The sequence below is a fragment of the Lentibacter sp. XHP0401 genome (assembly GCF_025751535.1).
Classification (GTDB): domain Bacteria; phylum Pseudomonadota; class Alphaproteobacteria; order Rhodobacterales; family Rhodobacteraceae; genus Lentibacter.
Map to the genome: position 1 here is coordinate 167,701 of NZ_JAOWLC010000002.1, position 55,333 is coordinate 223,033.

A 55,333-nucleotide genomic window follows, 5' to 3' on the forward strand; every position below is an offset into this window, starting at 1 on the left:
GAGGTTGCTGAACGTGTTGAAGAGAACGGCGAGGGTAAGCCCAAGAAGCGCCGTCGCCGTCGTCCACGCCGCCGCGGTAAAGGCAATGGTGGGGAAAACGGTGCTGAAAACGATTCTGAAAACGGGGGCGACAGCCGTGGAACTGACGGCCATGACGCGCAAACGGATAAGCCTGTTGATGCCGACAAGCCTAATGAGACACCTCAAGATGCACCCGCGAAGGCTGTTTCTGTAGAGGTTTCGGAAACCGTTGAGGATGCGCCGAAGAAAAAGACGGTTAGCCGTTCGCGCAAGAAGAAAACCGATACGGATGAGCCGGTAAACTCACAAGAGGCTGCCTCGGCAGAGATCCCGGCCGCTGTGGATGATGGCGCACCGAAGAAAGCCACGCGCAAGCCCTCAACCCGTGCCAAGAAACCTAAGGCGGATGAGGTGGAAGCCTCTGACGGTGCTCAAGCACCAGCGGAAGAAAAGACGGCCAAGCCGAAGACAACGCGTTCGCGCGCAAAGAAGAAGGTTGACGAGCCAGAGGTGGAAGCACCGGCGACAGTGGAACCTGCGACCAAAGCAGAACCAGCTCCAAAGCCCGCGCCAAAGCCAAAAGCGGCACCTGAGCCAGCGCCCGAGGTGAAGGATGACGCACCACCCAAGCCAAAGAAAAAGGGCTGGTGGTCACTAGGTGGCTAATAAATTTAGACCGCGCCTTCGGGCGCGGTTTTCATTTGTGGGTTTGCTTGGTTGTTAAGACTAAGCCTTGCGCAACGTATAGTGCTGCGCGCCTTTTTCATCTTTGGTGCTGACAAGGCTGTGCCCGGCTTCTGCACAAAAGTGCGGCACATCGATCACTGCGGCGGGATCATCGGCGATCAGTGTGATCTCTGAACCTGAAGAGAGAGCTTGCATCCGCTTGCGCAAGCGCAACACAGGCAGGGGGCACAAAAGGCCACGGGCATCGACGATTTCACTCATAATGCCGATTTAGGGTTAATGTTACAGCCTGTCCACAACCTTGTGACAGAATGTGCCGATGACGGCCCGAGCAGGATGCGATAAGGCTACGATATGTTTGGAATCGAGATCATAGATGCAGGACTAATGCCTGCAATGTTTGTAGCGCTGGCGGCGGGTATCGTATCGTTTCTCAGCCCCTGTGTTCTGCCCATTGTGCCACCTTATCTGGCTTATATGTCGGGTGTTTCCGTGTCTGATTTGAACCGCGCCGAAGGGCCCCGCAGTGCTGTTGTGCCTGCGTTGTTTTTTGTGCTGGGTCTTTCTACTGTGTTTTTACTTTTGGGCTTTGCTGCCTCTGCTCTTGGCAAGGCTTTGCTCGGCTACAGTGACCTGTTTTCTACGGTTGCGGGTATAATCGTTATGATTTTCGGGGCGCATTTTGTCGGCGTCTACCGCATCGGTTTTCTGGATCGTGAAGCGCGGCTTGATGTCGGAGATCAAGGTGGAAGCTCAATGGGAGCCTATGTTCTTGGCCTTGCCTTTGCTTTCGGTTGGACGCCGTGTATCGGCCCTCAGCTTGGCGCGATTCTGTCGCTTGCGGCGGGGGAAGCGAGTATTTCAAAAGGGCTTGTTCTGCTCGGGACATACGCTATCGGGCTTGGTATTCCGTTTATTCTTGTGGCGCTGTTTTTGCCCAAGCTTGGCGGCGTTATGAGCTGGATGAAAACTCACATGGAGCAGATCGAACGTGTGATGGGGTTACTCCTTTGGACCATCGGACTCTTGATGCTGACGGGCGGCTTCTCTGATTTTTCTTATTGGTTGCTTGAAACTTTTCCGGCACTTGCAAAGCTTGGCTGACGGGCTTTACCCTTACTCTTGCCTGAAACCTGCGTTAGTGTTGCGCGCAAAGGGGTTAGCATGAGCAGTGAGCCTGGAAAAACGGAGCAAAACGTGCATCGCCGGAGAGTTTTTTACATCCCCGGCTATGATCCGATTCACCCAAGACGTTACCGTGAACTTTATCGTAAAGAGTCTGCGACGCAGGCCGAGATATCGGGCTATGAGATCAACCTTTCTCCCAAGACAACAAAAGGGCCTTATGGCTGGCATGTGAACGCGGTTATCAATGAGCAGGCGGTGCAAACCGATGTCGAAGCCTTGGTCTGGTCTGATATTGTTCGCGATTCCATGAGGCATACTATTTCCTCTACCTTTAGTGCGATGTTGCGCACCGCTTGGGTATATATCGGAACGGGTGCGCTGTGGCGGCTGATGCGGCTTCGCAAAGGGCCTGTCATTGCGGCACTTTACCCTGTGCTGATGCTGATAGTGCAGGCGCTTCTGGCTGTCTTAGTTGCTTGGGTTGTGATGCGTGGCGTTGTCGCTTTGGTAGCTTGGCTTGTGCCTAATCTGGCAAGTGTTGCACCGTATATAGGGCTGGCACTTGGACTTGGGGGAGGTTGGGCGCTGTTGATTTGGTTCAAAAAACAGGATGCGAAGTTTTTTGTTTACTATCTTATGCATGACTATTCCTATTCGGCGCTGCATAAAGGGGCTAATTCCCCTGAGCTTGAGGCACGGATGGCGGAGTTTTCTGATGCCATCGCCGAGGCACTGACGCAGGAATATGACGAGGTTTTGCTCGTTGGGCATTCCTCCGGCGCTCATTTGGGCGTTTCGATCCTGTCTGATCTTATACGCGCGGGGCGGGTTCCGGATAATGGGCCGAAACTCGGATTTCTTTCGTTGGGGCAGGTTGTGCCGATGGTGTCTTTTTTGCCTGATGCATGGCGTTTGCGCTCGGATCTGGCGTATCTGTGTGCGCGCGACGAGTTGTTCTGGCTTGATGTGACCGCTCCGGGAGATGGCTGTGCCTTTGCGCTTTGTGACCCTGTGGCGGTGTCCGGTGTTGCACCGGAGGGGCAGCGCTGGCCACTGGTGATTTCTGCAGCGTTTACCCAGACATTGAGTGCGGAGCGTTGGAAAGAATTGCGCTGGCGGTTTTTCAGACTTCATTTTCAGTATCTCTGTGCTTTTGACCGCCCGCGGGACTACGACTACTTTCAGATCACAGCTGGACCATTAACGCTTTCGGAGCGCTTTTCCAGGCGTGGTGCATCACGCAGCCGTATCGACAAAGCTGTGAATAAGTACACGAGTGTCCGGCCATGATATTGCCACCCAAACCACCCGCGCGGCCTGACAAGGTGAGCCTTTGGCGCTATGTCAAATTGTTCCGTCAGGATATTTTGTCGGCGCAGCCCGCAAAGTTGTATCGCGCGTGGATGGCTGAATTTCGAACCCCGTTTTTTCGCTCCTATATGGTGAATGATCCCCACATTTTGAACCTTGTGCTTAAGGAACGTCCTGATGATTTCCCTAAATCAGGGCGTGTGAGTGAAGGTTTGCGCCCCCTCCTTGGCGAGAGCGTATTTCTCACGAACGGAGACACTTGGAAGCGGCAGCGCCGCATTATTGATCCCGCGTTTGAAGGCGGGCGACTGCGCGATACATTCCCTGCAATGTGGAAAGCTTCCGAGGCCTGTGTGGAACGCCTTAAGGAAGGCGAGAGCGAGATTGAGGAAGTGACAAGCCATGCGGCAGCAGATGTGATATTTCGCACGCTTTTTTCGATCCCGATTGAGAACAAGATTGCTTCGGAAGTCTTCTCTGAGTTTCGAGATTATCAGCGCAGTCAGCCTATTTTGAATATTGCTGCGTTTTTGCCGATGCCGCGTTGGATGCCGCGCTTTTTCCGCCGCCGCACAAGGGAAACAGCAAAAAGCATTAGAGGGCTCATTGCGAGCCTTACAGATGAAAGGGCGGCCCAGATAGCGGCTGGCACGGCGCCTGATGATCTAGCGACCAAGATCATGACCACAGCAGATCCGGCAACAGGGGAACGCTTCACTGCCGAGGAGATGGTCGATCAGGTAGCGATCTTTTTCTTGGCAGGGCATGAAACGAGCGCTTCGGCGCTGGCATGGACGCTTTATCTTATGGCGTTATACCCCGAGTGGCAGGAGAAACTTGCCGAGGAGGCCAAGGTTCTGGAAGGCTGCGACTTCAAGGTGATGTCAAAGTTGAAGCTTTCCCGCGATGTATTTCGAGAGGCTTTACGGCTTTATCCGCCCGTGCCGATGATGGTTCGGGAAGCGTCTTGCCCCGAGCAGTTTCGCGAACGGGATGTGGCGAAAGGAAGCCAGATTGTATTGAGTCCTTGGCACCTCCATCGGCATGAGCGGATCTGGCCGCGTGCGGATGAATTTGAGCCCGAGCGATGGCAGACCGAGGAGGGGCGCACATGCGCGCGCGATGCTTACATGCCGTTTTCGGCGGGACCGCGTGTGTGCACTGGTGCGGGTTTTGCAATGGTTGAGGGGCCGCTGATTTTGTCGATGCTGCTCAAGGCGTTTCACTTTGAGCTTGTGGAAGGCCGCGTGCCGCAGCCTGTGGCGCATCTGACAGTGCGGGCGAAAGACGGGATATGGCTGAAGGTGAGCAAGCGCCAGACTGGCCCCGAAAACTCGAATTCTTGAGGCAAATTTCCTGAAGAAATTTGAACTTTGAGCGGTTCAATAGGGTCTTGATTGCAAAAGATGATGATGTCGCCTGCATTGGTAGGCGCGGTATACCCGCGCAGTGCGAATTCGTATTTGAAGCGGGTCATGCCGACGATCCTTCTCGACATCACATTATTTGCGGCGAACCACACCGCCTTTTGCGGCTGCGCGCGAGCTGAATATCTGTTCGATTCAGAGATCAGGGGTGAGATGGGCCGAGAGTGACATGCTTTGATCTAAGCAGAGTATGGTTAATGCTAGCTTAACGCTGAAGCTCTGCAAGCACATAGAGCCGAATGGCCGAGGCAAGGCCACTTTCGACTCCGCGGGCTTCATCAATTTCGGCAGCTAGCTCATTGATAGGTTTGTTTTTTTGTGCCGCAATGTGACGGAAGGCGCGCCAGAACTCATCCTCTAGCGAGACGCTGGTGCGGTGGCCGCGCAATGTGAGTGAGCGCTTGAGGGGGCGGCTCATGTCTTGCGCTCTTTGCCTGAATGATCACGCGCGGCCTTGGCCGCGCGGGCCTTTTCAAGCTCTTTCTGCGCTTTGGTACGGCCGTGTTTGACCACGTTTTCAGCGGCGCGAGCTTTGTCTTCGGCCCGCGCCGCTGCTTTTCGAAACCGGTTGAGATTAACCGGCTCGACCATCACTTGGGGCCGATCATGTCTTCGGGACGCACCACGCGATCAAACGTCTCTTCGTCTACAAAGCCGAGCGCTATGGCCTCTTCTTTAAGGGTCGTGCCATTTTTATGCGCGGTCTTGGCCACTTTGGTCGCGTTGTCATAGCCGATGGTTGGCGCGAGGGCTGTTACCAGCATGAGGCTCTCTTTCATCAGCTTTTCGATACGCGGTTCGTTGGCTTCGATGCCCATAAGCATGCGCTCGGTGAAGCTGTCTGCCGCATCGCCGAGCAATTGGATGGACTGCAAAAGGTTGTAGCTCATCATTGGATTGTAGACGTTGAGCTCGAAGTGCCCCTGAGAACCTGCAAATTTTATTGCAGCGTCGTTGCCCATAACGTGGGCCGCGACCTGAGTAAGCGCTTCGGCTTGTGTCGGGTTGACCTTGCCCGGCATGATGGAACTGCCTGGCTCGTTTTCGGGCAGGATCAGCTCGCCAAGGCCCGAGCGGGGGCCTGAGCCGAGGAAGCGGATATCGTTGGCGATCTTGTAGGCAGAGCCCGCGATTGTTGCGAGGGCGCCGGACATAAAGACCATTGCATCATGGGCTGCGAGCGCTTCAAACTTGTTGGGCGCGGTCACGAAGGGCAGGCCTGTGATATCGGCCATGTTGGAGGCGACAGTTTCGCCCCAGCCGTGCTTTGTGTTCAGGCCCGTACCGACCGCTGTGCCGCCTTGGGCGAGCTCATAGATCGCGGGCAGAGCGAGCTGAACCCGTGAAATGCCCATACGAATCTGGTGGGCGTAGCCTGAGAATTCTTGGCCAAGTGTGAGCGGTGTCGCGTCTTGGGTGTGGGTGCGGCCGATCTTGATAATGTCTTTGAAGGCTTCTGCCTTGGCCTCGAGGCCAGAGGCGAGCTTTTCAAGGCCAGGCAGGAGCACGTCATGCACGGACATGGCGGTTGCGATGTGCATGGCGGTCGGGAAGGTGTCGTTTGAGCTTTGGCCCATGTTGCAGTGATCGTTGGGGTGAACGGGGTCTTTGGAGCCGATGACGCCGCCGAGGATTTCGATCGCGCGGTTGGCGATCACCTCGTTCGAGTTCATGTTCGATTGTGTGCCTGACCCCGTTTGCCAAACAACAAGTGGGAAGTTGTCATCGAACTTGCCTTCGATCACTTCGCCAGCAGCCTGAATAATGGCTTCGGCGAGTTTGCTGTCGAGCTCGCCGCTGTCACGGTTGGCAATGGCGCAGGCTTTTTTGATGACGCCAAGAGCGCGTACAATGGCTACGGGCTGTTTTTCCCATCCGATCGGGAAGTTCATGATAGAGCGCTGTGTTTGTGCACCCCAATATTTGTTTGAAGGGACCTCAAGAGGGCCGAAGCTGTCGGTTTCTGTGCGGGTATCGGCCATGTTGGGCTCCTTAAGAAAACTGTCGCAAGTGGTCTAACGCCCAGCCCCGCGCGGGGCAATGGCTGATAGCCCTAACAGATTTTGCCAAGAGAGTTTACTTACGGAAATGATCAAGGCTGACAACGTCAGCTTCATGTTTTGCCGGCTCGGAATCCGTTTTGACAGCGTTCTTTGTTTTCGAACTTTCTGTCACAGGTATAAGGTCTTCTTCATCCAGTTCATCGTCATCCTCTTCGCTCGTTTCAAAGCGCAGACCAAATTCTACAGAGGGGTCAACAAAGGTTTTGATTGCATCATAAGGGATGCTCAGCGGTTCGGGAGCCTCGCCAAAATTGAGTGTTACGGAGAAGCCGTTTTTTGTGACCTCCAAGCCTTCAAACCAATGTTGGATAACAATCGTCATCTCGGATGGATAGCGCTCTCGAAGCCAGTCGGCGAGTTCTGCATCCGGGTGACGGGTATCAAATGTGATGAAGAAATGGTGTTCACCAGGGAGGCCATGTTGCGAAACATCTCCCAGAACGCGTCTGATAAGGCTGCGCATCGCGTTGTGCATCAATGTGCCATAGTCAATCGTGTCTGACATGGGCGGTCCCTTTTATTATATTTTTCAGAATAGGGATTTTCACGGAAAACAAAAGGCCGATTCCGCTCTAGAGGAAGCTGAAGGCCCCTAGGGCGCATCCAAGTGTAGCGTTGCCTGCCAAAAGTAAAAACAGGTTCCCTTTTAAAAGTGAAAACAAGCCCATGCCTGACAGGATAAGGCTCAACGCAGGTATGCTGATATTGGCGAAACCCTGCTCAAGGCCGTTAGGCCAAAGCACAGAGAGCGCGAACCAGAGTGACAGACTCGCTATTACGCCAGTGACGGCTGCGGTGATGCCGGTGAGAGCCGCGCGCAGACGGGGCATAGCAAGGAGACGCTCAAGATACGGGGCTCCAACGAAGATATAGACAAAGCACGGCGTGAAAACCATCCAAAGGGTTATGAACCCTGCCAGAGTTGCCATGCCGATACCGCCCTGGGCGTTGCCGGCTACGTGGCTGACAAACTGGGTCACAAGGATGAGTGGGCCTGGAGTGGTTTCGGCGAGCCCCAAAGCATCGATCATCTGTGGAGCGGTAATCCAGCCGTGATCTTGCACTATGGTTTGCGTCATCCAGCCGAGCAAGGCGTAGGCCCCACCAAAACTCAAAAGAGCCATTTGAGCAAAATAGGCCGCAAGTTCCGTGAGGAAGTTTTGGTCCGTGATATAAAGCACTGCGAGAGGTGTTACCCACAAGACAAGACCGATGAAGAGCGTGCGAATGGGATTTGAAGCAGGCTGTACTGGTGTAGGCTTGTCGGTGTTCTTGCATGAAAAGAACAACCCACCTGCAAATGCAGCGAGCAAGAGAATTAGCGGGTAGGGCGCGCCAAACGCAAAAATGCCGAGGAACGCCACAACTGCTATGGCAATACTGGCGAGATTATTAAGAGCTTTGCTGGCAAGAGCAAAGAGAGCATGAACAACAATGGTGATCACGGAGGCCTTGATGCCGAGAAAGGCAGCAACAGCCCAAGGCTGTGCTCCATAGCTAATATACGCCATGGCCAGCGCCCAGATAACGAGTGCCCCCGGAACAACGAAGAGCAAGCCAGCCGCCAAGCCGCCAGCAAGACCGCGCAGGCGCCAGCCCGCATATGTGGCGAGTTGCATCGCTTCCGGGCCAGGCAAAAGCATACAAAAGCTGAGCGCGCCTGCGAATTGGCTTTCATTGAGCCATGCGCGTTCATCAACCAGTACGCGATGCATGAGAGCGATTTGCGCGGCTGGACCACCAAAGGACAGAAGGCCGATTTTCGCAAATGTTTTGTAGAAGTCCCGCGAGGTATGATTGATCATCGGGCCGGCCCAAGTTGACGCGTGAAGCAACAGCATATCTTTTGCGCGCCCAACGGGAAAGCTTATCAATTACAAATTAGGCCGTTTTGTTGGAACTTTCCATATTATTTGGAGCAGGCATTTATGCGTGAAAGTTGACAGGCTGGAAGGCAAGCGCAAATTTGGCCAAGCGTTTTTTGAAAATGACTGAAAGTGCAGGCTTCTGTTGCCAGGTGCCTGCGAACCCCGCCTTAGGTCGCTAAACGTAAGGACTTAATTTTCAATAGTTCCGGTCGCTTACGCGGCCATCGCCATTGGAGCACGATTGTCATTTGCAATTGTACAAGTTTCGCCGATAACGGTGGCAGACAGCCGAAACAAAGCAAACCTCTTTAGACGTTCGTCGATCCTATTTCGTCCCCATGATCCCCAAATGAAGGATGTTTGGTGGAGACGCCGGGTACCGCCCCCGGGTCCGATCCGCTTATTACAAGCGCGTTTATGTTCATAGTCTCCGAGAAGACATCTCATATATAGAGGTGGTTGGTGTCGAATTAAAGGGGCAAAATATTTGCATCTATAGGAAAGTTGAAAGCTTTGCTGTCAAGGTTTCAAACTGGATGCTTTGACAAGCAGAAAAATCACTGCGGTTTTCGGCCGACTCGTTTGGCAAAAACATCGGCTGCAAGTTTTTGAGTATAGATTTCAAGCGCGGTTAGAGCCGCTTCAACACCGTCTGCGTCTTGAGCTTCAAGTGCGTCAGTAATTTTGCTGTGTAGGTCAATGATTGCCGCTCGCGAGCGGGTAGTGAAAGTGATCATATTCATCAAGGGCTGCATTGCTTCGACTGCGCCTGCGAGTTGATAGGAAAGCACCGGATTTCCTGCGCCATCAACGAGCGCACGGTGAAAGGCGACATCTGAGGCACAGAACGCTTCATCGGAAAGGTTGGGCTGAGATTGGCGAAAAATTTCCGTGCGCATGGTGGCGATCTGATCAGCCGTGCGCCGCTCGGCCGAAAGAGGAGCGCAGGCGCGCTCGAGTGTGTAGCGCGCTTCGCAGGCGGTTTCGAAGCTCACATCATTCATGCTGAGCAGCAAAGTCGAGGTGGTAATCTGTTGGGAGTAGGCGTCTTGAAAGCTGATGCGGTTTACAAAAGCACCGCCCGTTGCCCCACGCTGTGTGCGTATGAGAGACTGGGCCGCAAGACGTTTGAGTGCTTCACGCACTGTGGGGCGAGACACATTGAATTGCTCTGACAGATCAGCCTCGGAAGGAAGCCGTTCGTCCACAATGAGTGCGCCGGAGATGATCGCATCGCGGATGTTTTTGGCTATTTTGGCAGAAAGGTCGGCGGGTTTTTGAGCGGGTTTTTTCATATGTCTTACATTTGTGCTTTACGAAGAGCATAAATTGTCTGACATTTGACTGCAAGAGTTGAGTCGAACGGGGATCATATGATTCTAAGCCGCATCAAAACCATGACAGGCCTGCATTGGCTTGCACTTTTTGCGATGATTGCGCTTGCTTGGGCTGCTCTTTTTGCCATGGCTGTTCCGGCCGAAATGCGCGCATTTTCAAGCCTTTATGGTGCGGAATTTTGGCAGGCTCTCTGTACGGTTACGCCTGATACGGCAGGATTTGCACGGCTGTTTTTAATGTGGGCGCTGATGTCGGCGGCGATGATGGCGCCGACAGCCTTACCCGCTTTCGGGACATATGACGATTTGGTGCGCTCAACAGGGCGAGGACATTTCACGCTGCTTGTAACAGGCTATCTCTTGGTTTGGCTCGGTTTCGCGGTATTGGCAGCGGCTGTGCAGATGGCTCTGACGTTGGTGGGAGCTGTTGACTTGTTGGGGCAAAGCCAGTCACCCGTGTTGACTGCGGGTCTACTCATTGGCGCAGGGCTTTATCAGTTCTCGGCCCTCAAGGACGCTTGTTTGAGTAAATGTCGCCGCCCAATTAGTTTTTTTATGCAGCATTGGGAAGAGGGGCCTTGGCGCAACGGCGTGCGACTTGGGCTCGTTTGCCTTGGTTGCTGCTGGGCGCTTATGCTTTTGGGTTTTGTTGGAGGGGTCATGAACTTAGCGTTCATGGGACTTGCCACGCTTATGATGATTTTGGAGAAACTGCCAGAGATCGGGCAACGGCTTACATGGCCGTTGGGCTTTGGGCTTATCGCGTGGGGGCTTTTTGCACTGACCTACGTTTTTATTTAGGAGGAGGACGAATATGGCTTTAGATGGTGAAATTGGCACGATCCCTTGGGCGATCAAGGGCGAACTTATTCTCAACTGCAACTGCACTGTGTTTTGCCCTTGTGTGGTCAGCCTTGGGCAGCATCCGCCCACGGAAGGCCACTGTCAGGCTTGGTCCGGCGTGCGGATTGATGAGGGCGACTACGGTGGTGTCAGCCTTTCGGGGCTGAATGTTGGCCTTTTTCTTGAAATACCAGGTAACATGGGCCGGGGAAACTGGAAAGCGGCGGCATACATCGATGATCGGGCCACGGAGGAGCAATATGACGCGCTTGTGGCAATTTTTTCAGGGGCGGCAAGAGGCACAACGGGTTTGTTTGGTTTGCTGGTCAGTGAGTTTCTCGGGGCAGAGCGTGCGCCGATTACTTTTGAGACGGTGGGCAAGGAGCGCCGCCTCATGGTTGGCAAAAAGATCAAAGGCGCAGTTGTGCCTGTCGAGGGCAAGGATGGTAAAGACGTGGTTGTGACCAACACGGAATACTGGATGGGGCCTGACATTACAGTTGCCAAGGCGACACAAGGGCGCGTTCGGGCTTTTGGCCGTGTCTGGGATTTTGACGGCCGCAGTGCTGAAATTTGCCAGATCGATTGGCACGGCCCTCGCTGATGGTGCAGATAGCGTTGTCGCGCCGCTTGCGCCGCACTCCCTTTAGTGAAGGAGTGGAGGCCGCAGGCGTGAAGGGCTACACGGTCTATAACCGGATGCTCTTGCCGACTGTTTTTCGCACAGTTCAAGAAGATTACCGCCACCTTAAGGAGGCGGTTCAGCTTTGGGATGTCTCTTGCGAGCGGCAGGTTGAGTTGCGCGGCTCCGATGCCACACGTCTTATGCAAATGCTGACCCCGCGCGACTTGCGCCCGATGCAGGCAGGTCAGTGTTACTATGTGCCCATTGTGGACGAAACAGGTGGGATGCTGAATGATCCAGTAGCTGTAAAACTCGCAGATGATCGTTGGTGGGTGTCTATTGCCGACAGTGATTTGCTGTTGTGGATTAAGGGGATCGCTTACGGTTATCGGCTTGATGTACTGGTGGATGAACCTGACGTCAGTCCGCTGGGTGTTCAAGGTCCACACGCCGATGATGTGATGGCAGATGTCTTCGGAGATGCGGTGCGCGACATTCGCTTCTTCCGCTTCGCTATGCTCGAATTTCAGGGACGCAAACTGGCTGTAGCGCGCTCGGGATATTCCAAGCAAGGTGGTTTTGAAATATATGTTGAAGGCAGCGATATTGGAATGCCTCTCTGGAACGCGCTGATGGAAGCAGGCAAAAAATATGATATTCATGCAGGCTGCCCCAACCTAATCGAGCGCATCGAGGGTGGCTTACTGAGCTATGGTAACGACATGACGGACGATAACACACCTCATGAATGTGGGCTCGGCAAGTTCTGCAATACGCATTCGGCGATTGGCTGTGTCGGCCGCGATGCTTTGCTGCGGGTGGCTCAAGAGGGGCCTGTTCGGCAAATCCGTGCTGTAGAAATCCATGGTGATGCTGTGCCACCTTGCGATCGGCTTTGGCCTGTTGTGGTCGGCGAAACACAAGTCGGAAATATCAGCAGTGCGGCCTACTCGCCCGATTTTACGACAAATGTTGCGATTGGAATGATCCGTATGACACATTGGGATGAAGGCAGTGAAGTCGACATAATAACTCCTGCGGGGGTGCATGCTGCGACTGTGAAAGAAACATTCTGGATTTGAAAGAAAGAGGTGACGAGATGAGCGACTTCAACGCATTGGTTGTCGAGAAAGACGAAGAGACAGGCAAGACGAGTGCTATGGTCAAACAGCTTTCCGACGCGGATTTGCCTGATGGCGAAGTAACTGTAGCGGTGGAGTATTCCACGGTGAATTACAAAGACGGCCTGTGCATTGGCCCGGGCGGTGGGCTTGTGCGCAAGTATCCGCATGTGCCTGGTATCGACTTTGCGGGCAAAGTCGAAAGCTCGTCAGATCCACGCTATAAGGCGGGAGACAAAGTTGTTCTTACAGGATGGCGCGTGGGAGAAGCCCATTGGGGCGGGTATTCGCAAAAAGCTAGCGTAAAGGCTGACTGGCTCGTGCCGCTTCCCGAGGGACTTGATACGCGCCAAGCAATGGCCGTTGGCACGGCGGGGTTTACCGCAATGCTCGCCGTGATGGCGCTTGAAGACCATGGGATCAAATCGGGCCCGGTTCTGGTGACAGGTGCGGCGGGCGGTGTCGGATCAGTTGCCACGGCTATACTGGCGAACCTTGGCCATGAGGTTGCCGCTGTGACGGGGCGGCCCGAGACGGAGGACTATCTGAAAAGCCTTGGAGCAACCCAGATTGTAGCTCGTGAAGAGATTAACGAAACGGTCAAGCGCCCACTGGAAGGCGAAACATGGGGTGGATGTGTGGATGCTGTCGGCGGTGAAATGCTGGCGCGACTGCTGGGGCAAATGCAATATGGAGCCTCTGTTGCGGCAGTTGGCCTTGCAGGTGGAGCTGGCTTGCCCGCCACTGTCATTCCATTTCTTTTGCGCGGCGTGAACCTTTTGGGCATCGATAGCGTGATGCAGCCCTATGATAACCGTCTGCGGGCTTGGGAACGTATTGCCCGTGATCTGCCCATGACGAAACTGGAAGCGATGGTGCAGCCTGCAAGCCTGAGCGATTTGCCCGAGTTGGGAAGAGATATCCTCAAGGGACAGGTCAAGGGCCGTGTCGTAGTTGACGTGAACGCTTGAATGCGCCGATTGGCTGGAAACATAAAACCGCCCTTCCGGGCGGTTTTATATTGTGTGAAAGCGCGGCTTGGCGGGCCAGTGGATTTGTGAAAGAGATTGAACAAAGACAGTATGAGGAGCCAAACCATGAGTTATGATGCCGATAATATTTTTGCCAGGATCCTGCGCGGTGAAATCCCTTCGATCAAGGTTTATGAAGACGATGAGACCTATTGCTTTATGGATATCATGCCGCGAAGCCCGGGGCATTGCCTTGTCATTCCGAAAACATCCTGCCGCAATATTCTGGATGCGACCACTGAACAGCTGAGCGCTTGTATGGTGACGGTAAACAAGGTGGCCAATGCGGCAATGAAGGCCTTTGGCGCGGATGGAGCGACCTTGCAACAATTCTCCGAAGCGGCGGGCGGGCAAGAAGTCTTTCATTTACACTTTCATGTTTTGCCGCGCTATGAGGGCATGCGTATGGGGCCTGCGGGCACTATGGGCGATATGGATGAGATCAGAGAAAATGCTGCAAAGCTGATTTCGGCCATGGGGTAATGTTTTTCGTTTCTGCGAACGGCGCAAATGATCAAAGCAGTTGGTTCGCAAATTAACGGGCTATTTCAGATCGAAAATGGTGGGTTCGCCTGTGCTTGCGGTGGCGCCCGTCTTATAAGGCGCGAGCTTTCTTGAAGTGCTTATTAATTCACAGACCTGCGACTCAATGTGCCTCAAGAAGTATGTGGTGTTTGCGATAATTTTAACTTCATTGATTTGATCTTGGCCTTGTTGGAAAGGGAGTATGGTTCGTTTCCGACATATTATGTCGAGGATGTTTGACATTGAGAAAATCGTTGTTACCCTTGGAAAACTAGGTTTTTGCGAGTGAAACGCGCAATATAGCTGACATAAAGAGCGGTGGTTATGCGCAGTGCCTGCTAACTTCGGTTGCAAGGGCAGGGTGCGTGCGTCGCAACTGAGAGGGACAATGTTTAACAAGATTATGACGCCTGTTGATTTAGCACATCTTACAGAGCAAAGGGCAGCTTTGGAGCATGCTGCTGCGCTGGCAAAGCTTTACGGAGCGACGGTTGTATATGTCGGCGTGTCGACAAATATACCAAGCGCGATGGCACATACCCCGGCGGAATTTAAAGACAAATTGAACAGTTTTGCGACCGAGCAAGCGAAATTGCATGGGGTTACCACTGAGGCGGATGCCGAATTCAGTCATGATCCGCGCACAGATTTGGACGACTGTTTGGTTGAAGCGGCAGTTAAGACCAATGCCGATATGATTGTGATGCAAAGCCATATGCCAAAGGCGCTGGACTTTTTCTGGCCGTCAAACGGCAGCAAAGTTGCGGAGCATGCAAAATGCTCGGTGACGCTCGTGCGCTCTTGAACTGGAAGCAAACAAAAATAATAGAATATAGGAGGGTGCCATGAGTGAAGAAACACCAGACACAGGAATACCGCAGCCCGAGGGCAATGCGGACTTAATTGATACAGACTACGAGATTGGCCAGGATAATATCGAGACCCAGATCGGGCCTTTTGGCTTGGATATTCACAATCCGGTATTCCTGATTTCGGGAATGGCGATTGTGGCGTTTGTGTTTTACGCGTTGGCCCTGCCTGAACAATCGGGAGAGCTTTTCAGCTGGTTGTTTTCCAGTGTGACCAAGGGGTTTGACTGGTTCTTTATTGGCTCGGCTAACATTTTTGTTCTTTTCTGTCTGTTACTCATCGTTCTGCCCGTCGGCTCAGTGCGTCTTGGTGGTTCGGAGGCGACTCCAGATTATGGCTATATCGGCTGGTTTGCGATGCTGTTTGCGGCGGGTATGGGGATTGGCCTCATGTTTTATGGCGTATCAGAGCCGATGAGCCACTTTGCCTCCTCTTTGGGAGGGACAGCTTCAGAGGGAGGTGTGCGCACGGACTGGGCACCCCTTGGCGGTGCGGCAGGCGATAATGAAGCCGCGACAAGGCTCGCATTTGCCGCAACGATTTATCATTGGGGTCTGCACCCATGGGCAATCTACGCGGTTGTGGCGCTCGCACTGGCGCTCTTCAGTTACAACAAGGGTTTACCACTCACCATTCGCTCGGCTTTTTATCCGATCCTGGGCGAGCGCATTTGGGGGTGGCCGGGGCACATCATTGATATTCTTGCCGTATTCGCGACCCTCTTTGGCCTTGCTACCTCACTTGGCTTTGGCGCGACACAAGCCAACGCAGGGCTAAACGAACTTTTCGGCGTTCCCATCGGTGCAACAACAGAAGTCATTCTGATTACGTTGATCACGGCCGTGGCACTGATTTCTGTTATACGTGGCCTTGACGGTGGCGTTAAAGTATTGTCCGAAATCAACATGGGATTGGCTTTCTTGCTCTTGATTTTCGTGCTGATTGCGGGCCCTACAGCGGCAATTCTGACAGGTTTTGTTGACTATCTGGGCGCCTATTTGCAGTATCTGCCAGCGCTTTCAAACCCGGTCGGCCGTGAAGATGTCAATTTCAGTCAAGGTTGGACATCCTTCTATTGGGCGTGGTGGATCAGTTGGTCACCTTTTGTCGGCATGTTTATCGCACGTGTAAGCCGTGGGCGGACAGTACGTGAATTTATCATTTGCGTTCTGCTGATCCCAAGTCTTGTTTGTGTGCTCTGGATGAGCGTGTTTGGTGGCGTTGCTATTCAACAGGTTGTGCAAGACGGCTACACAGCGGCACAGAATGCTCCTTTGGAACTCAAGCTTTTCAAGATGCTGGATGCACTTCCGCTGACCCAAATCACGAGCTTGATCGGGATTGTGCTTGTGATTGTATTCTTTGTCACCTCATCTGATTCAGGCTCTTTGGTGATTGATACGATCACGGCGGGCGGCAAAGTTGATGCTCCGGTTCCGCAGCGTGTTTTCTGGTGTATCTTTGAGGGTGCGGTTGCGATCGTGCTTTTGCTATCGGTGGGTGGTTTGCAATCACTTCAGTCGATGGTGATCTCTACAGGTCTGCCCTTTACAGTAGTTTTGCTAATCATGTGCTGGGCTATCTTTAAGGGACTTCTGGCCGAAAAAAGCTAGACGGCATCCTACAAGTTGATAGAGCGGCCCCTGCTGAAAATGCACGGGGCCGTTTCTTTTGCCGCGCAGGCCTTGAAACCCTGCAAAATTGTGCGCTCAATGTCGGCAAACATGGAGAGACATATGACACTCGATATCGAATTTGTGCGCGCGCAGTTTCCGGCTTTTAATCAACCAGCTCTTCAAGAGCAGGCGTTTTTCGAAAACGCAGGGGGATCGTATACGTGCAAGCCGGTGATAGACAGGCTCACACGGTTTTACAACGAGCGCAAAGTACAGCCCTATGCACCTTATGAGGCCTCACGCCTTGGTGGTGAGGAGATGGATGAAGCGCGTTCAAGATTGGCAGCGATGATGGGCGTAGACACAGATGAGGTGAGCTTTGGTCCGTCAACCACGCAAAATACCTATGTTCTAGCGAATAGCTTTCGCCAATTTATGCAACCCGGTGATGCTGTGATCGTGACAAACCAAGACCACGAAGCCAATACGGGCCCATGGCGGCGGTTGGCGGATGAAGGGTTTGAAGTGCGAGAATGGCAGATTGATCCTGATACCGGGCATCTGGAACTAGACAAGCTCGAAGAGTTGCTCGACGAAAAGGTGCGTTTGGTATGTTTCCCACATTGCTCAAATGTCGTGGGCGAGATTAATCCTGTCGTTGAAATCACGGCGCTGGCGCATGCTGCCGGAGCGTTCGTCTGTGTTGATGGGGTGAGCTATGCTCCTCACGGAATTCCCAATGTGGGCCTTATGGGGCCAGATATCTATCTGTTTTCGGCTTATAAAACCTACGGGCCGCATCAGGGTATTATGGTGATGCGCCGTGCGTTGGGCGAAACACTGCCAAATCAGGGCCACTACTTTAACGCAGGCAGTCTTTACAAGCGTTTTACACCAGCAGGGCCGGATCATGCGCAGGTTGCTGCTTCGGCGGGTATGGCTGACTATGCCGATGCATTGGCGGAACATCATGGGATAACAGGCAAGTCTGCGGAGCGTGCAGCAGGCGTCCACGATTTGATGCGTAACCATGAGGTAGCACTTTTGCAACCCTTGCTGGATTACGCGAAAGCAAAAAACTCGGTTCGCCTGATCGGACCGACCGATGCTGCCCTTCGCGCGCCAACCGTTGCTTTGGAGTTGGCTCAAGCCGGCGAGGCCGTGGCGAGGGCATTATCTGAAGGTGGTATTATGGCAGGCGGTGGCGATTTCTACGCTGTCCGCGCACTTCAGGCGATGGGCGTTGATCCTGAGAAGGGTGTCTTGCGCTTGTCTTTCGTTCACTACACTTCAAAACAGGAAGTTGATAAGCTTATCAATGCACTGGACCGTGTTTTGTGATCTGACAGCTTTTGCCTTGCGTAGATATGTAAACACGTAAGAGAGGCAAGTAGTGACATGAGCAGACCAGTGATTTGGTGGGTCCGGCGCGATATGCGGCTGACAGATAATGAGGCGCTCTGCGCGGCGTTGGAGGCAGGCCCCGTTATCCCGCTGTTCATATATGAAACCCGCTCGGAGAGCTTGGGCGCTGCTCCCCGCTGGCGTCTTAAGCGTGCGCTTGAAGCTTTCTCAGAGGCATTGAGCGAAAAGGGCTCAAAGCTTGTTTTGCGGCGTGGAGCTGCGCTTGACGTGTTGCGTGATGTGATTGCCGAGAGCGGCGCAACACAGGTGCATTGGGGTAGATTATATGACCCCGCTTCAAGACGTATCGATTCGGATATCAAAAAAACCTTGCGGGCAGACGGGGTTCAAGCTCACAGCCACATAGGGCACATTTTGCACGAACCAATGTCTGTGAAGACACAAACGGGTGATTTTTATAAGGTCTTTACGCCGTTCTGGCGCAATATCCAGAGTGCCGATGTCGCCTTTCCTAAGAACAATCCCAAAAGCCTACCACAGCCCGAGGGCTGGCCCACGTCTGAATGCTTGAACGATTGGGCGATAGCATCCGACATGTATCGCGGCGCAGATGTGCTTGCGCGGTATTCCACCGCTGGTGAAGCTGCAGCTTGGCAAAAGTTATATGACTTTCTTGAAGAGCGTGCCGTGACATATAAGGCCGCGCGTGATCGTTTAGCGGAAAATGGAACATCTGATTTGTCTGACAATCTGGCGTACGGCGAGATTTCTCCGCGCACTATCTGGCATTTGGGTCAGAAGGCCATAGCCTCCGGCGCGCAGGGGCTTGAGCCTTTTTTACGCCAGATTGCATGGCGCGATTTTGCGCATCACTTGATGTATCACACACCCCATATGTTGCAAGAAAACTGGCGCGAAGGTTGGGACAATTTCCCATGGAACGAGGATACGGAATCTTCTGCAGTGATGGCTTGGAAAATGGGCACCACCGGCATTGATTTTGTCGACGCTGCGATGCGCGAGCTTTGGGTCACTGGGAAAATGCATAACCGGGCACGGATGGTTGTGGCAAGCTATCTCACCAAGCACATGATGGTGCATTGGCGTGTGGGGGAGCAATGGTTTGCAGACCAGCTAATTGATTATGATCCCGCAAATAATGCGATGGGCTGGCAGTGGGTTGCTGGGTCAGGGCCTGATGCAGCACCGTATTTCAGAGTGTTTAACCCGGACACACAACTTGAAAAATTTGATCCTAAGCGTGCCTATTTCTCACGCTGGGTGGCGGAGGGACAGGTTGAACCCCCACAAACTGCGCTTGATTTTTTTGACGCCATTCCAAAACAAGCGCAACTTTCTTCACAGGACACACGCCCGAAACCTATTGTAAGGCTTAAAGAAGGGCGGGAACGGGCTTTGGCAGCCTATAGCGCAAAGTAGTCAATAAGTATGAAAAACGAGAAGAGGCCTTTCGCTATTTGAGGATTTTTTACCTAAGCTCTTGCGCCACGTCCTTTCATGACGGTATCTGATATGGAGTAAAATAAATATAGCGAAGCTTGAACAGATGCCTACAGCCGCCCGAATGCTTTCTGCAATCTACCTTGCTGTATTGGCTTTCGTCGTCACCGATATGATTGTGGCAGCTATGCTGGTCGAGGAACCTGACCTCAATTTTGGCCGTTTTCGCGAAATCAACGTTTTTATTTCGGCATCTGTCGGCTGGATATTGCTTGGCTCGCGGGTTGGCAATCCTTACTCTGTTGCGACGGGGCTCGGGATTACCGCTGTTGCGGCTGCAATCTTCTGGTGCATATTTGCACACTCTATTCTGGAGATGCTCGAGCTTTCGCTAAACCGGAAGTTTGACGGACCAATGGAAGCGCTGGTCGGTGCCGTTGAACTGGGTGTCGGATATAGTGCCGAATTGTTGCGGGCAAATATTATAGTTACGCTGGTCTTAGGCGGCATTGTGGCGGGGTTGTTTGCAGAGTTTGTTAGCCGCCGCTGGAGCTAAGTCAATTACAGTTAGGAACTGAAGTGACACAGGTTTTCTTGTATGGAACACTGCGGCATATGGGCTTGTTGCAGATTGTTTTGGGGCATGTTCCCGAGGAAAGGCTAACGGCTGCCCGGTTGACTGGGCACTACGTCGCCAGAGCTGAAGGACGAGACTTTCCCTTGATTGTCGAGCGTGAAGGGAGCGAGGCCGAAGGCCTTTTATTGATAGATGTCACAGCGGAAGAAAAAACGCGGCTTGATTACTACGAGCTTGGTTTTGGCTATGAGCTGAGAACGGTAAATGTGTCCGGAAGCGAGGCGCTTGTCTATTTCCCGCATGACGGGCTTTGGCAGCCTGCCGAACCTTGGAGTCTGGAGTATTGGAGCGAACATCACTGGCCCATCACACAGCATTCAGCACATGAGCTTATGGGACTTCTGGGGGAGGTGCCTGCGCGGGACTTGCCGCTGTATTTTGATCGCATCACGGCCCGCGCCTATGCCCGCCATTTGGCGGAAATCGAGCCTAGCCCCTCGACGCTGCGCTCGGCGCAAGGGCGTTCGGAAATCAAGTTGCATGAACTTAAGCGCAGCCATTTAGGATACTTTAGAACAGATACTTTGACACTGGAACACCCGCGCTTTGACGGGGCTATGAGTGATTGTATTTCGCGTGAGGTTTTTTTGACGGGAGATGCCGCGATTGTTTTGCCCTATGATCCGCGCCGTGACCGCATTCTTTTGATTGAGCAGTTTCGCATGGGCCCATACGGACGTGGCGACCTACGGCCTTGGACGCTTGAACCTGTGGCCGGCCGCGTAGATGTTGGCGAAACGCCGTTGCAAGCTGCAAAACGTGAATGTGTCGAAGAGGCTGGGCTCAACTTGAGTAAGCTTCTGCCTGTGGCCAATTACTACCCGTCTCCAGGAGAGGTCAGCACTTTCTTCTATACGTTTGTCGGCCTGTGTGATTTGCCAGATAAAGCAGCAGGGTTCGGTGGACTGGACAGTGAAGCCGAAGACATCCGGAGCCATGTTATCAGTTTTGATCAGGCTGAGGCTCTTATGAAAAGTTCCGAGATCAACGTGGGGCCTCTTTTGCACTTACTCCTCTGGCTGAAAAGCGAGCGAAGTGGACTGAAACAAGAATAGTTTCCTGTCTGAGTGGTGTGGGTTGGAACAGGTTGCTTTCGTGGGCCAACCTGCTTGTGGTGAGTAGGGCAAGAGCCTAGGTTGGCAGCAATGTTGCAAGGAGCCTGAGATGAAAATTGCGAATGATCTTGCCGAAGCGGTGGGTAACACCCCGCTGATAAAGCTGAAACGCGTCAGCGTGGAAACAGGCTGTGATATTTACGGTAAGGCCGAGTTTTTGAATCCGGGCCAGTCGGTTAAGGATCGCGCAGCTCTTTACATCATCAAAGATGCGATTGCGCAGGGTAAGTTGAAACCTGGAGGCACAATTGTTGAGGGAACCGCAGGAAACACAGGGATCGGCCTTGCGCTAGTAGGGGCCTCGATGGGATTCAAAACAGTGATTGTTATCCCCGAGACCCAAAGCGAAGAGAAAAAAGACATGTTGCGGCTTGCAGGGGCGGAGCTTGTGCAAGTGCCCGCTGCGCCATATCGCAACCCTAACAATTTTGTGCGTTACTCCGAACGCTTGGCCGCAGTGCTTGCCCAGAGCGAGCCGAACGGGGCGATCTGGGCAAACCAGTTTGACAATGTAGCCAACAGGCAGGCTCACATTGAAACCACTGGTCCCGAGATTTGGGAGCAAACGGAAGGCAAGGTGGATGGGTTTATTTGTGCCGTCGGTTCTGGCGGAACGCTCGTTGGAACGGGGATGGTCTTGCAGCCAAAGGGTGTGAAGGTCGGCCTTGCCGATCCGATGGGCGCTGGCCTTTTCAGCTATTACACGACTGGCGAGATCAAGATGGAAGGCAGCTCGATTGCTGAAGGTATCGGACAGGTTCGCATAACAAAAAACCTCGAAGGGTTTACGCCGGATATGTCTTATCAGATACCCGATGAGGAAGCTTTGCCTTATGTTTTCGATCTGTTAGCGGAAGAGGGCCTTTGCCTTGGTGGCTCGTCAGGCATCAATATTGCAGGTGCCGTTCGCATGGCGCGTGAGATGGGGCCTGGGCACAAGATTGTGACCGTTCTTTGCGATTATGGTACACGCTATCAGTCCAAGCTTTTCAATCCTGAGTTTCTACGGGAAAAGAATCTTCCAATACCTACGTGGATGGAACGTGAACCACGCGAAATACCCAGTGTTTTTGAGGATGTAGAATGACCCCGATGAAGACTTTGGCCAAAACGCTGCTTACGTTTGCCCTTTGTATTTCATTGTTTGCGCACCCTATTTCGGCGCAATCAAACAATGCGTCTAAGATTGATTACAATGCATGGCAATCCTTTGCCACACGCATTGAAGAGGCTGTGGAAGCGGGGCGGGCTTCTGATACAATTCTGGAAAACGTGCGCACCGATCTATCTGACTGGCGGGCGAAATTTGTCAGCGCAAAAGACGCCAATGCGCGAACGATTACAGCAGTTCAGGCCCAGATATCTGCCCTTGGGCCTGCGCCGGAAAATGGACTGGAACCGCCCGAAATTGTTGAGCAGCGTGCTTCCCTGAACTCCCGGTTGGCCGAGCTTGTTGCACCGGGAAAACGCGCTGAAGTGGCTCAGAGCCGCGCAGATGCACTGATTGTTGAGATCGACCGCATTCTTGCGCAGCGTCAGGCTAATGCCTTTATGGAACGCACTTCTAGCCCGCTAAACCCAACAATCTGGTCCCGTAGCTGGAATGCTTTTAACAGCACTCTCACAAGTACGCGTAGCGAAGTCGTTAATGGCTGGAACAACCGAAATCAGCGTGAAGCATTCACCAGCAACTTGCCCGCTTTACTCGCGTCGACCTCGGTTTCGATTGTATTTCTGCTGCTTGGCTGGAGATGGGTTCGCGCGTTGAGCATGCGTTTTGTTCGGCATCGTAACACAGCAAAAGGCTGGCTTACGGCCTTTGTACTGTCACTTGTGCAGCTCGTTGTGGCAAGCGTTGGCCTTTTAGGTCTGGTCAATTCAATCTATCTGACAGAACTTGTTGGTCTTCGCTTGGATCCGCTTCTTGATGCGATCATTGAAGGTGGCTTTTTTATCATCATTTCAATCTGGCTCAGTGCATTTGTTTTTGCACGAGCAGATCGTAGTTTTCAGAGTTTTGCGCTATCCGAAAGCCAGAATGCATCAGGGCGGCACAGCGTGATCTCGCTTGGTCTTATTTTTGGAGCAAGCTTTATTCTCGATGAACTAGCGCGTTATGACAACTGGTCAGACGATGCAAAGGCTGTCCTTTACTTTCCATTGGTTTTGATGGGCGGACTTTTCCTTTGGCGTCTTGGGCGGCTTCTGCGCCAGCACTCAATGGCAGCCAGTGCAGAACTCGGTGAGGGGGAACAAGCTCGGTATATTGATCGGATGTATGGGCTGTTGGGGCGCGTGATTGTATTGATCGGAATGCTCGGTCCCTTGCTGATGGCCATCGGTTATTTCGAGGCTGGCACAACGATCGTTTTCCAAACCATCGAAACGCTTATCCTGATTGCGATGCTTATTCTTGCCCAAAGAGTACTCGCCGAGCTTTGGGTGGTACTGCGTCGCGGCATCGAAGAGGCGCGGGACGGGCTTGTGCCGACGCTTGCCGGCTTTGGGCTTATGTTGTTTGCCATTCCCGAGCTTTTGCGAATTTGGGGCATGAGTGATGCGCGTATAACTGAGTTCTGGACGCGAGCGCGCGAGGGTTTCACTGTCGGGGAAACCCGTATCACGGCGGGAGCATTTCTAACTTTCGCGATTGTATTTGCGATTGGTTACATCATCACGCGGCTTGTGCAGGGGGCCTTGAAAAATACAGTTCTTCCCAAAACCCGAATGGATCAAGGTGGGCAAACTGCGCTTGTTTCCGGGGTCGGCTACATAGGGATTTTTCTGGCGGCTCTTGGTGCAATCACAGGTGCGGGCATCGATCTTTCCAGCCTTGCAATCGTTGCCGGTGCACTGTCCGTCGGGATTGGTTTTGGTCTTCAAAATATTGTGTCGAATTTTGTGTCCGGGATTATCCTGCTGATTGAGCGACCGATTTCAGAGGGTGACTGGATTGAGGTTGGCGGAACGCACGGAACTGTACGCGACATCTCGGTGAGATCAACGCGGATAGAGACGTTTGATCGTTCGGATGTAATTTTGCCGAATGCTGATCTGATCAGCGGGAAAGTTACCAACTACACTCGCGGCAACACTGTTGGTCGTGTCATCGTGCCTGTGGGGGTGGCTTATGGCAACGACACACGTCGGATCGAGAAGATATTGTTGGAGGTCGCTGAAAACCATCCCATGGTTCTCGCCAATCCAAAGCCAAATGTCATTTTCCAAGGGTTTGGAGCTGACAGCCTCGATTTTGAAATCCGTGCGATCCTGCGGGATGTGAACTTTGTGCTTTCTGTCCGCTCGGATATGAACCACGAAATCGCCCGTCGGTTCACGGAGGAAAATATTGAAATACCGTTTGGCCAGCGCGACATATGGATCAGAAATCCGGAGGTTCTTGGGGCGGCCCTTGCTCCGGCGCCAAAACCAAAGCCAAAAGTAAAAGCCAAAACAAAAAACAAGACTCAAAAGATGGACACAACACTTTTGAGTGATAGCGATTTTGAGGGGCCTGAAAACGGCACTGAAGACGGAGGTGATCGATGACAGCAGTCGTGACAGAGGCATTGTTTAAAGAAGATGTCTACTTGCGGGAGGCTTCAGCCTGTGTGGTTGCGCATACAGCAGAAGGGGGTATTGTTCTAGATCAAACGATTTTTTATCCAACAGGTGGTGGTCAGCCTGGTGACAGCGGAAGCCTTGCCTGGGACGGACGAACGCTGGAGATTGCAACCTCCGTTAAGGGAGAGGGCGAGCAGATAGTGCTTGTTCCGGCTGCTCCCGTGGCTCTCCCCGAAGTGGGGGTAAAGCTGGTGCAATATCTCGATTGGGAGCGACGTCACAGGCACATGCGGGTGCATACAGCGTTGCATTTGCTCTCGGTCGTTTTGCCGTTGCCTGTAACGGGGGGGCAGATTGGAGCGGACAAAGGTCGCCTTGACTTTATGATGCCAGAACTTCCTGACGACCGTTACGCTGTGGAAGCTGCGCTTAACGAATTGGTTGATCTGGATTTGCCCGTCAGTGAAATGTGGATCACTGAAGACGAACTTGACACAAGACCCGAGCTTGTCAAAACAATGACTGTAAGGCCGCCGCGCGGGCGGGGGCCGATCCGTCTCGTTCAGATAGGTGAGGGGGCTGCGCGGGTTGATTTGCAGCCGTGTGGCGGCACCCATGTTGCGCGTACCAGCGAGATTGGTGCGCTCAAGCTTGGCAAGATAGAAAACAAAGGTAAACAGAACCGTCGTGTTAACATGCACTTGATCTGACATTCTTGACAGTTTGGGCTTGCAGGCCCACATGCTTTTTCGGTAGACGGACCTCGGACAGGTGGCCGAGTGGTCGAAGGCGCGCGCCTGGAAAGTGCGTAGGCGGGTGACCGTCTCGAGGGTTCGAATCCCTTCCTGTCCGCCACATTAAAAATCTAAGTATCTGATATTATATGGTTATTTGGCTTTGCTTTTTGCATCGCCCCACATGCAGACCCACATCGACTTGTCGTCGCATATGTTTCCCTCTGGGCACGTTGCCCGTTTTCGGAACTGTAAAAGGACAAGACATATGACCATCCAAAGAACCACAGAACTAACCAGCCGCTCGATCCTCGGGGCTATCCCGGCTGCACTGACTGCTACGACGACACAAGCAGAGAAGGGATCTGATGATCCAATTCCTACTTGGTTTGCGGCATGGGGGCGGGGAAGGGAAATGTGGCGTGAAGAAGCAAGCAAGACTGGCGGCGAAAACTTCGACACGCCTGAATGCTTAAATCTAGACAGCGCCAACGAGCAACTCTCCGAGCTAATCGCAAGAACGCTTGCCACGACTGTAGAGGGGGCGGCCTGTCAACTTGAGTGGGTTCGAGTAGATGGTGCTGGTGATTTGTGCTGCTCTATGCATCATCTAGCGATCGACAATGCTATACGAGCGCTACGAACCATGAGCTAATACTCTAAGCCACCATGGGTGCTGGGGGAGGGGCGGGAGGCGCTCTATGAACAGTTGGGGAATTCGTGCTCAATGCTGCGCGCGTTCTCTCTGCCTCTATCTTGGCCTTACTTCCAAAATACACGGCGAAACACATAGAATAATTCGTTTTAAACTTGGTACTGCATAGCAGCACATATGGAGGTGATAATGCGTCTGTTCACAGTTCTTTTGGCTCTAACCCTTTGCTCAACTGGGGCTTTGGCTGATGAAAGATACCTATGTGAGGCTCGATGGAGTCATGGTGTGTTTCATAAGGAGGGTCTTAGCGGTTGGCAGGATATGAGCATGGTCCCCGAAGATCAGTTTCTCATAGAGAACGAAAAGGAAGGCGCACGCGTCAAGATGATAGGGCGGCGCTCATCGCCAACAGATCGCTACAACTGCGAGCGGTTTTTAGGAGGGGCGTTAAGGTGTCTGAATGGGCAGTTTCAGTTTAACCTGAACACTTTGTTGTTTACCCATCAAAACGATTACGGAGACTGGTTTCTATTCTCAGCCGGTGACTGCAAAGCGCTTTAGCTGCATCAATTGGTAAGGTGCAGAATGAATGCATGTTAGAAGACCTCAAGTGTTCTGTGCGCCCGACCCCTACGCGTCGATCACAGCTGATAGGGGGTAGGGGGGTGAGAAAGAAGGGGGGGCGGGGGCGAAAAAACCGCGGGATTATCTGATAGTCCACCCCCTCGCTCGCTAGGGTCTCTATTTTTTCAAATATTTTTTCCAAATCAATCGCGGTGAGCTGGTGTATTTGTAATGCGCTTTCGATCTCGCATTGTTGGTTTATATTACATTGGAGATATGCATGGATCAGAACAGAAGCCCCCACAGTGCGCCCCCTCATTTCAGCTTCAAGAAATCGCCATCGGATGGTGACAGAGCTCTTGGGCGTCAGCAGGCTCTTATCATTCAAGGCACCGCTGAGATCAGGGCACATACCGCCGTTAATGGCCCAAGCGAAATGCCGCTCGCGCTCGATGATGGGCGCGTGTTGCGCACCGATAAAGAAATTCTCGACTATCTGGATGAAGGCGACAACGCTTCGGCCTTCTTTGATCTATGCGGAAAGGGACCAAGCCAATGAGTTTTTTCGATTGCGTGAAGGACGGGCTTGAAGACGGTATGGTGGACAAGGCGCGTGGAGAGCGCGCACAGGCCATGTGGCGGGACATATCGGACAGATACGAGCGGCAAGGCCATGAGCGCCATGTAGCGGAGGCTTTGGCGGGCGAGGACGTGAAAGAAGCGTTCCGAAAAGAGGCGGGCAAGGCCCGTCATGTCCTCCTGTCAAAGCTGGTCAACAACCGAAAGCAAGCGGTTGAAGTTGCGGGAACCACCAACCGGACAGATATACGCCAAGATCCCACGCGCGCGATGGAGCGAGTGGATTATAGGTCTCGGGCACTTAAACGGCGGTTTGATGGGAGTCTGCAAGACTATCTCGACCAGCATCATCAGGGCTTGTTTGGCAAAACCACCGCACGGATAAATCACGAGAAGGTGTTGCGCTCAATTCTTGATGGGGATGCGTCAGATGAAGTCGCCGCTGCTTATGCCAAGGCGGTTTCTAATGCGCTCGAAGATATGCGCCTGATGGCAAACGAAGCCGGTGCAACCATTGGTAAAATTGATAATTATTTCCCTCAGAACCACAACCGCACGGCACTCCTTGAGGCTGGGCTTGATACCTTCGCCAAGGAGCGCGGTGTTGGGCGGAGGCAAGCAAAATTCATGGCTATGGCAAAGGGCGAGTCCCGAGACGCGATGTTTTCCAGATCGTTCGACACATGGGCTGACGATATCCGGGACCGGATTGACTGGGCCAAGATCAAGGATCACCTAACTGGAAGGCCGTTTCAACAGGATGGCGGCCCTGCGCCGCTCTTGGAAACCCAGAACCGCTTTCTGCGCGATGTGTTCGACAGCGTTGTATATGGCGAGGGAGCCACCTCACCGACCTATGGGAAGCCGCAGGGTTCCTCTCTCACGACCAGAATGTCGATGGAGCGCGTTCTACACTTCAAGAGTGCTGACGATTGGATTATTTATAACAAGAAGTATGGCACAGGTGATCCGCACCAAGCCCTCATGTCTCACGTTCACAAGATGGCGCGCGATATCACGATGATGCGCGAGTTTGGCCCCAACCCCGGGCTTGGCTTAGAATTTCGGGGTGATCTTCTGATGAAACGAGCCAAGGAGCTGAGTATTGATCCCCGCGCGGCTCAGGGCGGGGTGGCGCAGGCCAAGCGTATGATGGCCGTCGAGAATGGGGCAGGTGTGCCCAACGGATACTTCCAATCTCTGACGGCAAATTTCTTGTCAGACGCGCGGCAAGTTATGAGCTCTGCCTTCCTTGACCGTGCGATGATCGCCAGCATTTCGGACGTGAACTTTTCCAAGATGGCGGCTCAAACTATTGGCTCAAATCGCGACGCCCCGTTCCAGGTCTATATCCAAAACATATCCGACATGGCGAAGAACAAGAGCCTCACCTCTACAGAAATGCGTCAATGGGGATGGGTTTCAGACACAATGGCTGACGCTGGAATGGCTGTGGCCCGTTTCAACGGGGAATCTCCCTCATCGCCTTGGGCTGCAAATCTGTCGTCCAGCATCATGAAGCTGCAAGGGCTTTCCTCACACACTGACGCGGGGCGCTTCGCCTTGCAGCACACCTTTGCAGGGCAGATGGCGAACCAGATTGGCAGGAAGTTTGACGACATTGAGCCGGGGCTTTTGGCAATCTTCAAGGAGCACCAGATCACTCCCGATGACTGGGGCCAGTTTGCTAACCCCGAATGGGCGATGAAGAAGCCTGACGGTGCGATGTTCCTAAACCCTCTCTGGTGGCGCGAGGCAACCAACCTTCCTGCCAACGTGGCTGACGATCTGTTCTTCAAGTTTCAGGGGGCGGCCGAGGACTTCATCGAAAGCGGTGTCCCAACGCAATCGCTATTCATGCGCGGCATCTTCGATCCTATTGGGCGAGGGCTTGAACCGGGCTCTGCAACTTATGAGCTGGCGAAGTCGGGACTGATGTTCAAATCGTTTGTCATGGCATTTAGCTACAACAGCTACCGAGTGATGCGCCGGATGCCTTCAGTAAACAACAGGTGGCTCTGGGCGGCTGAGAATATCGCAGGGGCAACAATCCTGGGCGCCACAGCCTTACAGATCACGGAGATCATCAAAGGAAACGATCCAAAGCCGATGGATAGGAGCGACTTCTGGTTTCAGGCGGCGCTGAAAGGCGGCGGCTTTGCCATCATCGGGGATATCATTGCAACGGGTGAGACAAAGTGGGGAGGCGGTGTCCCGTCCTATGCCGCGGGGCCGGTAGTGCAGGCCGCTGGCGACCTCTACAGTCTGACTATCGGCAACCTGACCGACATTGGCATATCCGTCTTAACGGGTGAGGAAATTGAGCTGGGTCTTCCCAAGCAACTCAAGCGCACCATTGACCGCTACATGCCGGGGGGCGACCTTCCTTTCCTTGGGCCGGCATTCCAGCGCTTGATCACGGATCAGCTATATATGGCACTTGATCCCGATGGCGCTGAGGCGCTCACAAAGAAGGCAACTGCGCGTGAAAACAGGGACGGAAACGGGTCATTCTGGATGCCTGGTTCGCCCATGCCGAGCCGAGTTCCTGACTTCTCAAACATACTTGGGCAGTGAGGGGCTTTCTGAAAGATAAGACAGGCCTTCGAGTGTAGGCTGAGGGCATGTCCTGTCACAAGGTGGTGGGCCATTCTGGCCGCTGGCTGTGGGCCGCCTGCCGAAAATAGCCCCACTCTTGCGTTACTCCAATTTTAACTGCAGATCGTCGTAGCCCCATAGGTGTTGCAGATTGTTGTAGAGCTCGGCTCAAATGCCCGCGCCTTTACCGCTTCCAAGCGTTGCCTCGCGCTATCAATCTCCCGTGCGATGCATTCGGCCATTTTATCGGTCTTTGGTTTGAAGCCATAACTTTCACAGACGCCTTGGTAGTATGCCACGCGCTCAGATTGAGAGGCACCGTTGAACCAAGCAGAGCTTCCAATCTGGGCGGGCCCACAGCCAAAAAGCAACAGGCTAGAAAAGATCACTGTGCGCATTTTTGTCCCCGCGATTAACAATCTTTTGCCAATATACATTTGGCGGGCAAAAATCATAACACGTTTTTGTCGAGGCATTTGATCCGCTTGCCTAAGGTGGCAGATTGGCTGCATGACAAAGCTCACCGCGATCACGCCCCGCCCCCTACGTATGCGCGCCGCGCTGCGCACCGCAATTGACCTGCGTGTCAAACAAGGAATGACAATCGCGGCCGCCTGCGAAGAGGCAGGAATGAGTCCTCAAGGCTTCCACAAAGCTATGAAGCGGCCGGCTGTGCGTGACTATCTCCAAGCGATTCAGCTGGAATTTGTCGCCGGCGTCGAGGGCAATAAAGCGGTTTACAAGGCACGAGCACTTGAGGTGGGCATGGATCTAATGCTCAATTCAAAGAGTGAGACGGTCAGGGCGCGAATGGTTGAGTTCTTCGCCAGTGACGGGAAGGTTTCGCCCGTATCTGTACATATTGATGCGCGGCAAACTGGTGGCTATGAGTATGCGCACCCAGATAGACAAGTGGTAGAAATTATTCCCAGTAAGGCTGAGGATTGACCCACCACTTATGCTCACTCCTGCTATTTTTCAGCCTGCCACATTCCCGAGATAGCATGCCTTAATGAGAATAGGATAAGCCCGCCAAGAAAAGCAGGCCAGAACGTATCAAAGGGAGTGGGTGAACGGATCTCAAGCCGGGCCCAATAGTCTTGCAGAGTGATTTGTAGATAGGCGGATCGAAGCGCCCCCACAGTCAGCGCTAGAAACAAAGGGTTGACCCGGCCCGAGAACATGAAGCCGACCACAAAAAGGATCAAGAAGCGCAGATCCAAAACAGCTGAGATGGTTGTGCCTGTGACAATCGCCAGCGTTCGTTGTTCTATGTTGAGAAAAACCACAAAGGTGATAGCAGCAATTCCCAACAGAGCTGCCGAGTACTTCCAAGAATACATCATTTGATTTCAGACCTTTCCGCTTCACGATAAAAGCTCACAGGCTACAAGTTATTCCATAACCAGCAATGCAAAAGATAAACAAAATTTGCAGTGGAGTTTCAAAAGGGGGCGGCCGTGAAGGCCGTCAGGGAGAGCACAGTCACTCGGGGGATGATGGGCGGCGAAGGTCGTAGGCGCCAAGCACGCGGCCCTCCTGCGCCCTGTGCGGCGATCTCTTGGACCCCTCGTCATGGCTCTTGCTGATATGCGCGAGAAAATGGTCACCGGCCTTCGCCGCTTCCGTGACGTCTTCCGCCGTAATGAACTGCAACCGGACATCGTAGAAGATGGCAAAGACTACCTGGACGGGATGGGACCATAGAGGCGCGCAGCGCCCCCCTCTGGGAGGCTTGGAGCCATGAAGGCAAACAGAAGCCGGATTTTACACGGTCAGATGCGACTGCCTGAAACCATCCAGCAAAAGGCCGAATTTTTACAGAACCCATAGAACAGGGGGTTTTGGTGAGGTCAGAAGCAAGAAAGCAGGCGGGGAAGTGGAGTTTCTCGAGGGAGGGCCAGCCGTTTAAACAACTTCCCCGTCTTCCCCCCAACCTCTCCTCCTACAAGAAACCTCTCCCATATGTGGGAACGTTTTGAAGTAAGCCTATGATAAATAACAATAACGCATGTGAAAATTGGGGTCTGGTTTAGTGGCGCGTTTTGGCCTTGATCTTGACGCCCATCAGGCCAGCATTTTCGGCGGCCTCATGCATGATTTCTTCCAGCTTATCTTTCATTGAGCGGCGAACCCGATAGCTATCGTGCAGAGCTAAAACAGGTTCGCCCAATCTGGTCATGACCTTCAAGACGTGCATGGCTATCTCGGAATCCAGCTTCATCAGCCACAGACCCGCGCCGGTGTGAAAGTCCTCGGCAATCAGATGGTGTCTATCTTTGACGTCTCTCACCAGCTTGTGCGCGAATGCCATCGCCTTGCTATAGTCGCTTCCCGCAATCTGCTTCATAAGCCGCCGGCTGGTCGTGACCTCAATCACGCCGCCCTCTTCATCGCGCACAATCTTTTCGCCATCCGAGTTTGCCAGCACGGTTACTACGTCGCCCAATGTATCGGCGTTGATAAGCACCAGCAGCGCCAGCTTGACCAGATCGCGCGGCCAGTTGCCCACGTCATAGCAATCGGCAGGCGCAGGGTGGCCGCGTCGGTTGTATAGGATGTGCGGATGGAATGCCGTGAAGTCCATCTCGATGGTCGGTTCACCGTTCATTGTTATATCGTGGCGCTCATCTCTCGGCATGTTTTGCCAGTTAGGTCCTCCCACTGCGTAAAGCCTCCCGCCGTAATCCGTGCTGATATTGAATACTCGCCGTATTGGACAACGTATGTCGATGCCCTTGCCGTTTCTAATGTCGGTGCCTGTCAGCATTTCGTTGACCGGGCCCAGTGCGCGCTCGATGCGCTCCAGATCATAACGGTTTGAAGGTGTAAACTCTTTTCCATTGGCATCTCGTATGATTGCCGTGCGGGCTGGTATTGCCAGAGGCACGGCGCCCATATCAGGGGTGATAGGTTGCAGCAGATCAGCTAGTGAGCCGGTGCCTATCGCCGCACTTTGCCAGCCGCGTCCGCCCGGGCTTTGCACCATGTTTTCCACTAGACCCATGCTTTCCATGCGATCGATGCAGCCGGTGATGTTTCGCCTTGTCAGCAGGCCGTTACAGTTGCCCCTACGCCTTTGATCATTTCGCCTGCTATAAGACGTAGCGTGCCCTGCTAAAGAGTTCTCATAGATAGCTACAGCGATGGGCGCGTGTTCTTTTCGCTCCAAGCCCAAAGAGGATTGGATCTCGCCCCAGAGTGGGCGCGTGTTCAGTCGAAGATATAGGGGGATTTGCTGTTCCCCCGTCTCGTAGAAAACTTTCAAGTCATCCTGCCCATCTAGGGGGCCGGGGCGAGTTTCATTGCGGTATTATGAGCTATGCTCTATGTTCATTTTGAAAACCCCGCAGATATGCCGCCACAGCATTATGCATTTTAAGCCCGCGCCTCTCCAAAGGTCGCGGGCTTTAACTTTTGTGGTTAAGCAGCGGCACTTTTGGAGTGGCTTTGTTGGTTTGAGCCGCGAAAAGTGGTGGTTTCGTCGCGGTTCGATAGCCAATTCTGAATGTCATTTTCGCGCCAAGCGACTGCTCGTTTGCTAAGCTTGATAGGCTTTGGGAACTCGCCATCTTTCATCATCGCGTAGATTGAAGAACGCGAAAGACCTACCAAAGCAATAACGCTTGGAAGGCGGAGAACGCGAGTGTGTGAAGTTGAGGCTGTCATTGCTCTGATCCTTTTAGGTTTCAATAACCCCAAGATCAGCCAGTAACGTTCAGTTCCAAATGCACGAAGGTAGTGGGCGGAAAGTTAATGACTATTTTCCTGACAAATATCCCATTTATCTGCCACTCGCCCCACATCAAACCAATCTGAGGCCGTTCACGTTGGGCACGTTCTTTGTTTCCTGAGTTACATACTCAGCCCAAGCATTCATCATCAATCTGCGGCGCTCAACAAGGGTTTCCCGATGGTAAGCCTGTTCCACACGGTTGCCTATTCGATGCCCAAGAGCGAGCTCCGCCATTTCTCTTGGGTACTCCTCTCGGCCTGCCCAGTTCCGCGCCGTTGCTCTCAGGCCGTGTGGAACGGCTGGACGATTTGACTGAGGATCTCGCCAACCGGCTTCCTCTTCTCGAATGCCGAGTGCTGGTAATGATAGATCATTGAGTACCTCAGATGCATGCATTCGACGCATGACGCCTGACAGGGCCATATCACTCAGTTCACCGCCCCTTGGTGCGGGAAACACAAATTCTTCCCCCACAGTCCTTGGAATGCCGCGCAAGAGGGCAAGGGCCGCATTTGAAAGGGGAACAGCGTGCTCTTCCTTTGTCTTGGTTCTATGTGCAGGAATATTCCAAATAGACGCCTCAAAATCAATCTCTGACCAAATTGCACCGCGTGCTTCGCCACTTCGAGCCCAGGTTAGGGTTAGAAACTCTAAACATCTCGCAGATATTCCCTGGCGTTTTCTCAGTTGTTCCATCCAATTTGGGATGTCTTCAACCGCGAGCGCAGGCTGGTGTCTCACCTGTTTGACCTTCGATGGCTTTGGCAGAAGCATGTCGAGGTTACCACCCCATGTTGCAGGGTTTGGTCCTTCTCTCCATCCGTGCGCGGTGGCAAACGCTAATACACTTTCAATTCGACCGCGTAGCCGGCTGGCAGTTTCACTCTTCGTGCTCCAGATTGGTTTTAAGACCTCTAAAGTATCAGCAACAGTGATTTCAGTAACAAGCTTGCCTCCCAATCTAGGCACAGCATAGGTGCGCAATGTGCTTCCCCACTGGGCAATATGCTTAGAGTTGGTTAATTCGCCAGCCTTCTTTTCGAGGAGCATTAACATTACCGCTTCGAAGGTTGGAGTGGTCCTGTCTTTTTCACGAAGTGCTAACGGGTCTCCTCCGTTTCGTGCAGTCTGCCGGTTCTGTGAAGCGGCTACGCGCGCCTGTGCTAAGGAAACGAGTGGATAGGAACCTAGGCCCAGGTCGCGCCTCTTTCCCCTTATCACAAGGCGCTGGCCCCACCTTTTGCTGCCAGTGTTGGTAACGATTAACATAAGGCCGTCGCCATCGCTGTATTTTCCTGCCACCTTCACGGTGCTGCAAAATGCTGCTGATAATCTTACTGCACGTTTTGGCATGCCGCCCCCCATCAAACCCCACATTAAGCGGGAAGAACCACAATCCGCCCCACATAAATATTAGGAACACTCTAGACGTGACTGGACATTTATGGAAGGTATATAGTTGAAATATATGTGATTAATGGAAGGTTGTGGACTGTTTTGGATTATAGATTGGCGGTCTTCCTGTCCGCCAGAAACCCACATGAAAATCATTTCAACTAGACTGATTGCATTCATTGAGTGCGCGAGAGTTTAGAGACATGGCTGCCGGATATGGATTGTTCATCTAAAATGGCAGCAAGATCAGACAGTTTGTCTCTGTATTCTCGACGGCCTGTTTGTGGTGGAGGGACGCGAAGAAATAAAGATTGGCGTAGCAATGTGGTCGGTCAGGCGAACTGACTTTGAAAAGTGTAAAATAATATTTACGCTTGAGTTGGCAGAACCCCTCCGTGATATTCCCTTTTTCACGTGCGCTATGGATGCTTGCGCTTTCGGCATCCGTTGCGGCAACTCTTTTGGGGCTCGGAATGCTAACGCGTATGGTAATCATTCCGCTCTAGGCATAGGGTGGGTAATTGCTAAAAGCTATTAACGCTAATTTAGTGTCACCATTTCTCACATTATCGGTCGGGGTGATGCTTCGAGTTCATCCATCAACGCGACATCGGCCAACGCGTTTAGATCAGGGACACGCAGCGTGCCGTCGGACCAATGGGCGAGCTGTTTGGATCTTAAGGCAGCAAGCGTCTTGTTTGTGTGAACGAGAGACAAGCCTAATGCGTCCGCCAAGTCTTGTTGCTTGAAGGGGAACTTCATTACATTTGAGTTTACAAGTCCAAGCGCGCTCCCTCTTATGAACACGCGCGCCAGGCCCCATGCGACAGCTTGAATGGCTGTACGTTGCCCGACAGTAGATAATGCCTCACCCATAAAGTGCTCTTCTACCGCTGCCAGCCACGTGAGTGAAAAGGCCCTTTCGGGGCGTTCTCTAAAAAAGGTCCACATTTCGGATCGATCAAACACACACAGGGTCATCTTTGTGGTTGCTTCGACAGAATGGCCCATTTCCCCCATAACACCCGCCTGCAGGCCTATGAAATCTCCAGGGAATATCATACTGACAACTTGTCGTTTACCGTTCCGGAGCAGTTTGTACCGTAAGCCCATCCCGTGAAGGGCAGTGTACAGTTGCGGGCTGTTTGATCCTTCCATCAGAATCGGCGTGCCTGCATCAACAATAAGTTCACCGACTTTAAATCGTTGCATGAAGCGAACTTCATCTGCTGACATGTCTTCAAATATGTCACGTTGCCTTAGCGGACAGTTTTCGCATTTAGTCGCCATAAAGAGCTCTCCGATATGTCATAGATTAATGCGCGCTGTGGCGATTAGCATTACGCGTAGATGATGCAGAAAAGTAGCGCACATCTTAACCGAGCCTTTGTTATTATAGAGTCGGATCCCATCATCAGCATGGATCTGCTTGGAACTGTCGCGGCCGCATTCCCACAAAGTTCCGTCTATATCAGCGAATTGGTGGCGGACGCTCTGTCACCTAGCAATTTATCGTTAGTACCCACATCGATTCTTATAAATTCAGTTCTGGTGACGGAAGAGTGTATAGATGTTTTGCGGGACTGTGTTGATAACGGTGCTAAGCTTGTGTTTATCGGTTCGGCTCCTGACACTGACCTGCCATCGGTCGTTATCGAGCTTCCTTTTACAACATCAATGATCTTGAACGCCTTATCCTAGGTCTTCCCGCGGTCGGCTTGGGCTCCGGCATGAAGGCCAAATAGGAAGGCCTGCATGATTGGTGGACCATCGGTTGATGGTGCCTTCTCTTCAGCAGGTGGCTTCAGATTATCCCTTCTCCTCGTCGATCCTATTGCGAGCATTATCAAGCCAAACCCGAGATAAACGCACGCCACAATCAAAGCGGTTGTCGCAGTGCCCACAAGCGGTAGCAATATCAGCCAGCCTGCAACGGTTAAAAAACCGGCTCCGACAGAACACAAAAGCAGGCCCCCCGTAAGAAGGCCTGCGCGTTTGACCGTATGGGCCACTTTTCTCTCAATACCAAACATCGGTTACTTCCGTGCACCTAGAAAGCCGATTAGAAAACCAAGTCCGGCAGCAATACCCAACGCAGTTGCAGGTTGCTTATGTACAAAATCGTTTGCCTGACCCTGCAGGGCAAGAGCTTGCTGGCGTGCAGCCTCAGCTTGGTCAGAAACTTTTTCGCGCGCATCGGTTGCCTTGGCTTTTGCAGCGGAAGCCGCTTCATACCCTTTTGATTTACCAAGGTCGGCAATCATTTGTGTAAGGTCAACAATATCATCTCGCAACGTTTCTACCTGCGCACTCAAATCATCCGCATCAGTGCCTTTATTGAGCTTTTTTATTGTGGTTGCCATGATCTATCTCCTTTTACTTAACTGACCAACCAACGTGTGATGGCAAGATTGGGTTCCCTGTAAAAAGTAAAAATAGCGTGGAACCGAAAGAGTAACATGCCTGTTGTTTGAGTAGACAGCGCCGCAAAGAGCGGCGCTACCTGAACAGAAGGGAACATCTTATGTTATACTATGCACTGGTATTTTTTGTCGTTGCGCTCATTGCGGCGTTTTTTGGATTTGGGGGCATTGCATCGGCCACAGCAGGCATCGCACAAGTTTTGTTTGTGGTTTTTCTGATATTGTTTGTGGGCACGCTGATAATGCGTGCAGTTCGCAAATAACAAAACTGCTGCGAACAGGAGATCATCAAAGCCATAAGACAACCGTTTCATGTTGCTGCATTGGCGGAAAGAAAGTTTCGCGAGGATAAACCTACGCAGTTGATGAGTTGGAGAGTGCGTACCGTGGCAAGGGCCAGGTGCGCCTCAGAAATTGGTAGGGATCATGGATGAATTTGTGGCCGCAGATGTAGAAATGCTAACCAATACGTACAAGAAAATTAATAAGCCCGCGAAAATGAATTTCGCAGGCTTATTTTTATGCCTTTAGTGTGTCGGTGGATGCAAAAAACATCGCCTGGCTAACTGCGGATCTCACTTGCTCTTCGTGAAATGGCTTTGAAATCAGGAATGCAGGCTCAGGCCGGTCACCTGTCAGTAGGCGTTCGGGAAATGCCGTTATAAAAATCACAGGAACGTCCATAAGCTCAAGCAAGTCGTTAACAGCATCAATTCCAGACGAATTGTCGGCCAGCTGGATGTCTGCCAGAATCAAATCGGCACTATGGTCTCGTCCCAATTTGATTGCTTCAGTGTGTGTCCGGGCAATACCTGTAACGTCATGGCCAAGACCGGTCACGATGGCCGAAAGGTCTGCGGCAATTATCGGCTCGTCTTCGATGATCATCACGCGCCCCTTGAAGCTATCGGCGAGTTCTTCATTTGCTTTGCTTATCAAGCTGCGAACTTCATCAATGTTGGTATCCATGATGGTTGCCACCTGTTCGAGGCTGAAGTCTTCAATCGTGCGCAATAAAAGCGCCTCGCGCGAGTTTGTTGTCAGATTGGCAAGCAAACCGTGTGCCCGGCTGCGCAAACTATCTTCAGGGTCGACAAACGTCTGGCCTGATGTACTCCAAATTGCATGAAAGCATTTGAAAAGGTTTACTTTAACTGGGTTATCATTCTCAAATGAGCTACGATCTTTTAGGATCACCTCAAGTGTCGCGACAGTATATTTGTCTCCTCGCGCCTGCGATCCCGTAAGCGAGCGGGTATACCTGCGCAAATAGGGAAGTTCGGAAGCGATCAAGTCTGAAAAATTGGCCGCGGCTTTGGTGCTGTTCATTTTTCTCACCTTATTTACAATAATTGTGGAACCAAACGCGCGCCTGAGCGTTTGGTTCCACGTTGAATGAAGGTTTTTGGCAGGATATGAGGCGATGAGACAAGATGACAAGTAGAAGCGATGCTAAAAAAGCCAAGATCGCGGAGTATATTGATGAGAACCTGAAAAAGGTTTTCTCCGAGCTCGAGAGTGACGAGATGCCCGATCAGATTGTCGACCTTCTGTCTGTGCTTCGGGCGCAAGATGAAGAGTTGAAGCAAAAAAAATGAATGATCTTGATCCAAAAGACGAGCTGGTAACACATCTGCCCGCTTTGAGAGCGTTTGCGCTCAGTCTTACTCGCAATGGCGCGACGGCTGACGATATGATGCAGGACACTGTCCTAAAGGCTTGGACAAACTTGGACAAGTTCCAAGCTGGAACGAATATGCGTGCATGGTTGTTTACGATCTTGCGTAACAACTTTTATTCAAGCCGCCGCAAGCTGAACCGTGAAGTGGCTGATGTCGACAGCGCATTTTCAGACAAACTATCGGTCAAGCCGGAACACGACGGACGTTTGCAAATGCGGGATTTCAAGCAAGCATTCGAGCAATTACCAGATGAGCAGCGCGAAGCGCTCATTCTTGTCGGGGCAAACGGGTTTTCCTATGAAGAGGCGGGTGAAACTTGCGGGGTTGCGACCGGAACAATGAAAAGTCGAGTCAATCGGGCGCGTACCAAATTAACCGAGTTATTGAAGCTTGATGAAGATGAAGCTCTAGAGATGACTGACACGGCGACGATGGCGGTCGTGGCAACTCCGGGGATGCCTTCATGATAGCAGGCAAGTGGTATAACAGTCTGCGTGTGCAGATTGTTGTGCTTTTATCTCTCGCACTTTTCCCGCTTGGTGCGATTGCAATTAATCAGACAAATCAGGTCGAGGCGGAGGTTGAGAGAAACAACGGTCTTACATTGTTGGCTCTAACCAAGCGCGCAGCTATGAATGAAGAGTTAATTATCGAACGGGCTATAGGCGCCGCGCATTTTTTTTCCGTCATCGCTGAGGAGTATATCGAGAATCCCGAGCGCTGCCAGCGAGACCTCAAGGCATTCTTGAACGAAAATGACGCCTATAGTTTTATTGGGATCCTGCCTCCAACGGGCGTTGTATCTTGTAGCTCGGCTGATGAAGTTTACGACTTATCTGACTCACCAAACATCCAACAACTACTACTTGAAAAACAACGTAAAATTTTAGTTAATAAACACGCTCCGTTGAGTGGTGTCTCCATCTTTAATGTTTCGGAGCCATTTGAAATTGACGGCGTTTTTGCCGGATTTGTATCCGTGTCGATCCCACACGATGTGCTACCTGATACAGACGATGACCTCACCAGTCTTGGCCTCTTGAACCTCATAACGATCAACGAAGACGGGGATATTTTAACCGCGCGAGGTGGGCTGGAGAGTGCGGAAGACGAGTTGCCAGAGGGGCTAACGCTTCAGTCTCTTGCACTTATTCAAAGGGCCACGTTCCAAAGTAAAAACCAGAATGGCTTCAGGCGCGCTTATACTTTTGCGCCTATAGTAGGCAGCCGTGTTAAGGTCATCGGAATATGGGACGTTGAAAATCGCAACGGGACTTCTTTTAGGGCCAGTATCGGACCGGCCGTCTTTCCGATACTCATGTGGATGGCCAGTATGGCCGTGGCAATACTCTCCGTTTACATGTTGGTTCTACGCCATCTTGCACGAATGCGCAGAGACATGGATAATTTTGCGGAGCACCGCATAATAGCAGAGACGACTAAAACTCCGATAATGCCGAACGAGCTTCAAGCGCTTGAGGATAATTTTGGCCAAATGACCGCCAGCATTCTGCGTGAGGAAGCCGAGATGGAGGACATCCTGAGAGAAAAGAATGTCCTCATCAAGGAAGTGCATCACCGTGTTAAAAATAATCTTCAACTGATTTCTTCAATTATGAACATGAAGATCAGAACGGCAAAGCATGAAGAGACGCGCTCGATGTTGTCACGATTGCAGGATCGCGTTCTCAGCCTTGCAACCATTCACAGGGATTTGTACCAATCGAAGAATGGTGGATTGGTTAACGCTGGAGCTTTGCTAAGCGAGATTGTTGAAAAGTCAGCCGAAGTTGCCGCTTACTCCAATGACGCACTAGACATTAATGCTGATTTTGATCCCGTTTGGCTCTATCCTGATCAGGTTGTTCCGCTTTCGCTGTTGGTCGCTGAAGGCATGACAAACGCGATGAAGTATATAGGCCAAACGCAAGAGGAGGGGGCTTGGGTTAAGGTTTCTCTTAAGCAAGAAGATACTGAGTGTGTGCTCACGCTTGCCAATTCGATCGGCGATAATGCCGATAGAGAAAGCACGGGGCTGGGAACTCAGTTGATTAATGCCTTTTCCATTCAGCTAGGGGGGCAGATCGAGCTGAAAGAAACCGCAAAAAGTTACGCTTTGACTTTGCGGTTTACGATTGCTGACTTCGTTCCAGAAAACCGTGACTTCTAATGCGTTCACATACTCCGCGGCTTTTTGAAGTATTGCTCACCGCATCGGAGGCTTATCCTGCTCTGGAGCGTGAATTCATGCTTGCTGAGCATGAGATTCTCGCCAGTTTCCGGGTATTTGACCCTTGGACAAAACTTCGGTCTCAAGCTGCAAAGCGCGTCGGTCAAATATGGTTTGACCTTCTGATAGACACTTTAGACCGTGGTGTCCAAATCACGCTTACTATCAGTGACTTCGATCCGGTTGCGCGCATGAATTTCCACATTCACAGTTGGAATTGTGTGCGCGCAATATATGCAGCTGCTGAGCTGTCAAAGAATCCTCATTTGCTGAAGGTAACGGCGGCAATGCATCCTGCGAGCGTCGGTATTCTTCCGCGACTGTTGCTTTGGCCGCGTATGATCAAAGAAATCAACACCAGCCTGGAAGACATAAACCAGAAACCTCCGGCAGCTCGAACAGATATACTTAATCGAGCACCCTATGTGCGGCCTTTGGTAAGATATCACGGTCAAAAACTGGCCGCTCGCCGCTTTCCACCACCACGGCTTTATCCTGTTACGCATCATCAGAAACTGGCTGTTTTTGATGACAGCCGGCTTTACATTGGTGGTCTTGATTTGGATGATCGCCGCTATGATACACCTAATCACGACCGCAAGGCTTCGGAGACGTGGCATGACACTCAAATCATCGTTGATGGTCCCGTCGCTCGAGAAGCCGCAGATCACCTTCGGGAATTTCAGCGTGTCGTTCGTGGTGCAAAACCCACCAAGACCGATTTTCTTCTGCGAACAATTTCTGCTAGGCGCGCTGTCGATTTACCATTCATGTCTCCCAAACCAGTCGTCTCCGAGATCGCAACGGCGCACCGTGAAATGATCGGGAGGTCATCATCGCTGATATACTTAGAGACGCAGTATTTAAGGGATCGTACACTTGCAAAACAACTTGCACGCCGTGCGAAAGAGGCTTCTGGCCTTACGTTGATCATTATCCTGCCAGCCGCTCCGGAAGAAGCTGCATTTGGCAATGAGAAGAGCAGTGATGTTGCTTATGGCGAGCACTTGCAGTGCCAATGTGTTGATATTATCCGCAGAGCATTCGGCGCACGCGTGTTTATTGGTTCACCAGTGCAGCAAGAAAGTGCGAAATCAAAAGGGCGTGCTAGCCTTTATGGTTCTCCAATCATCTATTTGCACGCAAAGGTTTCTATATTTGACGGCGTGGATGCTATCGTGTCTTCTGGGAACCTTAATGGTCGTAGCATGTGCTGGGATACTGAAGCAGGTGTGACAACGACAACCCCACAAGAGGCAAGGCATTTGCAAACCCGCAGCTTCAAGCATTGGTTGGGGGATACCGCTGATGAAGCCCTTTTCCAGCAAGAAACGGCTTGTTCTGCCTGGTCCAAACTTGCGAAGAGAAATGCAGGACTTCCTCCAGAAAAACGTCAGGGCTTTATCGTGCCTTACGCGGAAGACCCGGCTGAACTCGTGGGCCGCAATTTGCCCGGTGTCCCCGAGGAAATCGCGTGAGCCGTTAATCCATCATAAATGGCCACCCCCCAGACGAGCAGGGGTATTGCGATTATCCCACCAATAGGCCCCCACAGCCAAAGCCAGAACACCAGAGACAGAAAGACCAAGAGCGGATTTATCGACAAGCTTTTGCCAACCAAAGTTGGTGTTACAAACTGCCCCTCTGTGGCATTCATGGCAAGATAGGTTGCCGCAGGTAGATAGCTGTATGCACCATCAAACACAACGATCCCTGTTACAGTTAACAAGCCTGCTAAAGCGATTGGGCCAAGGTAAAGAACGAAGTTCAACCCAAACGCCAGCATCCCCCATAAAATAGGTGATGGCATTCCGTATAGGCGCATGACGATGGCCACCAGAACTGCAAAGCAAAAATTTATTGCGCTGATTGTCAGAACGTATTGAGATACCTTCTCACCGGCTTGACGAAGATCGTCTCCATTGATGTGAATTGACGCACCGCTTACCCAGTCATACAGGTCGTTTTTTACCATCAGGAAAAAATAGAGCGTGCCAGAGAAAATCATGAATTGAGCGCCAAATTGAGGCGCGTAAAACAAGGCGTCACTAATTGACGGAAGGTTAACCGCCTCTTCAGAATCTTCAGTATTTGCGACGGTGTCGCCTTCGGCAGGCTCTATTGCTTTGGCGAGATCTTCTGACATATCTTCCAAGCCGCGCAATAACCGTCTTAGTTCCTCGATGGTTTCTCGTAGTTCATTCCAAATCACAGGGGCACGTTCTATTGCCTTGGTGACGTAGGGCTCGATTAGAAGCAGCAACAGCAGTATGCTTGTTAAAGCAAGAAGCATCGACAGGAGAGCTGAAAGCGCCGCAGGTAGCTTCAGCCTTTCCCAGATATCTGACAATGGAGTGAGGATAAGGCCTAAAAGCAGTGCCGCGATAACAGGTGCAAACACGGTTTTTGCGTTTAAAAGAACCGTAAAGACGACAATTATGGTTAAAATAACGAAACAAGCATTGGCAAGTGTCATTGGGTGAATTGCCACTGCCGCTTTATTTGGTGCAGCCGATTTCTTTGCGTTACTCATTAACTATCCTTGCGCAAGATGCTAGCTCTGATGACAAGGCAAGGAAGTGCAGATTGCCCCGCACGACCGATGAACTTGCCGTTTTGCCTCAGGTCACGCGCTGGCCACCTTTTGGTCCGGCAATAAGCCAGATGATGAAGCCGATCACTGGAAGCACGAGGACAAGCAATGTCCAAAGCACTTTCGTTCCGGTCGATGCGGCTGATCCAAGAATTGAAATAATAGCCCAGATATTCAACGCTAGAACGATTAACCCGCCTAAACCTGCATATTCCATTATACTTCCTCCGATGTTGTGGCGTTTACAAAGAGCAAACACCTCGAACAGAAAAAAGTTCCAAAAGCAGTAACAATAAAAACCATCTCTTCGTGCAAAAATCACCCGATTGTATGGAACGATCTTATCAAAGACGCGTTGGATTTTGAGAGGGGCGTTTCAGACGCCTGTAATTCAATTTCTAAATGAAAGGATCACATCATGAACTGGGATCAAATTAACGGTAAATGGAAAGAAATGACAGGCAACGTAAAAGCCAAATGGGGCGAGTTGTCAGATGATGAAGTCGCTGAAATCAACGGTGACCGTGAGGCTTTGGAAGGTAAAATCCAGGCCAAATACGGCAAGACGAAAGAACAGGCGAAGAAAGAAGTCGACGATTTTATGGGTTCGATCTAATCAACGCCCGAATACGGTAAGCCAAGTCGCCGCCGCTGAAAGGCGGCGGTTTTTTTGAAAATCTGCGGCGCAAATTTACGCCGTCATATAAGACACAATTGGGAAGATTATGGAGCAAATTGAAGGTGAAGACACAACGCTTTGGGGAAAGCTCGTATCCTTCGTTCAAATGGATATATATAACGGGAAGTCGGTTGCGGACCTTCTGACATTGGAGGCTTTGCTCGGGATTGCAGGAAACGCTGTCGCGGCAGTGCTTATTATCATTCTAGGCTTTATGGTCTCAGGATTTCTGCGTCGTAAGATTAAAAAAGTAGCCCAAAATCACCGTAATTTGGATGAAACGTTATTCGACTTTTTTGGCAATATCGTTCGATATGCTGTTTTAACGTTTACAGGCCTCTTTGTTCTCAACACGTTTGGTGTTCAGACAACATCAATCATCGCAGTGATTGGTGCTGCGGGTCTAGCCATTGGTCTCGCTTTGCAGGGAACTCTTTCCAATGTTGCTGCTGGCGTAATGATTATTCTTTTTCGTCCGCTTAAGATCGGTGATTTTGTGGAGGTCAACAACGTTGTGGGAACCGTCAAAGAAATTACACTTAATTACACCGAGATCGCCGACACATCGAATGTGCGGGTCGTGGTGCCGAACTCGGAAGTTTGGGGCAATACCATCAAAAACTATTCTAGTTACACGACGCGCCGTGCGGAATGGACTTTCGGTGTAGGCTATGGGGTTAATCTTGCGAAAGCTGAAAAGGTTATTCGGGACACCGTCATGGCGGACGAACGATCTCACTCCGAGCCTGAACCTTTCTTGCAGGTAAACAGCTTGGGAGGCAGCAGCGTTGATTTTCTATTGCGTGTCTGGTGTGATTCTTCTGATTATTTTCAGTATCAAGCCGATATGAAGCGCAAGGTTAAAGAGGCGTTGGATGAAGCGGATATAAATATTCCGTTCCCCACTCAAACTCTTCTGGTCGAAACCGGTAGCAAGGCTGACTGAGGAAAGAGAAAACGTGCATCTGAGGAGGGCGACCATATCCGTTCTTTGTAACACGTGCGCACGGTGGGGTTAATATACAGGGGACCGCTTCAAAACAGGGGGGTGATATGCGTGCACCATGCGTGCACAACCCGTGCACCTCCGAAACGGGGCAAAGGTTAACCGTAATTAAGTTAATACGGCGTGCGCGGCTGCGGGCTTCACGACATGATTCCGCCGCGATCGGACTTAATCGGCAGCCGTTGGTTCCTTCGGGATAATAGGGGCATCTGCTGGACAGCCTATCCCTTGAGCAGGTGCTTAAAATTTACCATTTGATAAAAAATTACTTCGCGAGTAGCCTCTTTTGTAAGAAGTGAAAAATTGGAGACGCAAATGGCTAATTCTTTATCCACCTCGGGAATCGTGTCGGGCCGCAAAGAGAGGCAGGACTTGTCCGACAGTTTTAGCGACCTTCATGAGCCGCTGTCGGACCATGAAGCACTTGTCGCTGCGGACAGGTGTTACTTTTGCCATGATGCACCCTGTGTGACGGCGTGTCCGACGTCGATTGATATTCCGTTGTTTATTCGCCAGATCAGCACCGGCACTCCGGAGGCTTCGGCGAAGACGATTTTTTCACAGAATATTCTGGGCGGCATGTGCGCGCGGGTTTGTCCTACCGAAACTCTCTGCGAAGAGGTCTGTGTGCGTGAGGTTGCCGAGGGCAAGCCTGTTTTGATCGGGCAGTTGCAGCGTTATGCGACCGACACGCTTATGGCCGAGGGAACGCATCCGTTCGAGCGCGCGGCGGCGACGGGTAAGTCTGTCGGGATTGTCGGTGCGGGGCCGGCGGGGCTTGCCTGCGCGCACAAGCTCGCGACACTCGGGCATGATGTGACAATCTATGAGGCGCGCCAGAAGGGCGGGGGGCTGAATGAATTTGGCATCGCGGCTTATAAAGCTGTTAATGATTTTGCGCAAAAAGAGCTCGACTGGCTTTTGTCGATTGGCGGGATCACCATCAAATACGGGGTGGCTCTTGGTGAAGATATCACGCTGGCCGATGTGCAGACGGATCATGATGCTGTGTTTTTCGGCATGGGGCTGTCCGGCGTCAATGCTTTGGGCTGTGAGGGCGAAGACCTTGAACACGTCGTGGATGCCGTTTCGTTCATATCCGATCTGAGGCAAGCCAATGATCTGGCCAAGGTCGAGATCGGCCGCAACGTTGTGGTGATTGGCGGGGGAATGACGGCTGTTGATGCGGCTGTTCAGAGCAAGCTTCTGGGCGCGCAGGATGTGACGCTTGTCTATCGGCGTGGCAAGGAAAGCATGAGTGCGTCTGTGTATGAACAGGAGTTGGCGACATCCAATGGTGTGCGGATTATCTATAATGCGCAGCCGATGAAAGTTGCTAAAAACGGCAAGGCGATGAGCGTTGAATTTGCTTATACCAAGACAAAAAAGGGCAAACTCACGCGCACCGGCGAGAGCTTCAGCCTGCCTGCGGATCAGGTGTTTAAGGCGATTGGCCAGAACCTGACGGGCGCGCCGGAGGCATTGAAGCTGGAGAACGGCAAGATTGCAGTTGACGAAAACGGACGCACCAGCGCGCCCAAGGTCTGGGCGGGCGGTGACTGTGCATCGGGGGGCGATGACCTTACGGTGACAGCCGTTGCAGAAGGCCGCGATGCGGCGCTTGATATTCACGCCACACTTTTGGGCTAGAACAGAAAGAGGGTATTACAATGGCAGATCTGACAAGCAACTTCGTTGGGATTACGTCACCAAATCCGTTCTGGCTGGCTTCGGCGCCGCCGACGGACAAAGAGTATAACGTGCGTCGCGCTTTCGAGGCGGGTTGGGGCGGTGTCGTATGGAAGACACTTGGCTCGGAGGGGCCACCTGTGGTGAACGTGAACGGCCCGCGCTATGGCGTTGTACATGGTGCTGACCGCCGCGTTCTGGGCCTCAACAACATCGAGTTGATCACCGACCGCGACCTTTATCAGAACCTTGAAGAGATCAAGCGGGTGAAGGCGGATTACCCGGACCGTGCCATTGTTGTTTCGCTCATGGTGCCTTGTGAGGAAGAGGCCTGGAAGGCCATTCTGCCGCTTGTCGAAGAGACGGGTGCGGACGGGATCGAGCTTAATTTCGGCTGTCCGCATGGTATGGCCGAGCGCGGCATGGGCTCTGCTGTCGGGCAGGTGCCCGAGTATATCGAAATGGTTACGCGCTGGTGCAAGCAATATTACTCAAAGCCGGTGATTGTGAAGCTGACACCCAATATTACCGATATTCGCCAGCCTGCCGCTGCTGCCATGCGCGGAGGGGCCGATGCCGTTTCTCTGATCAACACGATCAACTCGATCATATCGGTTGATCTTGATGCGATGGCGCCGCAGCCGACGATTGATGGCAAGGGCACGCATGGTGGCTATTGTGGGCCTGCCGTGAAGCCGATTGCTATGAACATGGTTGCGGAGATTGCCCGCTCACCAGAGACGGCCGGTTTACCTATTTCGGGTATCGGCGGGATCACGACATGGCGCGATGCGGCCGAGTTTATGGCGCTTGGCTGTGGCAACGTGCAGGTCTGCACGGCTGCTATGACCTATGGCTTCAAGGTCGTTCAGGAGATGATCAGCGGCTTGTCGCAATGGATGGACGAGAAGGGCCATACTTCGATGGACGACTTTGTCGGCATGGCTGTGCCGAATGTGACCGACTGGCAGTATCTTAACCTCAATTATGTTGCCAAGGCTTCAATCAACCAAGACGATTGTATCAGCTGTGGGCGTTGCTTTGCGGCATGTGAAGACACCTCGCATCAGGCGATTTTGATGTCGGCTGATCGTGTGTTTACAGTGAATGACGCGGAGTGTGTTGCCTGTAACCTGTGTGTTGAGGTTTGCCCCGTTGAGGATTGCATCACCATGGTTGCGCAAGAACCTGGGACGGTTGACGAGCGAACCAAGAAACTTGTGGTAAAAGAGCATGGCGACTGGACGACACACCCGAACAACCCGGGCGCTGTTGCTGCCGAGTGAGCTTCAAGGCACGTTATGAGGGGTGACTTAGCCGGACACCTCGCGATGATGTGCTTTGCGGCGCTGGTGGCCGGCTCGTTTGCCCTTGGTGCGCTGATCGCGGATCAGGTTTCACCGTTGGTGGTGACGGCCATCAGGTTTGCGCTGACTGCGGTTCTTTTTGGTGTGATGGCGTGGCCTTCGCTGGCAGCGCACAGCCAAGAGTTTCGCGCGCCCTGGCGCTACGTTGTCTTGGGCGGATGCACGGCGCTATACTTCATCTTGATGTTTGAAGCGCTGAAAACGGCGCCTGCTGTTTCGCTGTCTGTCGAGTTCACTTTGACGCCTTTGATCTCTGGTGTTTTCGGGTATTTCCTGCTGGGCCAGCTGGCCTCAAAGCGCGTGTTGTTCGCGCTTCTGGTCGGGGCTGTTGGCGCGATCTGGGTGATCTTTCGGGGTGATATTGCGCAGCTTCTGGCGTTTCGCATGGGGCGGGGCGAGCTGATTTTCTTTATCGGCATGGCGTTTTACGCGCTTTATGCGCCCTTGGTGCGCAAGCTCAAGCGCGGTGAGCCGGCAAATGCATTTACCTTCGCGATTACCCTTGGTGCGCTGGTTGTGACTCTGCCTTTTGCCGCCAAAGGTCTCGTGCAGACCGACTACGCGGCGCTGAGCCTGCAGGTTTGGGGGGTGATCCTCTATCTGACGTTTTTCGCCAGCGCCGCGACCTTTTCCCTGATCCAGTTTGCAGCGCTGCGCCTGCCGTCTGTCAAGGTGATGGCGCATACCTATCTGATCCCCAGTTGGGTGATTGTCTGGCAGCTTGCAATGGGGAGGGGGGCGCCGACGGCGGTTGATCTGGTCGGGGTGGTGCTTACGGTGCTGGCGCTTGTTTTGCTGCTCAAGTCGCAGGGGTGAGGAGGGCGCGATACATGTTGTCGAGGAATGGACCTGCCGTCTCGAACGGGTCTTTGCCATCGCCCGATACGGCGCGCACCTGAATGTCGAAGTCAGCGTAGTGCTGGGTTGTCGCCCAGATCGAAAAAAACAGGTGCCGCGGATCGACTTGCGCGATTTTACCCGCTTTGATCCAGTTGGAAACGACGTCGGCCTTTTGTTGTGTAAGCTCTTTCAGCTCACCCTGAAGCTCGGGCAGAACATGCGGTGCACCTTGTAGAATTTCGTTGGCAAAGAGCTTGCTTTCACGGGGGAACTCCTGCGCCATCTTGAGCTTTTGGGCGACATATTCACAAATTTCCTCAATCGGGTCTCCGCTTTCATCCAGTGCGTAGAGCGGGGCGAGCCATGTTTTGAGCAGGGCGGCGAGGAGCGTTTTGTGAATGGCTTCCTTGTTGTCGAAATAGTACAGGATGTTGGGCTTGGAGACACCTGCGCGCTCTGCGATCATGTCGATTGTCGACCCGCGAAAGCCGTTGTCGGAAAAGACGTCCAGCGCGGCTTCAAGGATTTCGCGGGTCTTCTCGCGCTGAATGCGGGTTGGTTTTCTGGTTGTTTGTGATCTGGCCATCTCGAAGCAAAGCTACCTTTTCGTGCTAGTCAATTGATAGGCCGACGCCCTTTAGAATGATTGTTTTAACCGAGAGTTTTGCGGCTTTCCATTGTGCGTCACTAAATGGTTTACCGCCATTCAAAGTTTCAATCTGGTGGCCAAAGTCGGCGTAATGCTGGGTTGTGGACCAAATCATATAGAGCAGATGCGCAGGGTCGATCGGGTCCATTTCGCCATTGGCGATCCAGCGTTCGATATGCTTGCTGCGATCTTTTGTCCATTCCATCAGCCGGCCTTCGAGGTAATCCTGAATGATCGGCGCGCCATGGATGATTTCGGCGGCCCAAACCTTTGATCCGTAAGGATGGCTGCGGGCAAGATCCATTTTCATATCAATATAGCGGCTCAGCGCTTCTTTGGGGCCAAGCTCTGTCTCAAACGCCGAAGCGGCCTCCATCCAGATGTCAAAAATATTGTAGACAACGCGGCGGTAAATCTCTTCTTTGGTTTTGAAGTAGTAGTGGACATTGGCCTTAGGCAGGCCCGCAACATCGGCGATCAACTGAGTTGTGGCGCCAGCGTAGCCTGCCTCGGCAAAGACTTTTTCGGCTGCCTTCAAAATAGCCTTTTGGTTTTGGGAGCGCTTAGAAAATTTGCGAAAAGGAATTGGCTCTGAGGACACTTCACTTCTTCCAAATAAAACTTGACCGATTAGACAGGTCGCTACAATACTTGACCATATAGTCAAAAAATATTCCGTCAAGGAACGTCCATTGGGGGTGGAACATGCCGACACTTAACTCGAACCTGCGTATCAATGGCGAACGCCTTTGGGACAGTCTGATGGAGATGGCCAAGATCGGCCCCGGTGTTGCGGGTGGGAACAACCGCCAGACATTGACAGATGAAGACGCCGAGGGGCGCGCTTTGTTTCAGTCATGGTGCGAGGCTGCCGGTTGCTCCATGGGGCTTGACCAGATGGGCAATATGTTTGCCACGTGGGGCGGAACCGACCCTGACGCGTTGCCTGTTTATGTGGGCTCGCACCTTGATACGCAGCCGACGGGCGGTAAGTATGACGGCATTCTCGGAGTGTTGGGCGGACTTGAGATTTTGCGCACGCTCAATGACCTTGGCATCAAAACCAAGCATCCCATTGTTGTGACCAACTGGACCAACGAAGAGGGCACACGCTATGCGCCTGCCATGTTGGCATCGGGTGTTTTTGCGGGCATTCACACGCAAGACTGGGCTTATGAGCGCGAGGATGCCGAGGGCAAAAAGTTTGGTGACGAGCTTAAGCGCATTGGCTGGCAGGGCGAAGAAGAGGTTGGCGCGCGCAAGATGCACGCCATGTTCGAGTTGCACATCGAGCAGGGGCCAATTCTGGAAGCCGAGGGCAAGGACATCGGCATTGTTACCCATGGCCAGGGTCTGAGCTGGACGCAGATTACCCTGACAGGCAAAGACAGCCACACAGGCTCAACGCCGATGCCTATGCGCAAAAATGCCGGCCTCGGCATGGCGCGGATTTTGGAGAAGGTGGACGAGATCGCCTGGAGCCATGCGCCTCATGCTGTGGGTGCTGCGGGCCATATCGACGTTTACCCGAATTCGCGCAACGTGATCCCCGGCAAGGCCGTATTTACGGTTGATCTGCGCTCACCTGACCTTGCGGTGATCGAGGATATGGAAGCGCGGTTGCGTGTTGAAGCGCAGAAAATCGCTGACGACATGGGCCTTGGTATCGCATTTGAGAAGGTCGGCGGGTTTGACCCTGTGACCTTTGATGAAGGCTGTGTGACGGCTCTGCGCAATGCGGCCGAGCGGATGGGCTACAGCCATATGAATATCATTTCGGGTGCGGGCCACGATGCTTGCTGGATTAACCGTGTTGCGCCAACCGCTATGGTGATGTGCCCCTGTGTTGACGGGCTGAGCCACAACGAGGCGGAAGAGATATCCAAACAGTGGGCCACGGCGGGCGCGGATGTGCTGATGCAAGCGGTTTTGGAGACGGCGGAGATTGTTGAATAAATAGCTTTCAGAGCTGCAACGCATCTGGGCAAAAAGGGAGAAACACAATGACAACCAAAGTTATCAAAGGCGGCACGGTTTGCACGGCGGACAGAAGCTTTAAGGCGGATGTTCTGATTGAAGGCGAGATCATCAAACAGATAGGCCAAGACCTTGTTGGTGACGAGTATATCGACGCCGAGGGCGCTTATGTGATTCCCGGCGGTATTGACCCGCACACCCATCTTGAGATGCCCTTTATGGGCACAACAGCGGCTGAGACATTCGAGAGCGGCACATGGGCCGCGGCTGTCGGTGGCACGACGATGGTTGTTGATTTCTGTCTCCCCGGCGAGGACGGCAGCATCAAGAACGCGATCAACGAGTGGCACAGAAAGTCGGCGCCGCAGATTTGCAGCGATATCGGCTATCACATGGCGATCACGGGCTGGGACGAGAACGTCTTTAACGAGATGAAAGACGCGGTTGATATGGGGGTGAACAGCTTCAAGCATTTCATGGCCTACAAGGGCGCATTGATGATTGAGGATGACGAGATGTTTGCCTCGTTCAAGCGCTGTGGAGAGCTGGGTGCGTTGCCTATGGTACACGCCGAGAACGGTGATCTGGTGGCCGAGCTACAGCAGAAATACTTTGACCAAGGCATCACGGGGCCGGAAGGCCATGCCTTCTCACGGCCGCCCGAGCTTGAGGGCGAAGCGGCGAACCGCGCGATTACGATTGCCGATACGGCAGGTGTGCCGCTCTATATTGTGCATGTGTCCTGCGAGCAGACGCACGAGGCGATCCGTCGTGCGCGCCAGAAGGGGATGCGCGTTTATGGCGAACCGCTGATCCAGTTTCTCACGCTGGATGAGAGCGAGTATTTCAACAAAGACTGGGACCATGCCGCGCGCCGTGTGATGAGCCCGCCGTTCCGCTCCAAAGACCATCAGGACAGCCTCTGGGCCGGTTTGCAGTCGGGCTCCTTGCAGGTTGTTGCGACGGATCATGCCGCTTTCAGCACCGCTCAGAAGCGGGCCGGGCGTGACGACTTCCGCATCATTCCCAACGGTTCCAACGGGCTGGAAGAGCGGCTCGCTGTCTTGTGGACAGAGGGTGTTGAAACGGGCCGTTTGACCAAGGAAGAGTTTGTCGCGACGACCTCGACCAATATTGCGAAGATCCTCAACATCTACCCAAAGAAGGGCGCGATTGTGGAAGGGGCTGATGCGGATATTGTGGTTTGGGACCCGTCGATCAGCAAGACGATCAGCCCGAGCAACCACCATTCGGTGCTTGATTATAACGTCTTTGAAGGCTTTGAAGTAAAGGCGCAATCGCGGTTTACGCTGAGCCGCGGTGAGGTGATTTGGGCCTGGGGCCAGAACAGCCAGCCGCAGCCGGGCCGTGGCCGCTTTGTGCCGCGCCCTGCGTTTTCTTCGGCGCAGAAGGCCCTGAGCCAGTGGAAAATGCTGAACTCACCGCGAAAGATCGAGCGTGACCCACAGAACATTCCGGCAGGTATCTAAATGAACGAAACAGTGATTTCAGCGAAGAATCTGTCGCTGACCTTTCAGACCAACGACGGGCCCGTGCACGCGCTGAAAGACATCAACCTTGATATCAACAAGGGGGATTTTGTGAGCTTTATCGGCCCGTCAGGCTGCGGCAAAACGACGTTTTTGCGCTGTATGGCAGATCTGGAAGCACCGACTGGCGGCAGTATCACTGTCAACGGGATGAGCGCCGCCGAGGCGCGTATGAAGCGCGCCTACGGTTATGTGTTTCAGGCAGCGGGGCTTTATCCGTGGCGCACGATTGGCGGCAATATACGCCTGCCGCTCGAGATTATGGGGTATGACAAAGCCGAGCAAGCCAAGCGTGTGGCCAATGTGCTTGAGCTTGTCGAGCTTGCGGGATTTGAGAAAAAGTTCCCGTGGCAGCTTTCGGGCGGGATGCAACAACGCGCCAGTATTGCGCGGGCTTTGGCGTTTGACGCCGACATCCTGTTGATGGACGAACCGTTTGGCGCTTTGGACGAGATCGTGCGGGACCACCTCAACGAGCAGTTGCTCAAACTTTGGGCGCGGACAGAAAAGACTATCGGCTTTGTGACTCATTCCATTCCCGAGGCGGTGTTTTTGTCGACCAGAATTGTTGTCATGTCGCCGCGCCCAGGACGGATTGCGGATGTGATTGAAAGCACCTTGCCGCGCGACAGAACCCTCGACATCCGTGAGAGCCAGGAGTTTATCGATATCGCCCACCGTGTGCGCGAAGGCTTGAGGGCAGGGCACGCCTATGACTAAGCTGTGGCACACGGCCGGCCCTGTTTTGAGCATCCTGCTTGTGCTTGCCCTGCTTTGGTATGGTGCGGCCATTGCTCTCAACGCGGCATGGGCAAAAGACAAAGCGTCGCGCATCGACAAAACACTGTCATTTTCCGAGCTTGTCGCGGACACCATGAGCCAGGAAAAGCCGCTGCTGCCTGCGCCACATCAGGTGGTGAAAGAGATTTACGAAACCACCGTCTTGAAAAAAATCACGTCAAAGCGCTCGTTGGTCTGGCACAGCTGGATCACGCTTTCTGCCACGCTGCTTGGCTTTGCATTCGGAACTGTGCTTGGGGTCTTGCTGGCGGTTGGCATTGTCTACAGCCGTGCGATGGATATGTCGGTGATGCCTTGGGTGATTACCAGCCAGACCATCCCTATTCTGGCGGTTGCGCCGATGATCATCGTGGTGCTCAACGCGGTCGGCGTTTCGGGGCTTTTGCCGAAGGCGTTTATTTCCATGTATCTGTCTTTTTTTCCTGTCGTTGTCGGCATGGTTAAAGGGCTGCGTGCGCCGGACCAGATGCAACTTGACCAGATGCGCACGTGGAGTGCGCCTAAGGCGACTTCGTTCTGGAAGCTACGCTTGCCAAGCTCGATGCCATATTTGTTTGCGTCGCTCAAAATCGGCATTGCGGCCTCGCTTGTGGGGGCGATCGTGGGCGAGTTGCCGACAGGGGCCGTTGCAGGCCTTGGGGCGCGTCTTTTGGCGGGTAGCTATTACGGCCAGACCATTCAGATATGGAGCGCTCTGATTTGTGCGGCTGTTCTCGCGGCGAGCCTTGTTGCGCTTATCGGAATGATCGAGCGGATCACCCTGCGCAGAATGGGGATGGTGCAATGAGCTGGATTGTTACGGCTGTCGTGTTCTGGCTTGCGATGTGGACGCTTAACGTGCGCCTCGCCAAGGGGGAGCAAACGCGGTTTGTCAAAATTCTTGTGCCAACACTGTTTGGCGTGACTTTGCTGGTGCTTTGGGAAAGCTTCGTGCGCGGATTTAGCATCAGCCCGATTTTGTTGCCGCCGCC

The 55,333-nt window shown here is 52.7% G+C and carries 59 protein-coding genes, 1 tRNA gene, 1 other RNA gene and 1 pseudogene (2 of these 62 running past the window's edge); 41 read left to right on the forward strand and 21 right to left on the reverse strand.

The genetic code is table 11. From position 1 onward, the window contains the following. A protein-coding gene (locus OE750_RS03700; protein WP_263761517.1) for an Rne/Rng family ribonuclease crosses the window boundary here: on the forward strand, nt 1-687 show its 3' end. It extends 2,058 nt beyond the left edge of the window; 687 of the gene's 2,745 nt are visible here — the last part of the coding sequence; its start codon lies off the left edge, out of view; its stop codon occupies nt 685-687. 60 nt (nt 688-747) lie between these two features. On the opposite strand, the gene OE750_RS03705 is transcribed toward OE750_RS03700, so the two are convergent. Further along, nucleotides 748-969: a sulfurtransferase TusA family protein gene (locus OE750_RS03705; protein WP_263761519.1), complete on the reverse strand. Its 222-nt coding sequence runs from the start codon at nt 967-969 to the stop codon at nt 748-750. 93 nt (nt 970-1,062) lie between these two features. Here OE750_RS03705 and OE750_RS03710 point away from each other — a divergent pair, with 93 nt between their 5' ends. The 4 genes from OE750_RS03710 to OE750_RS03725 are packed head-to-tail and all read left to right on the forward strand — an operon-like array spanning nt 1,063 to nt 4,742. Continuing rightward, nucleotides 1,063-1,812, forward strand: coding sequence for a cytochrome c biogenesis CcdA family protein (locus OE750_RS03710; protein ID WP_263761521.1), 750 nt, complete (start codon nt 1,063-1,065; stop codon nt 1,810-1,812). A gap of 60 nt (nt 1,813-1,872) precedes the next feature. Further along, the gene (locus tag OE750_RS03715) at nt 1,873-3,126 is read left to right on the forward strand and encodes a hypothetical protein (RefSeq protein WP_263761524.1); all 1,254 of its coding nucleotides are present in this window, start codon (nt 1,873-1,875) and stop codon (nt 3,124-3,126) included. Next, nucleotides 3,123-4,493 carry a cytochrome P450 gene (locus tag OE750_RS03720; protein WP_263761526.1) on the forward strand — a complete coding sequence of 457 codons (1,371 nt, stop codon included), beginning with the start codon at nt 3,123-3,125 and terminating at the stop codon, nt 4,491-4,493. Before OE750_RS03715 ends, OE750_RS03720 begins: the two co-directional genes overlap by 4 nt. A gap of 60 nt (nt 4,494-4,553) precedes the next feature. Beyond that, on the forward strand, nt 4,554-4,742 hold the full coding sequence (locus tag OE750_RS03725) for a hypothetical protein (RefSeq protein ID WP_263761528.1): 189 nt from the start codon (nt 4,554-4,556) through the stop codon (nt 4,740-4,742). A 37-nt stretch (nt 4,743-4,779) separates the two neighbouring features. Here the strand turns inward: OE750_RS03725 and OE750_RS03730 are convergent, their stop codons facing one another. The 7 genes from OE750_RS03730 to OE750_RS03760 all read right to left on the reverse strand — a co-directional run bounded on the left by OE750_RS03730 (nt 4,780) and on the right by OE750_RS03760 (nt 9,800). Next, on the reverse strand, nt 4,780-4,992 hold the full coding sequence (locus OE750_RS03730; RefSeq protein WP_263761530.1) for a ribbon-helix-helix domain-containing protein: 213 nt from the start codon (nt 4,990-4,992) through the stop codon (nt 4,780-4,782). Next, complete coding sequence (locus OE750_RS03735; RefSeq protein WP_263761532.1) at nt 4,989-5,165, reverse strand: DUF4169 family protein; 177 nt, start codon at nt 5,163-5,165, stop codon at nt 4,989-4,991. The genes OE750_RS03730 and OE750_RS03735 overlap by 4 nt, the downstream gene beginning before the upstream one ends. After that, nucleotides 5,165-6,556 (reverse strand): class II fumarate hydratase, encoded by a 1,392-nt coding sequence (gene fumC, locus OE750_RS03740; protein ID WP_263761534.1) that lies wholly within the window; start codon nt 6,554-6,556, stop codon nt 5,165-5,167. Before fumC ends, OE750_RS03735 begins: the two co-directional genes overlap by 1 nt. Before the next feature lie 94 nt (nt 6,557-6,650). Then, nucleotides 6,651-7,142: an SspB family protein gene (locus tag OE750_RS03745; RefSeq protein WP_263761537.1), complete on the reverse strand. Its 492-nt coding sequence runs from the start codon at nt 7,140-7,142 to the stop codon at nt 6,651-6,653. Nucleotides 7,143-7,209: 67 nt separating this feature from the next. Continuing rightward, complete coding sequence (gene chrA / locus OE750_RS03750; protein WP_263761539.1) at nt 7,210-8,478, reverse strand: chromate efflux transporter; 1,269 nt, start codon at nt 8,476-8,478, stop codon at nt 7,210-7,212. A 155-nt stretch (nt 8,479-8,633) separates the two neighbouring features. Next, nucleotides 8,634-8,984: a transfer-messenger RNA gene (gene ssrA, locus OE750_RS03755) on the reverse strand. Between the two features lie 78 nt (nt 8,985-9,062). Next, the gene (locus OE750_RS03760; RefSeq protein WP_263761541.1) at nt 9,063-9,800 is read right to left on the reverse strand and encodes a FadR/GntR family transcriptional regulator; all 738 of its coding nucleotides are present in this window, start codon (nt 9,798-9,800) and stop codon (nt 9,063-9,065) included. A 78-nt stretch (nt 9,801-9,878) separates the two neighbouring features. Between OE750_RS03760 and OE750_RS03765 the strand changes: the two genes are divergently transcribed. The 19 genes and pseudogenes from OE750_RS03765 to OE750_RS03850 all read left to right on the forward strand — a co-directional run bounded on the left by OE750_RS03765 (nt 9,879) and on the right by OE750_RS03850 (nt 29,724). Continuing rightward, nucleotides 9,879-10,643 (forward strand): DUF2182 domain-containing protein, encoded by a 765-nt coding sequence (locus OE750_RS03765; RefSeq protein ID WP_263761543.1) that lies wholly within the window; start codon nt 9,879-9,881, stop codon nt 10,641-10,643. A 13-nt stretch (nt 10,644-10,656) separates the two neighbouring features. Further along, nucleotides 10,657-11,289 carry a DUF1326 domain-containing protein gene (locus OE750_RS03770; RefSeq protein ID WP_263761545.1) on the forward strand — a complete coding sequence of 211 codons (633 nt, stop codon included), beginning with the start codon at nt 10,657-10,659 and terminating at the stop codon, nt 11,287-11,289. Next, nucleotides 11,289-12,392, forward strand: a complete 1,104-nt coding sequence (locus OE750_RS03775) for a dimethylsulfoniopropionate demethylase (protein ID WP_263761547.1) — start codon at nt 11,289-11,291, stop codon at nt 12,390-12,392. Before OE750_RS03770 ends, OE750_RS03775 begins: the two co-directional genes overlap by 1 nt. A 17-nt stretch (nt 12,393-12,409) precedes the next feature. Then, nucleotides 12,410-13,402: an acryloyl-CoA reductase gene (gene acuI, locus OE750_RS03780; protein ID WP_263761549.1), complete on the forward strand. Its 993-nt coding sequence runs from the start codon at nt 12,410-12,412 to the stop codon at nt 13,400-13,402. 126 nt (nt 13,403-13,528) lie between these two features. Next, nucleotides 13,529-13,945 (forward strand): HIT family protein, encoded by a 417-nt coding sequence (locus OE750_RS03785; protein ID WP_263761551.1) that lies wholly within the window; start codon nt 13,529-13,531, stop codon nt 13,943-13,945. A gap of 430 nt (nt 13,946-14,375) precedes the next feature. Further along, a complete protein-coding gene (locus tag OE750_RS03790) occupies nt 14,376-14,792 on the forward strand; it encodes a universal stress protein (RefSeq protein ID WP_263761553.1) in 417 nt (138 codons plus the stop codon). A gap of 40 nt (nt 14,793-14,832) precedes the next feature. Next, the gene (locus tag OE750_RS03795; RefSeq protein WP_263761555.1) at nt 14,833-16,470 is read left to right on the forward strand and encodes a BCCT family transporter; all 1,638 of its coding nucleotides are present in this window, start codon (nt 14,833-14,835) and stop codon (nt 16,468-16,470) included. Nucleotides 16,471-16,593: 123 nt separating this feature from the next. Further along, a complete protein-coding gene (locus OE750_RS03800) occupies nt 16,594-17,814 on the forward strand; it encodes an aminotransferase class V-fold PLP-dependent enzyme (protein WP_263761557.1) in 1,221 nt (406 codons plus the stop codon). 57 nt (nt 17,815-17,871) lie between these two features. After that, nucleotides 17,872-18,327 (forward strand): annotated as a pseudogene (locus tag OE750_RS18150) (deoxyribodipyrimidine photo-lyase); the annotation flags it as partial. A gap of 198 nt (nt 18,328-18,525) precedes the next feature. After that, a complete protein-coding gene (locus OE750_RS18155; RefSeq protein ID WP_318527978.1) occupies nt 18,526-19,278 on the forward strand; it encodes an FAD-binding domain-containing protein in 753 nt (250 codons plus the stop codon). Between the two features lie 127 nt (nt 19,279-19,405). Beyond that, complete coding sequence (locus tag OE750_RS03810; RefSeq protein ID WP_263761561.1) at nt 19,406-19,855, forward strand: TrgA family protein; 450 nt, start codon at nt 19,406-19,408, stop codon at nt 19,853-19,855. Between the two features lie 23 nt (nt 19,856-19,878). Beyond that, a complete protein-coding gene (locus OE750_RS03815; protein ID WP_263761563.1) occupies nt 19,879-20,991 on the forward strand; it encodes an NUDIX domain-containing protein in 1,113 nt (370 codons plus the stop codon). A gap of 109 nt (nt 20,992-21,100) precedes the next feature. Beyond that, nucleotides 21,101-22,138 (forward strand): cysteine synthase A, encoded by a 1,038-nt coding sequence (locus OE750_RS03820; protein ID WP_263761565.1) that lies wholly within the window; start codon nt 21,101-21,103, stop codon nt 22,136-22,138. Then, nucleotides 22,135-24,600, forward strand: a complete 2,466-nt coding sequence (locus tag OE750_RS03825; RefSeq protein ID WP_263761568.1) for a DUF3772 domain-containing protein — start codon at nt 22,135-22,137, stop codon at nt 24,598-24,600. The genes OE750_RS03820 and OE750_RS03825 overlap by 4 nt, the downstream gene beginning before the upstream one ends. Beyond that, nucleotides 24,597-25,325, forward strand: coding sequence for an alanyl-tRNA editing protein (locus OE750_RS03830; RefSeq protein ID WP_412176192.1), 729 nt, complete (start codon nt 24,597-24,599; stop codon nt 25,323-25,325). The genes OE750_RS03825 and OE750_RS03830 overlap by 4 nt, the downstream gene beginning before the upstream one ends. A 55-nt stretch (nt 25,326-25,380) precedes the next feature. Beyond that, nucleotides 25,381-25,470 (forward strand) — tRNA-Ser (locus OE750_RS03835). Between the two features lie 147 nt (nt 25,471-25,617). Further along, nucleotides 25,618-26,004 carry a hypothetical protein gene (locus tag OE750_RS03840; RefSeq protein WP_263761571.1) on the forward strand — a complete coding sequence of 129 codons (387 nt, stop codon included), beginning with the start codon at nt 25,618-25,620 and terminating at the stop codon, nt 26,002-26,004. Between the two features lie 844 nt (nt 26,005-26,848). After that, nucleotides 26,849-27,127 (forward strand): hypothetical protein, encoded by a 279-nt coding sequence (locus OE750_RS03845; RefSeq protein ID WP_263761573.1) that lies wholly within the window; start codon nt 26,849-26,851, stop codon nt 27,125-27,127. Further along, nucleotides 27,124-29,724 carry a hypothetical protein gene (locus tag OE750_RS03850; protein ID WP_263761576.1) on the forward strand — a complete coding sequence of 867 codons (2,601 nt, stop codon included), beginning with the start codon at nt 27,124-27,126 and terminating at the stop codon, nt 29,722-29,724. Before OE750_RS03845 ends, OE750_RS03850 begins: the two co-directional genes overlap by 4 nt. A gap of 134 nt (nt 29,725-29,858) precedes the next feature. On the opposite strand, the gene OE750_RS03855 is transcribed toward OE750_RS03850, so the two are convergent. Continuing rightward, nucleotides 29,859-30,200, reverse strand: coding sequence for a hypothetical protein (locus OE750_RS03855; protein ID WP_263761578.1), 342 nt, complete (start codon nt 30,198-30,200; stop codon nt 29,859-29,861). A gap of 55 nt (nt 30,201-30,255) precedes the next feature. Here OE750_RS03855 and OE750_RS03860 point away from each other — a divergent pair, with 55 nt between their 5' ends. Next, nucleotides 30,256-30,693: a helix-turn-helix domain-containing protein gene (locus OE750_RS03860; RefSeq protein WP_263761580.1), complete on the forward strand. Its 438-nt coding sequence runs from the start codon at nt 30,256-30,258 to the stop codon at nt 30,691-30,693. A gap of 23 nt (nt 30,694-30,716) precedes the next feature. On the opposite strand, the gene OE750_RS03865 is transcribed toward OE750_RS03860, so the two are convergent. After that, complete coding sequence (locus OE750_RS03865) at nt 30,717-31,091, reverse strand: hypothetical protein (protein ID WP_263761583.1); 375 nt, start codon at nt 31,089-31,091, stop codon at nt 30,717-30,719. A gap of 229 nt (nt 31,092-31,320) precedes the next feature. On the opposite strand from OE750_RS03865, the gene OE750_RS03870 reads away from it, so the two are divergent. Continuing rightward, a complete protein-coding gene (locus tag OE750_RS03870) occupies nt 31,321-31,452 on the forward strand; it encodes a hypothetical protein (RefSeq protein WP_263761585.1) in 132 nt (43 codons plus the stop codon). Nucleotides 31,453-31,777: 325 nt separating this feature from the next. Here OE750_RS03870 and OE750_RS03875 read toward each other — a convergent pair whose 3' ends face one another. The 6 genes from OE750_RS03875 to OE750_RS03895 all read right to left on the reverse strand — a co-directional run bounded on the left by OE750_RS03875 (nt 31,778) and on the right by OE750_RS03895 (nt 37,239). Then, on the reverse strand, nt 31,778-32,761 hold the full coding sequence (locus OE750_RS03875; RefSeq protein ID WP_263761588.1) for a hypothetical protein: 984 nt from the start codon (nt 32,759-32,761) through the stop codon (nt 31,778-31,780). Between the two features lie 407 nt (nt 32,762-33,168). Continuing rightward, nucleotides 33,169-33,414, reverse strand: coding sequence for a helix-turn-helix transcriptional regulator (locus OE750_RS03880; protein ID WP_263761590.1), 246 nt, complete (start codon nt 33,412-33,414; stop codon nt 33,169-33,171). A 136-nt stretch (nt 33,415-33,550) separates the two neighbouring features. Then, complete coding sequence (locus tag OE750_RS03885; RefSeq protein WP_263761593.1) at nt 33,551-34,834, reverse strand: tyrosine-type recombinase/integrase; 1,284 nt, start codon at nt 34,832-34,834, stop codon at nt 33,551-33,553. 603 nt (nt 34,835-35,437) lie between these two features. After that, nucleotides 35,438-36,166: a Crp/Fnr family transcriptional regulator gene (locus tag OE750_RS03890; RefSeq protein ID WP_412176193.1), complete on the reverse strand. Its 729-nt coding sequence runs from the start codon at nt 36,164-36,166 to the stop codon at nt 35,438-35,440. A 407-nt stretch (nt 36,167-36,573) separates the two neighbouring features. Further along, a complete protein-coding gene (locus OE750_RS18180; RefSeq protein ID WP_412176194.1) occupies nt 36,574-36,909 on the reverse strand; it encodes a phage holin family protein in 336 nt (111 codons plus the stop codon). 3 nt (nt 36,910-36,912) lie between these two features. Continuing rightward, a complete protein-coding gene (locus OE750_RS03895) occupies nt 36,913-37,239 on the reverse strand; it encodes a DUF883 family protein (protein ID WP_263761597.1) in 327 nt (108 codons plus the stop codon). A 161-nt stretch (nt 37,240-37,400) separates the two neighbouring features. Between OE750_RS03895 and OE750_RS03900 the strand changes: the two genes are divergently transcribed. After that, nucleotides 37,401-37,562 (forward strand): DUF1328 domain-containing protein, encoded by a 162-nt coding sequence (locus OE750_RS03900; RefSeq protein WP_263761599.1) that lies wholly within the window; start codon nt 37,401-37,403, stop codon nt 37,560-37,562. 256 nt (nt 37,563-37,818) lie between these two features. Here OE750_RS03900 and OE750_RS03905 read toward each other — a convergent pair whose 3' ends face one another. Then, nucleotides 37,819-38,628 (reverse strand): response regulator, encoded by an 810-nt coding sequence (locus tag OE750_RS03905; RefSeq protein ID WP_263761602.1) that lies wholly within the window; start codon nt 38,626-38,628, stop codon nt 37,819-37,821. A 104-nt stretch (nt 38,629-38,732) separates the two neighbouring features. On the opposite strand from OE750_RS03905, the gene OE750_RS03910 reads away from it, so the two are divergent. From OE750_RS03910 to OE750_RS03925, 4 genes are read left to right on the forward strand one after another with little or no spacing between them, the layout of a single operon-like run. Beyond that, complete coding sequence (locus tag OE750_RS03910; protein ID WP_263761604.1) at nt 38,733-38,897, forward strand: NepR family anti-sigma factor; 165 nt, start codon at nt 38,733-38,735, stop codon at nt 38,895-38,897. Further along, nucleotides 38,894-39,448 (forward strand): RNA polymerase sigma factor, encoded by a 555-nt coding sequence (locus tag OE750_RS03915; protein ID WP_263761606.1) that lies wholly within the window; start codon nt 38,894-38,896, stop codon nt 39,446-39,448. Before OE750_RS03910 ends, OE750_RS03915 begins: the two co-directional genes overlap by 4 nt. Beyond that, nucleotides 39,445-41,151, forward strand: a complete 1,707-nt coding sequence (locus OE750_RS03920) for a sensor histidine kinase (RefSeq protein ID WP_263761608.1) — start codon at nt 39,445-39,447, stop codon at nt 41,149-41,151. Before OE750_RS03915 ends, OE750_RS03920 begins: the two co-directional genes overlap by 4 nt. Then, nucleotides 41,151-42,689, forward strand: coding sequence for a phospholipase D-like domain-containing protein (locus tag OE750_RS03925; protein ID WP_263761610.1), 1,539 nt, complete (start codon nt 41,151-41,153; stop codon nt 42,687-42,689). The genes OE750_RS03920 and OE750_RS03925 overlap by 1 nt, the downstream gene beginning before the upstream one ends. Here the strand turns inward: OE750_RS03925 and OE750_RS03930 are convergent. Together OE750_RS03930 and OE750_RS03935 are read right to left on the reverse strand one after the other, a co-directional pair. Then, complete coding sequence (locus tag OE750_RS03930) at nt 42,623-43,744, reverse strand: AI-2E family transporter (RefSeq protein ID WP_263761612.1); 1,122 nt, start codon at nt 43,742-43,744, stop codon at nt 42,623-42,625. The genes OE750_RS03925 and OE750_RS03930 overlap by 67 nt on opposite strands. A gap of 88 nt (nt 43,745-43,832) precedes the next feature. Continuing rightward, the gene (locus OE750_RS03935) at nt 43,833-44,021 is read right to left on the reverse strand and encodes a PLDc N-terminal domain-containing protein (protein WP_263761614.1); all 189 of its coding nucleotides are present in this window, start codon (nt 44,019-44,021) and stop codon (nt 43,833-43,835) included. 201 nt (nt 44,022-44,222) lie between these two features. On the opposite strand from OE750_RS03935, the gene OE750_RS03940 reads away from it, so the two are divergent. From OE750_RS03940 to OE750_RS03960, 5 genes are all read left to right on the forward strand, one after another. After that, nucleotides 44,223-44,420 carry a CsbD family protein gene (locus tag OE750_RS03940; protein WP_263761616.1) on the forward strand — a complete coding sequence of 66 codons (198 nt, stop codon included), beginning with the start codon at nt 44,223-44,225 and terminating at the stop codon, nt 44,418-44,420. Between the two features lie 109 nt (nt 44,421-44,529). Beyond that, on the forward strand, nt 44,530-45,429 hold the full coding sequence (locus tag OE750_RS03945) for a mechanosensitive ion channel family protein (RefSeq protein WP_263761618.1): 900 nt from the start codon (nt 44,530-44,532) through the stop codon (nt 45,427-45,429). Nucleotides 45,430-45,804: 375 nt separating this feature from the next. Beyond that, nucleotides 45,805-47,139, forward strand: a complete 1,335-nt coding sequence (locus tag OE750_RS03950) for an NAD(P)-dependent oxidoreductase (RefSeq protein WP_263761620.1) — start codon at nt 45,805-45,807, stop codon at nt 47,137-47,139. Between the two features lie 20 nt (nt 47,140-47,159). After that, nucleotides 47,160-48,464, forward strand: a complete 1,305-nt coding sequence (gene preA, locus OE750_RS03955; RefSeq protein ID WP_263761622.1) for an NAD-dependent dihydropyrimidine dehydrogenase subunit PreA — start codon at nt 47,160-47,162, stop codon at nt 48,462-48,464. Between the two features lie 15 nt (nt 48,465-48,479). Next, nucleotides 48,480-49,361, forward strand: coding sequence for a DMT family transporter (locus tag OE750_RS03960; RefSeq protein WP_263761624.1), 882 nt, complete (start codon nt 48,480-48,482; stop codon nt 49,359-49,361). Here OE750_RS03960 and OE750_RS03965 read toward each other — a convergent pair. Together OE750_RS03965 and OE750_RS03970 are read right to left on the reverse strand one after the other, a co-directional pair. Further along, on the reverse strand, nt 49,345-49,971 hold the full coding sequence (locus OE750_RS03965) for a TetR family transcriptional regulator C-terminal domain-containing protein (RefSeq protein WP_263761626.1): 627 nt from the start codon (nt 49,969-49,971) through the stop codon (nt 49,345-49,347). The two genes, OE750_RS03960 and OE750_RS03965, sit on opposite strands and share 17 nt — an antisense overlap. Nucleotides 49,972-49,996: 25 nt before the next feature. After that, a complete protein-coding gene (locus tag OE750_RS03970) occupies nt 49,997-50,575 on the reverse strand; it encodes a TetR/AcrR family transcriptional regulator (RefSeq protein ID WP_412176198.1) in 579 nt (192 codons plus the stop codon). A 164-nt stretch (nt 50,576-50,739) separates the two neighbouring features. Between OE750_RS03970 and OE750_RS03975 the strand changes: the two genes are divergently transcribed. The 5 genes in view from OE750_RS03975 to OE750_RS03995 are tightly spaced (at most 47 nt apart) and all read left to right on the forward strand, a layout consistent with a single transcriptional unit that may run on beyond the window. Continuing rightward, a complete protein-coding gene (locus OE750_RS03975) occupies nt 50,740-51,990 on the forward strand; it encodes a Zn-dependent hydrolase (RefSeq protein ID WP_263761630.1) in 1,251 nt (416 codons plus the stop codon). A gap of 47 nt (nt 51,991-52,037) precedes the next feature. Beyond that, nucleotides 52,038-53,501 (forward strand): dihydropyrimidinase, encoded by a 1,464-nt coding sequence (hydA, locus tag OE750_RS03980; protein ID WP_263761633.1) that lies wholly within the window; start codon nt 52,038-52,040, stop codon nt 53,499-53,501. Then, nucleotides 53,502-54,281 (forward strand): ABC transporter ATP-binding protein, encoded by a 780-nt coding sequence (locus tag OE750_RS03985; RefSeq protein ID WP_263761635.1) that lies wholly within the window; start codon nt 53,502-53,504, stop codon nt 54,279-54,281. Further along, nucleotides 54,274-55,149, forward strand: a complete 876-nt coding sequence (locus OE750_RS03990) for an ABC transporter permease (protein ID WP_263761637.1) — start codon at nt 54,274-54,276, stop codon at nt 55,147-55,149. Before OE750_RS03985 ends, OE750_RS03990 begins: the two co-directional genes overlap by 8 nt. Then, nucleotides 55,146-55,333 carry the 5' portion of an ABC transporter permease gene (locus tag OE750_RS03995; RefSeq protein ID WP_263761640.1) on the forward strand. The gene runs 652 nt beyond the window's last position, so 188 of the gene's 840 nt are visible here — the first part of the coding sequence; its start codon is at nt 55,146-55,148; its stop codon lies off the right edge, out of view. The genes OE750_RS03990 and OE750_RS03995 overlap by 4 nt, the downstream gene beginning before the upstream one ends.

Excerpts from the sequence above, each read along its gene's own strand:
- OE750_RS03915 (WP_263761606.1), top strand. The coding sequence starts at position 38,894 with ATGAATGATCTTGATCCAAAAGACGAGCTGGTAACACATCTGCCCGCT.
- OE750_RS18180 (WP_412176194.1), bottom strand. The coding sequence starts at position 36,909 with ATGTTTGGTATTGAGAGAAAAGTGGCCCATACGGTCAAACGCGCAGGC.
- OE750_RS03775 (WP_263761547.1), top strand. The coding sequence starts at position 11,289 with ATGGTGCAGATAGCGTTGTCGCGCCGCTTGCGCCGCACTCCCTTTAGT.
- OE750_RS03990 (WP_263761637.1), top strand. The coding sequence starts at position 54,274 with ATGACTAAGCTGTGGCACACGGCCGGCCCTGTTTTGAGCATCCTGCTT.
- OE750_RS03720 (WP_263761526.1), top strand. The coding sequence starts at position 3,123 with ATGATATTGCCACCCAAACCACCCGCGCGGCCTGACAAGGTGAGCCTT.
- OE750_RS03905 (WP_263761602.1), bottom strand. The coding sequence starts at position 38,628 with ATGAACAGCACCAAAGCCGCGGCCAATTTTTCAGACTTGATCGCTTCC.
- acuI (WP_263761549.1), top strand. The coding sequence starts at position 12,410 with ATGAGCGACTTCAACGCATTGGTTGTCGAGAAAGACGAAGAGACAGGC.
- OE750_RS03935 (WP_263761614.1), bottom strand. The coding sequence starts at position 44,021 with ATGGAATATGCAGGTTTAGGCGGGTTAATCGTTCTAGCGTTGAATATC.
- OE750_RS03735 (WP_263761532.1), bottom strand. The coding sequence starts at position 5,165 with ATGGTCGAGCCGGTTAATCTCAACCGGTTTCGAAAAGCAGCGGCGCGG.
- OE750_RS03870 (WP_263761585.1), top strand. The coding sequence starts at position 31,321 with ATGGCTCTTGCTGATATGCGCGAGAAAATGGTCACCGGCCTTCGCCGC.
- OE750_RS03850 (WP_263761576.1), top strand. The coding sequence starts at position 27,124 with ATGAGTTTTTTCGATTGCGTGAAGGACGGGCTTGAAGACGGTATGGTG.
- OE750_RS03730 (WP_263761530.1), bottom strand. The coding sequence starts at position 4,992 with ATGAGCCGCCCCCTCAAGCGCTCACTCACATTGCGCGGCCACCGCACC.
- OE750_RS03785 (WP_263761551.1), top strand. The coding sequence starts at position 13,529 with ATGAGTTATGATGCCGATAATATTTTTGCCAGGATCCTGCGCGGTGAA.
- OE750_RS03885 (WP_263761593.1), bottom strand. The coding sequence starts at position 34,834 with ATGCCAAAACGTGCAGTAAGATTATCAGCAGCATTTTGCAGCACCGTG.
- OE750_RS03950 (WP_263761620.1), top strand. The coding sequence starts at position 45,805 with ATGGCTAATTCTTTATCCACCTCGGGAATCGTGTCGGGCCGCAAAGAG.
- OE750_RS03790 (WP_263761553.1), top strand. The coding sequence starts at position 14,376 with ATGTTTAACAAGATTATGACGCCTGTTGATTTAGCACATCTTACAGAG.
- OE750_RS03860 (WP_263761580.1), top strand. The coding sequence starts at position 30,256 with ATGACAAAGCTCACCGCGATCACGCCCCGCCCCCTACGTATGCGCGCC.
- OE750_RS03890 (WP_412176193.1), bottom strand. The coding sequence starts at position 36,166 with ATGGCGACTAAATGCGAAAACTGTCCGCTAAGGCAACGTGACATATTT.
- OE750_RS03930 (WP_263761612.1), bottom strand. The coding sequence starts at position 43,744 with ATGAGTAACGCAAAGAAATCGGCTGCACCAAATAAAGCGGCAGTGGCA.
- OE750_RS03830 (WP_412176192.1), top strand. The coding sequence starts at position 24,597 with ATGACAGCAGTCGTGACAGAGGCATTGTTTAAAGAAGATGTCTACTTG.
- preA (WP_263761622.1), top strand. The coding sequence starts at position 47,160 with ATGGCAGATCTGACAAGCAACTTCGTTGGGATTACGTCACCAAATCCG.
- OE750_RS03795 (WP_263761555.1), top strand. The coding sequence starts at position 14,833 with ATGAGTGAAGAAACACCAGACACAGGAATACCGCAGCCCGAGGGCAAT.
- OE750_RS03975 (WP_263761630.1), top strand. The coding sequence starts at position 50,740 with ATGCCGACACTTAACTCGAACCTGCGTATCAATGGCGAACGCCTTTGG.
- OE750_RS03945 (WP_263761618.1), top strand. The coding sequence starts at position 44,530 with ATGGAGCAAATTGAAGGTGAAGACACAACGCTTTGGGGAAAGCTCGTA.
- OE750_RS03845 (WP_263761573.1), top strand. The coding sequence starts at position 26,849 with ATGGATCAGAACAGAAGCCCCCACAGTGCGCCCCCTCATTTCAGCTTC.
- fumC (WP_263761534.1), bottom strand. The coding sequence starts at position 6,556 with ATGGCCGATACCCGCACAGAAACCGACAGCTTCGGCCCTCTTGAGGTC.
- OE750_RS03940 (WP_263761616.1), top strand. The coding sequence starts at position 44,223 with ATGAACTGGGATCAAATTAACGGTAAATGGAAAGAAATGACAGGCAAC.
- OE750_RS03745 (WP_263761537.1), bottom strand. The coding sequence starts at position 7,142 with ATGTCAGACACGATTGACTATGGCACATTGATGCACAACGCGATGCGC.
- OE750_RS03925 (WP_263761610.1), top strand. The coding sequence starts at position 41,151 with ATGCGTTCACATACTCCGCGGCTTTTTGAAGTATTGCTCACCGCATCG.
- OE750_RS03865 (WP_263761583.1), bottom strand. The coding sequence starts at position 31,091 with ATGATGTATTCTTGGAAGTACTCGGCAGCTCTGTTGGGAATTGCTGCT.
- OE750_RS03855 (WP_263761578.1), bottom strand. The coding sequence starts at position 30,200 with ATGATTTTTGCCCGCCAAATGTATATTGGCAAAAGATTGTTAATCGCG.
- OE750_RS03840 (WP_263761571.1), top strand. The coding sequence starts at position 25,618 with ATGACCATCCAAAGAACCACAGAACTAACCAGCCGCTCGATCCTCGGG.
- OE750_RS03960 (WP_263761624.1), top strand. The coding sequence starts at position 48,480 with ATGAGGGGTGACTTAGCCGGACACCTCGCGATGATGTGCTTTGCGGCG.
- chrA (WP_263761539.1), bottom strand. The coding sequence starts at position 8,478 with ATGCTGTTGCTTCACGCGTCAACTTGGGCCGGCCCGATGATCAATCAT.
- OE750_RS03715 (WP_263761524.1), top strand. The coding sequence starts at position 1,873 with ATGAGCAGTGAGCCTGGAAAAACGGAGCAAAACGTGCATCGCCGGAGA.
- OE750_RS03825 (WP_263761568.1), top strand. The coding sequence starts at position 22,135 with ATGACCCCGATGAAGACTTTGGCCAAAACGCTGCTTACGTTTGCCCTT.
- OE750_RS03710 (WP_263761521.1), top strand. The coding sequence starts at position 1,063 with ATGTTTGGAATCGAGATCATAGATGCAGGACTAATGCCTGCAATGTTT.
- OE750_RS03900 (WP_263761599.1), top strand. The coding sequence starts at position 37,401 with ATGTTATACTATGCACTGGTATTTTTTGTCGTTGCGCTCATTGCGGCG.
- OE750_RS03910 (WP_263761604.1), top strand. The coding sequence starts at position 38,733 with ATGACAAGTAGAAGCGATGCTAAAAAAGCCAAGATCGCGGAGTATATT.
- OE750_RS03800 (WP_263761557.1), top strand. The coding sequence starts at position 16,594 with ATGACACTCGATATCGAATTTGTGCGCGCGCAGTTTCCGGCTTTTAAT.
- OE750_RS03920 (WP_263761608.1), top strand. The coding sequence starts at position 39,445 with ATGATAGCAGGCAAGTGGTATAACAGTCTGCGTGTGCAGATTGTTGTG.
- OE750_RS03985 (WP_263761635.1), top strand. The coding sequence starts at position 53,502 with ATGAACGAAACAGTGATTTCAGCGAAGAATCTGTCGCTGACCTTTCAG.
- OE750_RS03765 (WP_263761543.1), top strand. The coding sequence starts at position 9,879 with ATGATTCTAAGCCGCATCAAAACCATGACAGGCCTGCATTGGCTTGCA.
- OE750_RS03705 (WP_263761519.1), bottom strand. The coding sequence starts at position 969 with ATGAGTGAAATCGTCGATGCCCGTGGCCTTTTGTGCCCCCTGCCTGTG.
- OE750_RS03820 (WP_263761565.1), top strand. The coding sequence starts at position 21,101 with ATGAAAATTGCGAATGATCTTGCCGAAGCGGTGGGTAACACCCCGCTG.
- OE750_RS03760 (WP_263761541.1), bottom strand. The coding sequence starts at position 9,800 with ATGAAAAAACCCGCTCAAAAACCCGCCGACCTTTCTGCCAAAATAGCC.
- OE750_RS03965 (WP_263761626.1), bottom strand. The coding sequence starts at position 49,971 with ATGGCCAGATCACAAACAACCAGAAAACCAACCCGCATTCAGCGCGAG.
- OE750_RS03895 (WP_263761597.1), bottom strand. The coding sequence starts at position 37,239 with ATGGCAACCACAATAAAAAAGCTCAATAAAGGCACTGATGCGGATGAT.
- OE750_RS03725 (WP_263761528.1), top strand. The coding sequence starts at position 4,554 with ATGATGATGTCGCCTGCATTGGTAGGCGCGGTATACCCGCGCAGTGCG.
- OE750_RS03810 (WP_263761561.1), top strand. The coding sequence starts at position 19,406 with ATGCCTACAGCCGCCCGAATGCTTTCTGCAATCTACCTTGCTGTATTG.
- OE750_RS03770 (WP_263761545.1), top strand. The coding sequence starts at position 10,657 with ATGGCTTTAGATGGTGAAATTGGCACGATCCCTTGGGCGATCAAGGGC.
- OE750_RS03880 (WP_263761590.1), bottom strand. The coding sequence starts at position 33,414 with ATGACAGCCTCAACTTCACACACTCGCGTTCTCCGCCTTCCAAGCGTT.
- OE750_RS03875 (WP_263761588.1), bottom strand. The coding sequence starts at position 32,761 with ATGGAAAGCATGGGTCTAGTGGAAAACATGGTGCAAAGCCCGGGCGGA.
- hydA (WP_263761633.1), top strand. The coding sequence starts at position 52,038 with ATGACAACCAAAGTTATCAAAGGCGGCACGGTTTGCACGGCGGACAGA.